The organism is Sporosarcina sp. ACRSL (assembly GCF_022346605.1).
GTDB lineage: Bacteria > Bacillota > Bacilli > Bacillales_A > Planococcaceae > Sporosarcina.
Window position 1 is genome coordinate 1 of record NZ_JAKRNT010000014.1, and the last position, 57,671, is coordinate 57,671.

Genomic DNA, 57,671 nt, shown 5'->3' on the forward strand with positions numbered 1-57,671 from the left:
CTTCTGGATAACTAACTCTAGTTCCCACAGAAAAAACACCTCCACGTTGATGTATTAAGGTTCAATACCCGTTTTTCAACGTAAGGTGTTTTTATTTGTCTCATTTTCTTATGTCAGTGCATTACCAGGCAGGTTCTTTCTATTCACATATTAATCTTCTTCAGGAGTACGAACGACAAGTACGTCGCATGCTGCGGAGCGGACAATGTTTTCGGAAACGCTGCCGATGAGGAAACGTTCGACTTTGTTCAGGCCAGTTGCCCCACAAATGATAAGATCCGCCTGAAGCTTCTTGGACAGTTCACGGGAAATCATTGTTTTGGGAGAGCCGTATTCAACTACGATATTAACATTCTGTAATCCCGCGGCCTCTGCCTCCTGTTTGTATTCCGTGAGCAACTCCTCTGCAAATTTTTGTGCACGTTCTGCGATGGATCGATCGTATGCTTCGACTGCTGCGTATGAACGAGTATCAATAATGTTCACTAAGTTCAAAGATGCATTATTACGTTGCGCGATGCCCACCGCTTTCTTGAATGCCCATCTTGATTCCTTCGAACCATCCACAGCCACGATAATTTGATCGTATTTCAATACCATTCCAATCACTCCATCCTTCTAAATTTATCCCTACACTTTGTTTACACTTATTTACTTCGATAAAAACCCCGAAAATCCTTTCTTTTTTAAAAAATAAATATGAAAAAGAGGACGGAAATTTGACAGAAATGTTACGTCCTACAATAACGTTGAGAGAAGATTATGAATCTGAATATTTGTTTTTAATTAATAAGGGAGCAATATTGGTATATTTCTGATAGAATTGAAATTATATTGGCCATGTCGAAAATTTGTCGTTTTTTTGGCCAACTAATTTTCATAATGTTTAGGAGGATCAGAAATGCGTATTGGGATTCCAAAAGAAATCAAGAACAATGAAAATCGGGTGGCGATGACACCTGCAGGAGTGTTTAACTTAAAGTCTGCAGGTCACGAAGTATTGATTGAAACAGGTGCGGGTCTTGGATCCAGCTTTACAGATGAAGACTATATCGAAGCAGGTGCGACAATCGTAGCTACTCCGAAAGAAGCATGGGAAGCCGAAATGGTCATGAAAGTAAAAGAACCGCTTGCTTCTGAATACGGTTATTTCCGTGAAGGACTTATTCTCTTCACTTATCTTCACCTTGCTCCTGAATTGGAATTAACAAAAGCTATGCTTGATAGCAAAGTTGTTGGCATTGCCTATGAAACTGTGCAAGTAAACAATTCTTTGCCATTGCTAGCTCCGATGAGTGAAGTTGCAGGGCGTATGGCAACTCAAATCGGTGCGCAATATCTTGAAAAGATCAACGGCGGAAAAGGAATTCTCCTCTCCGGAGTTCCAGGTGTTTCTCGCGGAAAAGTCACAGTAATCGGTGGCGGGCAAGCGGGAACAAACGCTGCGAAAATCGCAGTCGGTATGGGTGCTCAAGTAACTGTACTTGATTTGTCCGTAGAACGTCTTCGTCAGTTAGATGAAATGTTCGGTGACAGCATTCAGACACTTGTTTCAAACCCGTTTAATATCGCTGAATCTGTAAAAGATTCCGATCTTGTGATCGGCTGTGTCTTGATTCCAGGGGCGAAAGCGCCGAAATTAGTTTCTGAAGAAATGGTAAAATCGATGAAACCTGGCTCAGTACTTGTTGACATCGCAATTGACCAAGGCGGTATCTTCGAAACATCTGACCGTGTGACAACTCATGATAATCCTACATATGAGAAACATGGTGTTGTACACTATGCAGTTGCCAACATGCCAGGAGCTGTTCCACGCACTTCGACGATGGCATTGACGAACGTTACTGTTCCATATGCATTGCAAATTGCAAACAAAGGCTATAAGCAAGCATGCTTGGATAACGCAGCGTTGCAAAAAGGCGTCAATACACTTGAAGGCCATGTGACATACAAAGCAGTTGCTGAAGCACAAGGTCTTGAGTACGTACCTGTAGAATCATTACTACAAAAATAATAAAACGCTGTCCGAGAAAAATCGGACAGCGCTTTTTTCCATTTAAGGCTGGATGATTTGAAGTTCTTTTGGGAATTTCGTTAGTACTTCTACACCGTCAGACGTGACAGCTACGTCATCTTCAATTCGTACGCCTGTTATGTCAGGATGATAGATACCTGGTTCGACGGTGAAAACCATCCCTGCTTCTAGTTCCATGTCATTTGTTCCTGTAATGGAAGGGAATTCATGGACAGAAATGCCGAGTCCATGACCGAGGCGATGTGTGAAATATTCACCGTAGCCCGCTTCTGTAATGACATCCCTTGCGGCTTTGTCCAAATCCCTTGCTTTCACACCGGGACGAATTAAATCGATTGCTGCCTGTTCCGCTTTTTTGACAGTTTCATAAATTTCACGCATCTCTTCAGATGGTTCGCCGAAAGCGACGGTTCTCGTAATATCAGAACAATACCCTTCGTATACGACCCCAAGATCGAATAAAATGAAATCTCCTTTTTGGATCTTCCGGTCTCCAGGAGTTCCGTGTGGAGAGGCAGTTTTCGGTCCTGATAAAACCATCGTATCGAAAGACATCTTTTCCGCGCCTTTTTTCTTCATTTCAAATTCGATGGCCATTAAAATTTCAAGTTCCGTTTTCCCTTCAGCGATCTCCTTGCAGCCTACCTCAATTGCATAATCCGCCAATTCGGCTGCTTTCCGCATTTTTTGAAGCTCGGCTTCGCTTTTAATATTTCGCATTTTGTTCAATTGTTCATCAAGCCGCGGGAATGTTGCACCGTCAAAAATCTGTTCCATCCGTTCCAGACGTTCTACTGTCAAATGCGACTTTTCGATAGCGATTTTTTTCAAAGTAACTCCTCGCTTCGCGGCCGCAGATGCAAGAACTTCCCATGCATCTTCCGTATCCTGATGACCGACGGCTTCAAACGTCCATCCAGATGCCTTTAGGTCAGGAACTTCCATGAGCGGGCAAATGACGAACGGTTCGCTATCCTTGAAAATCATGACACCTAATAGCCGTTCATGTGGTTCACTGCGGAAGCCGGAAACATAAAAAACATTATCCGGTGTCGTAATAAATGCTGCATCCACATCGTTTACTTGTAAGTAGTTTTGGATTTCGTTAATTTTCTCCAAACAGATCCCTCCTATATGAATACATTTAATCATATCAAAAAAGAGGATTTTCCGATATGATATCGAACATGTATGTATGAACAGATTTGGAGGGATATGCAAATGAAGATTTCTTATCACGGACATTCTGTCGTGAAAATTGAAACTGAAGGCAAAACGTTATTGATCGACCCGTTCATTACGGGGAATGAATTGACGGATCTGGTGGCTTCCGAACAGACTCCTGATGTGATTCTGTTAACGCACGGACATAACGATCATGTCGGGGATACATTTGAAATTGCAAAACGTTGCAACCCGCTCGTTGTCGCACCGAATGAATTGGCTGTCTATTTAGGGATGCAAAATATAAATGCCCACGGAATGAATATTGGAGGCTCCTATACATTTAATTTCGGAACAGTGAAATATACACAGGCCTTCCATAGTTCTTCCTATACGACAGATCAAAATGAATTTATCTATACAGGAATGCCTGCCGGTATTTTGTTCACTGCTGAGGGCAAAACAATTTATCATGCAGGGGATACGTCTCTATTTGGAGATATGGCATTAATCGGGAGAAGGCACCAGATCGACGTGGCATTCTTGCCGATCGGTGATAATTTCACGATGGGTCCAGAGGATGCTGCGGCTGCTGTTGAACTGCTCAATCCGAAGCTTGTCGTACCGATTCATTACAATACGTTCCCACCGATTAGGCAAAATCCGGAAACGTTTAAGGATTTGGTCACTGCCCATGAAGTGAATATTATGAAGCCAGGTGACTCACTTGAATTATAAAAATTTCCGATCTGTGCAACAAGACATTGTTGCCAGATCGGTTTTTCATTTCACCAATTCAATCATTTATACACTTGAGTCATCCTGAAAACGCTATTCTTTCTGAACTATGATAAAATGAAAGCAGGTAAAAAGAGAAAAAGGTGAAAAGATGTCGACAAAACATGAGCTGATATTACGCTATATCGAAGGGTTGGCCGTCGGCGAAAAGATTTCTGTACGCCAAGTCGCCAAAGCCCTATCCGTCAGTGAAGGAACGGCATACCGGGCAATAAAAGAAGCTGAGAATCAAAAACTTGTCAATACGATCGAACGTGTTGGCACGATACGAATTGAAAAGAAGAAAAAGGAGAATATCGAAAGGCTAACATTTGCCGAAGTCGTCAATATTGTCGATGGAGTTGTACTTGGGGGACGGGATGGACTTCATAAAACATTGACTAAATTCGTCATCGGGGCAATGCAACTCGATGATATGAAACGTTACATAGATGCTGGAAGCTTACTGATTGTCGGAAACAGGCTCAAGGCACACGAGCTTGCCTTAAGTGCAGGAGCCGCAGTTCTCGTTACAGGAGGCTTCGATGCAGCTGAAGAAGCGAAAAAACTGGCAAATGAACTGGACTTGCCAATCATTTCATCCAGTTACGACACGTTCACAGTCGCGACGATGCTGAACAGGGCGATTTATGACCAGTTAATTGAAAAGGAAATATTGCTAGTGGAAGATATTTTGACGCCGCTCGCTGAAACGATCACTTTTTCACCGAAGGACAGTGTAGGATACTTCAATGAAGTGAATCGGAAAACGGCGCATTCAGGATATCCAGTCATTGAAAGAAATGGAAAATTGATTGGGATTGTCACGTCACGTGACGCCGTCGGGAAACAAGAAACCGATTTGATTGAGAAAGTGATGACGCAGCACCCGATTACTGTGAATGGCAAAACGAGTGTAGCTTCCGCAGGTCATAGCATGATTTGGGAGGGCATCGATTTGATGCCTGTTGTGAGCGAAAGTGGTATTCTTGAAGGAATTATTAGCCGCCAAGACGTCTTGAAAGCATTTCAGATGACGCAACGACAGCCGCAACAAGGGGAAAAAATCGATGATATCGTAAAAAACCAAATGAAAGCCGTACCTGACCAGCCCCAAAACGTCGAATTTACAGTCGCTCCACAAATGACGAACCAATTTGGATCGCTATCTTATGGAGCGTTGACAACATTGTTGACGGATGTTGGAAACCGGGCGATTAAAATGCGTAAGCGGGGAGAAAGTGTTCCCGAAAATATGACAATCTACTTTATTAAACATGTGCAGCTTGGGTCCACGGTTACTGTACAACCAAGAATTCTTCATATGAGTCGGAGATTCGTTAAAGTAGACTTCGATCTATTCTCGGAATCTGAACTGATCGCAAAAGCGATGGTTATGTATCAGCTTTTCGAGAGATAAGAGGTGGAATGAAAAAACTGATGCGGCAGGCGCATCAGTTTTCATTCAACTTAGTTTCTTCATCGATAAATTGTTTATAATGCTGTGAAGCTTTGTAATTGAACACGATGATATAGGCGCCGAACACGATGAAAAGACCAGAGACAACGTATGTTGCAACGCCTTCGAAAAGAAGGAGCTGGTTAATTCCGAAGAAGAAAAGAAGACCGCCGAGGAATGATCCTGCTTTGCTAGCAAAAAATTTCTTTCGGATCGGGAACATATAACTTGTCCTGAATTGGCGAGTTTTGAAATAAAGATAGTAAACGCCTGATGCAATAATAAGAAAAACAAGTAAGAAATTAAGAGTTTTCATTCAAAGAGCCTCCATCAAATACTTCTTTCATTGTAGCGGCTTTTTTCAAGGAATGCGAACAGAAATCATTGAAAACCGGAGGAATCGGAAATTGATACGACAAATCATCGACACAATTGAACAATATGAAACAATTATCATTCATCGTCATGTCCGGCCTGATCCGGATGCGTACGGTTCTCAAGTTGGCTTGAAAGAGTTGATCGCTACGAATTATCCTACTAAAAAAGTGTACGCAGCAGGTACACATGATCCCATGCTCACTTATTTGGCAGTTCAAGATGATATAACCCCTGAAGATTATAACAATGCGCTCGTCATCGTTACCGATACGGGCAATACAGAACGAATCGACGCAAATCATTATGAAAAAGGTGCCTATTTAATTAAAATTGATCACCATCCGAATGTCGACCCATATGGAGACATGAGATGGGTGGATACTGAAGCAAGCTCCACTTCGGAAATGATCTATCTTCTTTACGAGGAAGGGAAAAAGCATTACGGATGGAAAATGTCTGATGCATGCGCCCGTTTATTGTTTGCCGGTATTGTAGGCGATACAGGACGCTTCCTGTTCCCGAGCGCTACTGTTAGGACATTTGAGATTGCAAGCGGTTTGATCAAATATAACTTCGATCGATCGAAGTTATATGCGGAAATGTATGAGGAAGACCGCAAATTGCTCCATTTGAAAGGCTATATGTATCAGCAGTTCACGATTGACGAAAACGGTGCGGCCTTCATTAAAATTGATAAATCCGTTTTGAACAAATTCGGCGTCACTGCTAGTGAAACGTCCCAGCTTGTCGGAGCACTCGGAGATGTGAAAGGGATATGTGCTTGGGTCATTTTTGTAGAGGAGGACGATCAGATTCGTGTCCGGCTCCGTTCAAAAGGACCTATTATTAATAAGCTTGCTGCAGAATATGATGGAGGCGGGCATCCACTCGCTTCTGGAGCTTCCATCTATTCATGGGACAAAGCAGATGAAGTCATTGCAAAATTGAAAGCATTATGTGCGGCGAAGTAACGGTTCGGAGGGATTTGTATTGGTACTTGTCTATCCACAAATAGTGACCGGCGCCGATTTACTGCGCGGTATAATAAAACTTGACGAACTGGCCCCGCTTCTGCAAAGGAGAGGGGCTCGATCTGTTGGTATTGTCAATTCGAAAATGTATGGGGTCCGTTCTTTCTGTAAAACGATGGAAAAATACGGCATTCATCCGGTCATTGGGTTAACGATCCGGTTGGAGCTTGATGACGATTCAACTATTTTGCTATATGTATACGCTAAAGACGATAGCGGCTATAGCAATCTTCTTAAAATGAGCAGTGCCATCTCCATTCGTGAACAGGAGACACTTCCGCTGAAATGGCTGCAAGCGTATAGCGAGGGGTGTGTCTTTATTTGTCCGATGACCGATCGTTCGTGGGAAGATAAACGAGGAACAGAAACAATCCAAACAATCCAAAAAGCGTGTCGGACGGTCTACATCGGCATATCTAGGCCAGGTGGCGTGAAGCACCATGCAGAAAATGACATTCTGGACATAGCCGACCAGACAAACACAACCATTACTGCATATCACGAATCAAGGTATCTTGCGAAAGAAGATTCCTTTGCATTTGAAGTTGCGACGGCAATACGGTCGGGCTATAAACTGAATGATCCTTCCCGGCCAAAACTAGATATTTATGATGCATATGTACCCGAGGAGCAAGAGCTGCTGCATTGGTTTTCCGATCGTCCGGAATGGATGCAAACGATGTCTGAAATCATGTTGTCCTGTAATGCGAAATTACCGCCAAACCGCACTTTGATGCCTGCATTTCCAGTTCCGGAAGGGCATACGTCGGCTTCTTTGCTAAAAATGAATTGCGAGAAAGGCTTAATCCGCAGGTTAGGGACGGTCAGCCCAACTTATTATGAAAGACTCCATACAGAGCTTGCGGTCATCGATAATATGGGGTTTTCTGATTACTTTCTCATCGTAGAAGATTTCATGCGTTTTGCAAAGGAGAATGGGATTTTAACAGGGCCAGGAAGGGGTTCTTCCGCTGGTTCCCTCGTCGCATTTTCCCTTAGCATTACGGATGTGGATCCTATCAAATACGGGCTCATTTTTGAGCGTTTCCTCAATCCCGGCAGAATTACTATGCCCGATATCGACATTGATTTTGCGGATAACCGGCGCTCAGAAGTGATAGAATATGTCGCTAAAAAATACGGGAAGGCATATGTTGCGCAAATTATTACGTTCGGTACACTTTCATCCAAATCTGTCGCACGGAACGTCGCCCGCGTGTTTGACTTCACAAATGAAGAGATGTCCTTCTTGTCCAAACAGATCCAAGAAGGACATCGTAAAAGTCTGGAACAGTCTGTTACCAAGTCAAAACAGCTTCAAGACTGGATTGCTATGGATCCTGTCCGTGCCAAATGGTTCCAGGCAGCTAAAGCATTAGAAGGCTTGCCGAGGAATGCGTCCACACATGCTGCAGGTGTCATTTTATCTCCCATCCCCTTAGTCGAAACGGTTCCACTTCAACATGGCGGAGAAGATATTTATTTGACGCAATGGGCAATGGGGGATGTGGAAGAAATCGGTCTGCTGAAAATGGATTTTCTCGGGCTGCGTAATTTGACATTGATGGATCGGATCCGTTCGATGATTCAATATGATAAGGGAAAGACGATCCATTTCGAGGACATCCCTTTGAATGATGCAAAGACGTTCGACCTTTTTAAAAAGGGCGATATGACCGGGATTTTCCAATTTGAATCAGATGGCATGCGAGAGGCCTTGAGGCTCATCAAACCAGATGAATTCAGTGAACTTTACGCCATCAATGCATTATACCGACCTGGTCCGATGGAAAATATCCCGCTTTATAGCCGAAGGAAAAACCATAAGGAAAAAATCGATTATTTACATCCTCAACTGGAACCGATCTTGCGAGAAACGGCTGGAATCATCGTCTACCAGGAGCAGATTATGCAAATCGCCGTACAAATTGCGGGATTTACGATGGCGGAAGCAGATCTATTAAGAAGGGCTGTCAGTAAAAAGAACCGCGAAGTGCTCAGGCAGGAGAGGGATCATTTTGTGAAAAGTGCGGTCCAGCATAACTTTCCCGAACGCTCCGCAAGTGATATTTATGATTTGATCGTTAAATTTGCCGATTACGGGTTCCCGAAAAGCCACGCGGTTGCGTATTCATTAATTTCCTATCAACTGGCCTACGTCAAAGCAAATGCACCGGTCTATTTCTATGCAGCACTGTTGTCGATGGCGACGGGCAATCAAGAAAAAACGATGGAATATATCCATGAGATCAGAGCGAAAGGTATTGACATCCTCCCACCCTCCATCCAGAAAAGCAAATATTCCCATGTAGTCGAGAATGGGGCAATCCGGATTGGATTAGGGATGATCAAAGGGGTGACGCCGAACTTTTACAATCTTGTAAAGGAAGCTCGAACGACTGAAGGTTGGAAAACGCTCTTCGACTTTTCAGCTGCAATCGGAGGAACACATTTCAACGAAAAAACAATAATTCCCTTAATCAAAGCAGGAGCGCTCGATGAATTCGGAGAAGATCGGTCCGTCCTCCTCGCTTCCAGTGAAGCTGCACGTAATCATGCAATGTTCGTCAGGCCGGATGGAGACGACTTGCTCCAAGATGTCATATATTCCATCGCAAAGCCGAAATATTCGCCAGGCGGCTCCATGCCGAGATTCGCTATGCTCGAATATGAACGGGAAGTGCTCGGTTTTTATTTATCCGAACATCCAGCGGTTGAGATGAAAAAGACATTAGGTGAAAAAGTAGTAGACCTCGTAATCGTCCCCGACGCAAAAGAACGTACGATGCTACAGGTAGCGGGAATGATAAGAGACATCAAACGGATCCGTACAAAGAAAGGCGAAGCGATGGCATTCCTTACGCTCCAAGACGAAACGGGAGAACTATCATGCACGATCTTCCCAAGGCAATACACTACAGTCAACATCCATTTACAAGAACTCGCCATGGTACAAATTACAGGAACAATGGAAAAACGCAACGGCCAAGCACAACTGATCGTCCAGCAGATTAAGAGGGTTTAATGGGAGCTGACCTAAAAACCGAAAATCCCCAGAACGGCTCCCTTCCGCGGGCGTCGCCACAGCCTCCTCACTCCGCTATCGCTGCGTTGCGGGGTCTTCTGCTGACGCTTTTCCCGCAGGAGTGTCGCTTTCTCTGGCGATTTACTAGATATCCCTAAAAGAATTTTTAAAATATAAAAGCATTCTCTTGTATATTTTTTGTCACTAGTGAAAATGAGTGGAAGGCAGCAGCGCGAGAATATCGTCACGAAGAATAAAATTAGTGAGAATATACAGTCGCATAAATCGCAGAAATAGACTGACTGTAGAAGTTGCGCGTCTGCTAGGCACGGAAATCCAAGTAACGTTTCTGGTAATAAACCTGAGATATGTAGAATCAGAACGCAGAGTGAAGACAAAGGGTTGGAAATCGTATTGATTTCCAACTCTTTTCCTTATTATATTTTGGTAATTATTATTCTATAACTGGCATAATCCAGGTCCAACCGACCAAGTTCTAAAGATTTAAGGCAATAGAAGTCAGTGCCTCCTTCATTGACGTTCTTTAAAATCCCTTTAGGCTTGTCCAAACCATGGTCTAGTTTTTGGGGCATCGGTAAAGACACGCTCAATCATTTTTTTATGTGTCAAAAGTCCTCAGTTCCAACCAAGTTGTTTTGACAGGTATAGCGTTGAATTATCTTTTGGTGATTTATATTCTGCGTCCATTGGTTGATCATTGAACACGTGGCACAAATAGAAGGAGTTGAGGCTTAATTACGATAACCTTCCATTGTTATTGTTGATTTGATTCTTCCCCATTATTTCCGTTACTTCATTTAATTAATTGGAAACACCGTTGATTGGAGCATAGGGCGGCGACTCCAGCGGGAACAGCGCGAGCTGAAAGCCCCGCAGACACGAAGTGTCGAGGAGATTGAAGCCGTGCCCGCGGAAAGCGTCCGCCCGTAGCGGAAATCAACCTTTAACATTGCTAGATACATGCTGAAACATGTCTCTTTTTGTCATTTCGTCATTTATTTCTAGATATCTCTTTACGATACGATCACTTTTCTGTATGCTATACAAAGTAGTGGTCAGACCACTAGGATTACGAAATTCCAAGAGGGGCGTCCGTATGCAAAATACAAAACCTTCATCCAAGATGTTTCTTGACATCGTCGGAGAACTCAGGCTGATGATCAAGGCGGAAGGCATCAAAGCAGGTGACAAATTGCCGTCCGAACGTGTTTTGGCAGAACGTCTGCAAGTAGGAAGATCGTCAGTCCGCGAAGCACTGAGAAGCCTTGAGCTACTCGGTCTTATCGAAACCCGCCGCGGCGAAGGGACATATCTTGCTGATTTCAAAAAGCATCAGCTCGTTGAAGTGCTATCGACTTTCGTCATGCAACAGCCTAAATCAGCAATGGATGTCAACGACACGCGCACCATCCATGAAAAAGCAGCTATTCAAACAATTTGTGCCGACGAGCATAAGCGAAACTTGCCTGTCTGGGAAGGACTGCTCATGAAGCTCGACGAAGATGGCGAGGTTCTTCGTGAAGATATAATGCGGGAAATGATTGTTGCTACAGATAATCGATTATCATTGAAAATTTGGTTTATACTAAAACAATATAGTAAGATTCCGTACGAGCAGAAGACAAAAGGAAAAGAAAATGACATAGTGAGAGCTTTGCTCAATTATTTAATCGATGGAAGTGTCATGGATGCATTAACGTCATATGACGAGTGGATTGAACATATCGAGGGGGAAGAAAGAGAATGATCCGTGAATTTTTTACGAAAAAGAAGCAGGCAATAACGATACCGTCGGCCGATGCGAAGAATGATGTGCCGGAAGGAATCATGACAAAATGTCCGGAGTGTAAGCAGATCATCTTGACGAAGGATCTGATGAAGACCGCGAAAGTATGTCCGAAATGCGACCATCATTTTAAAATGACGGCTTGGGAGAGAGTCGAATGTCTTTTTGACGAAGATACATTTACATCGATGGATGATCATTTGAAATCGGAAAACCCGCTGAAATTCCCATCATATACAGAGAAGATCGAATCTGATGCAAAAAAGACTGGGTTAAATGAAGCTGTGCTAACCGGAATTGGGAAAATTGGTGGATTTGAAGTTGCAGTTGCAATTATGGATTCTCATTTCCGTATGGGTTCTATGGGGTCTGTTGTCGGGGAAAAAATTACGAGAGCAGTTGAAAAAGCGACTGAATTACGTATTCCTCTCCTGATTTTTTCTGCTAGCGGAGGGGCTAGGATGCAAGAAGGTATCTTATCACTTATGCAAATGGCAAAGACAAGCGTCGCGCTTAAACGCCACTCTGATCAGGGGCTACTCTTTATTTCGATAATGACATACCCTACTACTGGTGGTGTTTCAGCAAGCTTCGCCTCGGTAGGAGATATTAATATAGCAGAACCTAAAGCATTGATCGGCTTTGCAGGAAGACGGGTTATCGAACAGACAGTTAGGGAGAAGCTGCCAAGTGATTTTCAAACGGCCGAATTTCAATTGGAACATGGACAGTTGGACGCTGTCGTTCATCGGGAAGAAATGAAAGAAACCCTAACTAAAATAATCCGACTTCATGTAAAGGAGGCTAATCTTCATGAGTAAGCCATTAGCATTCGAAGAACCAATCATCAAACTGCGCGAGAAAATCAACGAACTTGAAGAATTTACGAGTACGACTGATGTTGATTTAAGCGACGAAATAGAAAATTTAAAGATTCGACTTAAAAACTTAGAAGAAGAAATATACGGAAACATGGAACCATGGGATCGTGTGCAAGTGGCCAGACATCCACAACGTCCGACATCGCTAGAATATATTAATGAACTCTTTGAGGATTTTATTGAACTGCATGGAGACCGGGTTTTTGGAGATGATGCCGCGGTTGTTGGAGGGATTGCATCATTTGAAGATACACCCGTAACCATAATTGGTCAGCAACGTGGAAGAGATACGAAAGAAAACGTCAAACGGAATTTTGGAATGCCACATCCGGAAGGTTATCGAAAAGCGCTACGATTGATGAAGCAAGCCGAGAAATTTCAACGACCAATCATTTGCTTAATCGATACGAAAGGTGCTTATCCTGGAAAGGCAGCTGAAGAACGTGGGCAAAGTGAAGCGATTGCCCGTAACCTTGTTGAAATGGCTGGTTTGAAAGTACCGGTTATTTCGATTGTTATAGGTGAAGGGGCAAGCGGTGGTGCACTTGCAATTGGGATTGCCAACCGTTTTCTTATGCTGGAAAATTCGTGGTGCTCAGTCATTTCACCGGAAGGAGCAGCCTCAATACTTTGGAGAGATGCCTCATTGGCAAAGCAAATGGCGGAGGCTATGAAAATTACAGCTCCCCATTTAAAAGAGATGGGGATCATCGACGATATTATACCTGAAGTGATGGGTGGCGCACATAGGGATTTAAAAAAGCAAGCAGAGTTTCTCAGACAAGCAATTCGCCAATCATTGGATATGTTTAAAGGGATGGATGGAAATAGTTTGGTTGAGGACCGCTACATGAAATATAGAGGATTAGGTGTTTTTTCTGAATAACGAGGTGCGGGTTTTGCCCGCATCTTTTCGTGTTATACGATTACTATACATATTGAACTAAAGAAGGGGTGGTTCATTTGAAAAAAATCGGTGTTTTGACAAGTGGCGGAGATGCGCCCGGCATGAATGCTGCTGTTCGTGCGGTCGTCAGGAAAGCAATTTATGAGGGATTTGAGGTTGCTGGCATCTTCAATGGCTATCAAGGGCTTATCCAAGGAAAGATTGAATTGCTGCAGCTTGGGTCTGTCGGTGACATTATCCAACGTGGAGGGACCATGCTCAGATCTGCCCGATCTCCTGAATTCATGACGGTGGAAGGGCGCGAAAAAGCGGTCCGCCAGTTGAAGGAACATCATATCGACGGCCTTGTCGTCATCGGTGGAGATGGATCATTCAGAGGCGCATTCGAATTGGTAAAAATGGGAATACCTTGTGTATGCGTTCCCGCTACAATCGATAATGACATTAATGGCACGGAATTTACGATCGGGTTCGATACTGCATTGAACACGGTCATCGATGCCATCGATAAAATCAGGGATACAGCTACCTCCCATGAACGCACTTTCATTATTGAGGTGATGGGCCGGGATGCCGGTGACCTGGCGTTATGGGCTGGACTTGCAGGCGGTGCCGAAACGATACTCATCCCTGAAGAAGAAAGTAGTTTGGACGAAATCATCAGCCGATTGGAAAGCGGTACGGGCCGTGGTAAAAAGCATAGTATCATTATCGTGGCGGAAGGTGTCATGTCCGGATCAGCTTTGGCTGACCTATTAAAAGAAAAAGCGGGAATTGAGACACGTGTTTCCGTTTTGGGGCATATCCAACGCGGCGGTTCTCCTTCAGCACGAGATCGGGTTATCGCAAGCCAATACGGCGCGAGGGCTGTCGAAGTGTTAGGTGAGGGGCGTGGCGGAGTCGCTATTGGTATGCAAAACCATAAGGTGGTAGACTATGATTTAGAAGAGGTATTTGCCTCAACTGATCATACTTTAGATAAGGAACTTTATGAGTTATCCAAAGTATTGTCGATTTGATTAATCTAAAACATGACGAGTAAAAGACGAAAGGGCGTTTTTGTGATGAGAAAGACAAAAATTGTGTGCACAATCGGACCAGCCAGTGAATCACCGGAGTTACTAGAACAGTTAATAGAGGCAGGTATGAATGTTGCACGGCTTAACTTTTCGCACGGTACACACGAGGAGCACAAAGCCCGAATCAAATCCATCAGGGAAGCGTCGAAGAAGACAGGCAAAGTTGTCGGAATCTTGCTTGACACGAAAGGTCCTGAAATTCGGACGCATTCCATGAAGAACGGTCAAATTGAATTGATTACTGGTCAGCATATCGATATTTCGATGACTGAGGTAGAAGGCACAGATGATGTTTTTTCAGTTACATATGAAAAGCTGATTGAGGACGTCGAAAAAGGATCTGTCATTCTTTTGGACGACGGTCTCATCCAATTGGAAGTTACCGGAAAAGATCTTGAAAAGGGACTAATCCATACAATTGTCGTGAACTCCGGAACGTTGAAAAATAAAAAAGGGGTTAACGTACCAGGTGTTTCCGTCCAGCTTCCTGGAATTACAGAGAAGGACAAAGAAGATATTTTATTCGGCATCAAAGAAGGTGTCGATTTCATCGCTGCTTCTTTTGTGCGCAGAGCTTCGGACGTCATGGAAATTCGGGAATTGCTCGAGAATAACGGCGGAGAAGATATCCATATTATTCCGAAAATCGAGAACGGTGAAGGTGTCGACAACTTGGATGATATCTTAATGGTTTCGGATGGCCTCATGGTAGCAAGAGGGGATTTGGGTGTGGAAATTCCCGCAGAGGAAGTCCCACTCGTTCAAAAGAAGATGATTGAAAAATGCAACCAAGTTGGCAAGCCTGTCATTACCGCGACGCAAATGCTTGATTCGATGCAAAGAAATCCTCGTCCTACTAGAGCGGAAGCAAGTGATGTCGCAAACGCGATTTTGGACGGCTCGGATGCAATTATGCTATCGGGAGAAACAGCAGCAGGACTCTATCCGGTGGAATCTGTCCGAACGATGGACCGGATTGCGAAAACAGCGGAAGATGCTGTCGATTACCGAGCCGTCGTTTCTACACGTCGTCGTGAAAAGCACGGCAATATGACGGAAGCGATCGGACAAGCAGCGGCTTATACGGCCATCAATCTTAAAGTAAAGGCAGTTCTCGCTCCGACTGAAAGCGGCCATACAGCAAAAATGATTGCTAAGTATCGACCTGGCTGCCCAATTATCGCGATTACCGCTTCGGAGAATCGCTCTAGGAAATTATCGCTCGTTTGGGGTATTTATCCGATTATTGGTGAACGCGTAAATTCCATTGATCAAATTTTGCAGGAGTCTGTTGAAGAAAGTGTCAAACATCAGTACGTCACCCATGGAGATGTTGTCATCATCACAGCAGGTGTACCTGTCGGAGAAGCTGGAACGACGAATTTGATGAAAATCCACGTAATCGGCGATATGCTTGCAAAGGGCCAGGGAATCGGAAAGTCGGTCGCATTTGGACAAGCTGCTGTTGTCCATAATGCACAAGATGCGTTGGCGCGTGACATGAAAGGAAAAATACTTGTCACTTACTCATCGGATCGTGATATGATGCCCGCAATTGAACAATGTGCTGGTCTAATAACAGAAGAGGGCGGATTGACAAGCCATGCAGCAGTTGTCGGCCTTAGTTTAGGCATTCCAGTCATCGTTGGTGTCGAAAATGCGACCGAAGTCATTATCGATGGAAAAGACATTACGATGGATGCGGAATCCGGAGTCGTATATAATGGTCATGCAAGTGTTCTTTAATTTAATTTAGTAAATGAATCTAGGCTGTCTTCCGATGTATTTCGGAAGCGGCCTTTTTAGGATTGGAGTTGTTAGAAAATGAAATGGCTACTGCCAGCTATATTGATCATACCAGCTGCAGAAATTATACTCCTGCTTTATTCGGGGACGAAAATCGGGATTATGCCGACGATTCTTCTCCTTCTCATTACAGGAATTGGAGGGGCTTATCTCGCAAAAAGGCAAGGACTTAAAGCATTGCTCGATTTACGTGACAGGATGGGAACGATGGAAGCCCCGGGAAATGCTGTAATCGATGGTGTCTGTATTTTCATCGGGGGGATTTTATTACTATTACCTGGTTTCATTTCGGACGTTGTCGGTCTTTTGCTTTTATTCAAAGGGCCGAGGAAGATAATCCGCCCATTTATTGTTAGTTGGATATATAAAAAGATGAAACAAGGACGAATCGTTATTCGGTGAAGGATGGATGCTTTTTCAATTTCAAGGCGGCGAATAATAGAAAGGGTGTCAACAGAATTCCTGGAAGTCCAAATAGATAAAGTGAACAGACGGTAATGAAAAAAGCATGGATCGGCTTTACTCTAAATGCTGAGGCCCACATGAACGATTCAGCCAATTGTCGTGTTGTGACGACAAAAATATATAGCAAGATGAGTGTAACACCAATAAACAACTGGTGCGTGTATATGAAAAAAGCTGCCATCGGGAGTAGGAATAGACCGATTCCTAATAATGGCAAACTATCAGCGATTGAAACGAGGAATGCGCTTCCGATTGGCGACTCAAAACCGAGGAATGAAAATCCGATGCTTAGAATGATGAAGGTTAGCAAAAATAATCGTGCTTCCACAAATGCAAAAGTGCCGAATAACTCGCCAGATTTTGTGAATATTCGTTTTGCGGAAGCACGCATATTTACTGGAAAATAGACGAGAAACCAGAATTTGTTTTTTCCTGATTCACGCAAAGCAAAAAAATACGCGACGAGGAAAATGAACACACTGAAAATACGTTGGAACAAAGAAGTGGTAAACGTAATAGCATATTCAAGCAAGGCATGTCCATATTCGATTACTTTCTGCTCAAGAAATGAATAGACTTTACCTAGTAAATCAGTTTTACCCGTATACATGGATAAGTGTTTTTCGAGTAGCGGAATCGTATCCATTAAACCGTGCAACGCGATGAAAGAAAAAGTAGTGAAGATGAATAGCATGGAAAGCATGACGAAGAAGGTGGCAATCGTTAGTGGGAGTTTTGTCATCGCCCGTACCGCCTGCAAAATAGGGGCAGTAAAGTAGGCTACGATAATTGCAATTCCTACCGGGGGAACTAAAAATATGAAAATACCTCCTAGAATAGGGGGCATCCATTGGACGATGAGAGACTGAAAAGTATGTTGTTTTATATGGTTTTTTAGCACGATTTCATCCTTTTCGCTATTATTCTTATAAAGAAAACAAGCTTTTCCATTCACAAAACTGTAATAATTGTTTATAATGAACAATGTAAGCGTTTCAGACAGTATTACAAAAAGTAGATTTGCCTCATCTTACAAGAATTTGTTGAATGAAGGCAATCATGACTGGAGGAGCGATTTAAAATGACAGCAACAAAAGGATTGGAAGGAATCGTAGCAACACAGTCCGCCATTAGTTCCATCATCGATGACACACTTACATACGTCGGTTACGATATCGACGATCTTGCAGATAATGCAAGTTTTGAGGAAGTTGTTTATCTATTATGGCATCAGCGACTGCCAAAAGCGGACGAGCTAGCTGAATTGAAACAACAACTTGCCGATAATATGGCTGTTCCACAACCTGTACTTGATCATTTTAAGACTTATTCCATTGGTGAAGTTCACCCAATGGCGGCATTACGTACAGCAATCTCTCTTCTCGGATTATACGATGAGAATGCAGAAGATATGTCTGACGAAGCGAATTATGAAAAAGCGATCAAACTTCAAGCGAAAGTGGCAACTATCGTCACTGCTTTCTCTCGAATCCGCAAAGGTGAAGAACCTGTAGCTCCTAAAAAGGAACTTGGCTATGCAGCTAACTTCCTATATATGCTGGCAGGGGAAGAGCCTGAAGAAATCGCAGTAGAAGCATTCAATAAGGCATTAGTACTACATGCTGACCATGAATTGAACGCTTCGACGTTCACTGCACGTGTATGTGTGGCGACACTTTCCGATATGTATTCCGGCATTACCGCTGCAATTGGAGCTCTTAAAGGCCCACTTCATGGCGGAGCTAACGAGCAAGTTATGAAAATGCTCATGGAAATCGGAGACGAAGAAAATGTAGAATCATATATTAGAGAAAAACTTGATAATAAAGAAAAAATTATGGGCTTCGGCCACCGGGTATACCGCAAAGGTGATCCACGTGCGAAGCACCTTCGTGAAATGTCCAAGAAGTTGACAGCACTTCGTGGAGAAGAAAAGTGGTATAACATGTCACTTAAAATCGAATCAATCGTGACGGGTGAGAAGAACCTACCACCTAACGTTGATTTCTATTCTGCTTCGGTATATCATTCACTTGGTATTGATCATGATTTATTCACACCTATTTTTGCGGTATCCCGTTTCTCCGGCTGGACAGCACATATTTTGGAGCAATACTCCAATAATAGACTGATTCGTCCGCGTGCTGAGTATATCGGACCGGACAAGCAAAAATACGTGCCGATCAACGAGAGATAACTTGTAAGCTGGTTACAAGAATCCAGACTTACAAGTGATACACATCATCGGGGCGGTAGCATAACTACCGGCCCGCTCATTTTGAAATGGAGGAATAGAAAATGGCAAAAATCACAGTAACTGACGGCGTACTTAATGTTCCGGATCACGCAACGATCCCATTCATCATCGGTGACGGTACTGGCCCTGACATTTGGCATGCAGCTTCTCGCGTTTTGGAAGCAGCGGTCGAAAAAGCATATGATGGCAAAAAGAAAATCGAATGGAAAGAAGTTCTTGCGGGAGAAAAAGCATTCAATGAAACTGGCGAATGGCTTCCACAAGAAACTCTTGACACAATCGAAGAGTATCTTATCGCTATCAAAGGTCCTTTGACGACGCCGATTGGCGGTGGTTTCCGTTCATTGAACGTTGCGCTTCGCCAAGAGTTGGATCTATATACTTGCCTGCGTCCAGTACGCTACTTTGAAGGCGTACCTTCTCCGGTAAAACGTCCTGAAGACTGCGATATGGTCATCTTCCGTGAAAATACAGAAGACATTTATGCTGGAATCGAATACAAAGAAGGCACTGAAGAAGTGAATAAGTTGATCTCATTCCTTCAAAACGAAATGGGCGTTAAAAATATCCGTTTCCCTGAAACTTCCGGTATCGGTATTAAGCCTGTTTCTGAAGAAGGTACAAAACGCCTTGTTCGCGGTGCGATCAATTACGCGATCAAGGAAGGCCGTAAGTCTGTAACACTTGTACACAAAGGAAACATCATGAAATTCACTGAAGGTGCTTTCAAAAACTGGGGTTACGAAGTAGCTGAGCAAGAGTTCGGCGACAAAGTGTTCACTTGGAACGAATATGACAAAATTAAAGAAGCTGAAGGAACAGAAGCTGCAAACAAAGCGCAAGCTGATGCAGAAGCTGCTGGCAAAATCATCGTAAAAGATGCAATTGCTGATATCTTCCTCCAACAAATCTTGACTCGTCCAAAAGAGTTCGATGTAGTTGCAACAATGAACTTGAACGGTGACTACATTTCCGACGCACTAGCAGCACAAGTTGGTGGAATTGGTATCGCGCCAGGTGCTAACATCAACTATGTGACTGGACATGCTATCTTTGAAGCAACACACGGTACAGCTCCGAAATACGCTGGCCTTGACAAAGTGAACCCATCATCAGTGCTTCTTTCAGGCGTTATGATGCTTGAGCATATGGGATGGAACGAAGCTGCTAACATGATCACGGCTTCAATCGAAAAAACAATCGCTTCTAAAGTTGTTACATACGACTTTGCTCGCCTCATGGACGGAGCAACAGAAGTGAAAACTTCCGAGTTTGCTGACGAATTGATCAAAAACCTATAATCACACCTTCAACCGGGAAGCCTCGCGCTTCCCGGTTTTATTAATGTGTGGAAATTCCACTATCCATTCTTGCTAGCTTTGCAGTTCTTGCATGATACAAATACCATTGATTTCCGTTCCGATTGGACGCTTTCCGCGGGCACGGCCTCAGCCTCCTCGTCACTGCGTTCCTGCGGGGTCTTCGGCTCGCGCTGTTCCCGCTGGAGTCGCCAATCTCCACTCCAATCAATTAGAATGTAAATTGAATCCTTAACTGAATGGTAACTATAAAGGCATGGAAAAGGGATTCTCTCCTTCAAAGCCATGGGAAAACTAGCTGCTTAAAAGGACTCCAATGCTGTTAGTTTTATTCGAGTACTGGCTTTCGATAATATAGTGGTGCCAGACGGTAGAAGTGAATAGATGCAGGATATTAGTGTCATTCGTTTGTAGTTCCGACAAACTTTTTTTAAAAAAAGTCTTTATTTTTCTATATTTTTTAATTATATTTGGGTACCTGTTGCTTGGAGTGCAGGCGCTCGACTCCTGCGGGAATAGCATGAGTCTTGAGACCCCGCAGGGAAAGCCGTTACGAAGAACGGCTTTTGCGACCAAGAGCGAAGCGTTGGGAGCACCACCCGAGGAGGCTCAAGCCATGCCCGCGGAAAGCGAGCGCCGGAACGGAAAGCAACACGTCCTAGTTTCATCTATTTAAAGAAGCACCCACATCAACTTAACCTATTCTTAACAACCAACTAACTTGCCCTTTACAAGTGAATATTGATACACTTTCTATAACAACATTCCAATCAGGAAAATGAAGGGGGAAGCAAGTTGCTATTAGGGAAAAAAAGGCGGATTGGAAGGGAAATCGATAAAATTGTTGAAGGTGAAAAGCTGAAGCTTACCGAAAAAATCGAAGATAAAGATTTACTTCTTTATCTAGGATTGACCAATGATTCGAATCCATTGTACATACAACATGATTACGCATCGCAAACCGGGTTTGACAAGCCGATTGTGCCGACTATTATGTTGAACGGAATTATCACTTCCGCCATTTCGAAATACTTGCCTGGTCCGGGGTCTCATATTACGGAGCAGCACCTAATTTTCCCGAAACATGTATATCATTACGAAACGATTGATTTCTTATTTGAAGTCATTCGAGTCGAAAAAGAGAAAGGTTCGATCGTCATTCAAGTGGAAGCAACAAACGAGGACGAAAAAACCGTAATTTCGGGTACCGTAACGGTGATTCCGCCTTCCATCCGAGAAAACCTAACATCGGAGGCAATGGAAAATTTCTGAATTTCAAATATGAAAACTAAAGAACGACATCTAAGGGGGACATGGAAATCGTGCAGAAAATTTTAATCGTGGATGATGAGCAACCGATCCGGACGTTATTGGACTATAACTTGAAACAATCCAATTTTGAAACGATCATGGCTGCGGATGGTGAAGAAGCTGTATCAAAAGTAGAAAAAGAAAACCCGGATTTAGTACTGCTCGATCTCATGCTGCCTAAAATGGATGGGATAGAAGTGTGCAAGGTTTTGAGGCAGAGGAATATTAATACGCCGATCATCATGCTGACCGCAAAAGGCGAGGAGACTGACAAAGTATTAGGGTTGGAAATCGGCGCAGACGATTATATGACGAAACCGTTCAGTCCCCGAGAAGTGGTTGCTAGAGTAAAAGCGGTTCTGCGGCGGAGCGGCGAGCGGACAGGAATCGACGATGAGGAAGAGGACCTGCATGTACTTCGTTCGGGACCTATTACAGTGCATCCGGATCAATACGAAGTGTATTTAGACGACCAAGCATTGGAATTCACTCCGAAGGAATTTGAACTACTCGTCTATTTCTTACAAAATAAAAACCGAGTTCTCACTCGTGATCAATTATTGAGCGCAGTTTGGAATTATGACTTTGCAGGAGATACACGGATTGTCGATGTCCATGTGAGCCATTTACGTGAAAAAATCGAAGAAAATACAAGAAAACCTAATTTCATTAAGACGGTTAGAGGAATTGGATATAAATTCGAGGAGCCAAAATTGAAATGAAGGGTCTTTATTCTAGACTCTTTATCGCCTTTGCCACAATTTTATTGGTTCTACTGACTGGTCTTGGCATTGTCCTGGGCCAGTTTTTTTATCTAATTGACCATGATGTCACGTGGCAAGTTCAGCGTAAGTATTGGATTTTCCTTATCGCTATTCTATCCATTGCTTATGTTCTTTCACTCCTACTTGGCACTCGATTCATTAAGCAATATGCGAGTCCCACTGACCTAGTGACGGAAACTGCCAAGAAGATTGCCCGAGGCGATTATTTGGCAAGAACACCAGTTGAAGAACTTGATGAAGGTAATGAATTAGGAATTGCAGTGAACCAGATCGCTAGGAATTTACAAGAAACATCCATATTGCGAGCGATGGAAAAAGAACGTATGAATACGTTGATCGAAAGTATGGGGAATGGACTTCTGATGTTCGGAAGGGAAGGATCTGTCAATTTATTGAATCGGATGTTCGAAAAAACATTCGGCTTAACTAAGGATGAATTGGTCGGAAAAACGTTCAAGGAAATCGGTTTGCCAGAAGGCATTCAGAAGCTGATTGAAGATGTATATTTAACAGAACAAGTGCATGAAAGACAATTACGAATCGGTGAATTGCATTTCAACGTTTACGGCGCGCCGGTTATCGGTCGCCATGGAAATTGGCTAGGTATCATTGTCGTCCTTCATGATATAACGAAACTTGTTAAATTGGAGGAAATTCGTAAAGATTTCGTCGCAAATGTTTCTCATGAGCTTCGGACTCCGATCACTTCGATTAAAGGCTTCACAGAGACGTTATTAGATGGAGCGATGAACGATCCGATTACATCAAAGGAATTTCTTGAAATCATACAAAAGGAAAGCAACCGTCTGCATTTATTAATCAATGATCTTCTAGAACTGTCAGGAATCGAGCGTGAAGGATTCCAATTGAAATACGATAATGTGTCGATCTCTGACATTATTGAAAATGCGATGAAGATCGTTTATGGATTAATTGAGAAAAAGCATATGAATATCGTCATCAACACTAACCAACAGCTTTTCGTTCAGGCGGATTCCGCAAGGCTGATACAAGTATTGGTCAATTTGCTCACAAACGCCATCAACTACTCGAAAGAAAATACGACCATTACGATCAATACATCTGAAACGGATGATGAAGCGATTATTGAAGTCCAGGATGAAGGGATGGGAATCGCTGAAAAGGAATTACCTCGATTGTTCGAACGATTTTATCGAGTGGACCGTGCGCGAAGCAGGGATTCCGGAGGTACAGGTCTTGGACTGGCAATTGTCAAGCATCTGATAGAAGCGCATGGCGGCAAAGTCACTGTCGAAAGCACTGTAGGCGTTGGCACAAAATTTACGATAATGTTACCAAAGAAATCTGCATAAGGCAGATTTCTTTTTTTTTGAAACCAAATTGAAACAAAACCGTAGTATAGTTGATACATAGAAGAAGGGGGAATTTAAATGAGCACACGCCGAGCATCAGTGGCAGCTGGTCTTGTCATTGCTGGAATATTATTGCTCGTCATTGCTTTTACGACATGGTATACGGTGGACGAATCTGAGCAGGCCATCGTCATTACTTTCGGAAAAGCGGACACACCAGTCACGGAATCGGGCTTGCATTTCAAGCTGCCATGGCCAATCCAGCATGTTGAGAAACTCTCAAAAGAGACATTCAGTCTTCAATTTGGTTATAAGCAAGATCCAGATGGAACACTTGTTACATACGACAAGGAAACGAAAATGATAACAGGGGATGAATATATCGTACTTGCGGATCTAGTTGTCCAATGGAAAATAACAGATCCGGAGAAATATTTATTCAACTCACAAAATCCAAAGGAAATTCTTCATGACGCGACTTCTGCATCGATTCGATCAATCATCGGAAGTTCGACAATCGATTCTGCCTTGACGGATGGGAAAGCAGAGATCGAAGCAAAAACACGTGATTTATTAACATCGCTTATGACTAATTATGACATCGGTATTTCGATACAAGGCGTTAAACTGCAAGATGTTGAATTGCCGAACGCTGACGTCCGTGCCGCTTTTACAGCAGTAACGGACGCCCGTGAAACAAGAAGCACAAAAATCAATGAAGCGCAGCGATATAAAAACCAACGAGAAAACGAAGCGAAGGGTGAAAAAGATGCCATCATATCCCGTGCTGTCGGCCAGAAGACTGCTCGTATAGAGCAAGCGCGAGGAGATGTCGCACTTTTCAACGATCTGCATGCAGAATATGAAAAAAATAAAACGATCACTCGCCAACGGCTAATTATCGAGACATTAGAGCAAGTACTGCCAAAAGCGAAGATCTATATTATGAATGACGACGGCGATACGTTGAAATATTTGCCGTTACAGCAACTGGAAAGTCAAACACCACCACCTGCTGAGCAGAAAACGGAAGGGGGCGGCAACTAATGACGAATAACAACAATCCATTCAAAAATATAGAAGATAAATTTAAAGAGATGCAAGGTGGAAAACAGAAAAAGCCTGCAGGCGCGGATAAAGTCATTACTCCGAAAAAGCCGTTCAATACGAGGAAATTTGTAAAAACAGCAATTACGATAACAGTAATTTTTGCAATAGCCGTCATACTACTTGCAAATGTCTATGTCGTAAAAGAGGGGGAGTATAAGGTTGTACGGCAATTCGGTGAAATTACAAGAATTGTCAAGGAACCGGGTTTAAATATGAAAATCCCGTTCATCCAATCCGTGTCAAGTTTGCCGAAAAACCAATTAACGTATAATGTTTCCGAAGCGGAAATTACGACGAAGGATAAAAAACGAATCATCATCGACAATTATGCTGTTTGGAGAATTACCGATCCTGCAAAAATGATTTCGAATGCGCGAAATATTATTAATGCTGAAATGCGTATGGAGGAATTCATCTACTCTGTCATTCGGAACGAGATGGGGCAATTGGATTATGTGGATGTTGTTAATGATGAAAATTCATCCCGTGGTAGTTTGAACGACCGTGTGACGACTAAAGTAAATGAATTCCTGGCAGAAGGGAATTTTGGTATCGAAGTCATTGACGTTCGGATGAAACGGATCGACCTTCCGGAAGAAAACGAACAATCGATTTACACTCGTATGATTTCAGAGCGGGAATCGACAGCTCAGGATTACCTTTCCCAAGGGGATGCGGAGAAGAGGAGAATAGAGGCGGAAACGGATAGGGAAGTGCAAGAAATGCTTGCGACCGCGAAAAAGGATGCGGCCGTCATCCATGCCGAAGGGGAAGCGGAGGCTGCTAAAATCTACAATAACGCATTCTCGAAAGATCCCGAGTTCTACAATCTCTACCGTACGCTGCAATCCTACTCTCGCACAATCGGCGATGACACAATGATCATCATGCCAGCCGACTCGCCATACGCAAAAATATTAACAGGATACTTGGAGTAACAGATGACGTCATTTTCATTTACATCTACCGTCATGGTAAGATGAATGGAGATGACGTTTTTAATTTAATCCAGCAGAAGGTCCTTACTTTTATAAGCGGTAGGATGAACGAACAAGGGAGTGGAATCAGTGACGAAAAAGAAAATAGTGCTATTAGATGGAAATAGCTTGGCGTATCGGGCGTTTTTTGCATTGCCGTTATTGACGAACGATTCAGGCATCCATACGAATGCAGTGTACGGCTTCACGATGATGCTGCAAAACATTCTGGCCGAAGAAAAGCCAACGCATATGCTCGTTGCCTGGGATGCAGGAAAAACAACATTTAGACATTCAACATTTAGTGAATATAAAGGCGGCAGACAAAAGACGCCGCCTGAGCTTTCAGAGCAATTTCCGTATTTGCGAAAACTGCTCGAAGCCTATAAAATCCCGCAATACGAGCTCGATCAGTATGAAGCGGATGATATTATCGGCACATTGAGCAAAACAGGCGATGAAGAAGGCGTCGAAGTCATCATTATATCAGGAGACAAAGACTTGACGCAGCTTGCTAGTGATCATACGACCGTATGCATTACACGAAAAGGGATTACAGACCTTGAGAAGTACACACCTCAGCATGTATTAGAGAAGTATGGCATCACACCACAGCAAATCATTGATATGAAAGGCTTGATGGGAGATGCTTCCGACAATATTCCAGGTGTCCCTGGCGTCGGCGAGAAGACCGCACTCAAACTGCTGAAGGAATACGGCACGGTGGAAAAAGTTTATGAATCATTGGATTCCGTATCAGGGAAGAAATTGAAGGAAAACTTGACAGAAAATGAAGAGCAGGCATTCATGAGCAAAAAGCTCGCTACTATTGAAGTGAATGCTCCGGTTGAAATTACGATAGCAGATTTGACGTATCCGGGTCCTGATGAAGAAAACGTCAAAAAGATTTACGAAGAATTGAAGTTTAAAACGTTGCTTGAAAAAATGGACCCTCAAACTGAAAGTGAACCCGTTGAGGAGATCGATGTCCGCATTATCCATGACCCAGAAACAATAGAACTTTCAGATGAGATGGCAATCCATGTTGAAATGATGGATGAAAACTATTTAGCTACGGAAGTATCAGGCATCAGCTTGACGGACGGTAAGCAAACGTTCTTTATCCCGATTGCCGTTTTGCAACAATCAGACCGTTTAAAGGATTGGCTTCAAGATGGGCAGAAAACGAAGTTTGTGACCGATTCAAAAGCAGCTTACGCCTCTTTGTTACGGTACGACGTTGAAGTGAACGGCTTTGAATTCGATTTGTTATTAGCGACCTATATTGCGAACCCGTCTTCCACGTATACCGATGTTGCGTCTGTCGCAAGGGAGTTCAACTATTCGGATGTTCAATCTGATGAAGCGATCTACGGGAAAGGCGCGAAAAAAGCATTGCCGGAGGAAAAGGTACTTGCTGATCATGCCGGAAGGAAGGCACGTGCTGTTTGGAAACTGAAACCTATCCTTGAAGAGAAACTACGCGAAAATGAACAGTTCGAATTATATCACGAGCTCGAAATGCCACTCGCTAAAATACTTGGGAAAATGGAATCAACAGGCGTTAAGACAGACTTAGGGATCCTTCAACAAATCGGTATTGAACTATCGACAAGATTGAACGAGCTGGAATCAATCATTTATGAGATGGCGGGACAACCGTTCAATATCAATTCACCGAAGCAATTAGGTGAAATCCTATTCGAAAAGCTAGGATTAACGCCTATTAAAAAGACGAAAACAGGCTATTCAACTGCTGCGGATGTGTTGGAGAAACTTGAGAGCGAGCATGAAATCATCAGTTATATCTTGACATACCGTCAGCTCGGAAAGCTGAATTCGACGTATATTGAAGGGTTGTCGAAGGAAATCCATGAAGACGGAAAAATCCATACGCGATTCCAACAGGCGTTAACACAAACGGGCCGTTTAAGCTCCATTAACCCGAACTTGCAAAACATCCCGATCCGCCTTGAGGAAGGTAGGAAAATCCGTGCAGCGTTTGTTCCTTCTGAACCGGGCTGGCTTATGTTTGCCGCTGACTATTCACAAATTGAATTACGTGTCCTTGCCCATATGTCTCAGGACGAAAAAATGATTTCCGCATTCCGGGAAGGAGAAGACATCCATACGAAAACAGCGATGGACGTTTTCGGTGTGGATAAAGATGGCGTGTCTTCGGATATGAGGCGTACTGCGAAAGCAGTCAACTTCGGAATCGTGTATGGCATTAGCGATTATGGGTTGTCCCAAAACTTGAACATTACCCGGAAGGAAGCCGGAAAATTCATCGACACATACCTCGAGACATTTCCTGGCGTGAAACAATATATGGAGGACATCGTCTCCGAGGCGAAGATGAAAGGCTATGTCGTTACGATGATGAACAGAAGAAGATACTTGCCTGATATAACAAGCTCGAATTTTAATTTGCGGAGCTTTGCAGAACGGACAGCTATGAATACACCCATCCAAGGAACCGCTGCAGATATTATTAAAAAGGCAATGATCGATATGGATGCCCGGTTAAAGGAAGAAAACATGCAAACACGCATGCTCCTTCAAGTACATGATGAATTGATATTCGAAGCACCGGAAGATGAGATTGAGAAATTGAAGACAATTGTACCAGAAGTGATGGAAGCTGCATTGAAGCTTGACGTCCCATTAAAGGCAGAGTGGGCGTATGGCCATTCTTGGTATGATACGAAGTGAGGAATTAGCATGCCTGAATTACCTGAAGTGGAAGGGGTCGTCCGTGAATTATCGCCTGTCTCGATCGGTCGTACCATTTCCGAAGTGCACGTGTCAGATGTAATAAAGAAATCAAAGGAATTGGGTAAAGAAGCGATCGTCAAAGGGAAAACATTAGAGGATTTTATCGATGAACTAGCAGATATGACAATCGTGGATGTCACCCGAAGAAGTAAATATATTTATTTTCATATGGAGAAGAAAGGACAGCCCTACTTGCTCGTTAGCCATCTCGGAATGACAGGTGCATGGTTTGTAGTAAATTCCTTGGATGACATTACCGAACGTAAATTCAGGAACCATATCCATGTCGTTCTTAAAATGGCTGACGGGGGATTGCTCGTTTATTCCGACATCCGCCGATTCGGTGAGTTGCGGCTACTACAGAAAGAAGAAGACTATTTGCCATTGTTGAAAATGGCACCTGAGCCGTTTGATGAAGTTGCAGCTGATCATTTTCTTGCGATGGCGTCCACGCCGAAATATGCACGCAAGCCAATCAAAGAAGTGATCATGGACGGCCATGTCATTTCAGGGTGCGGAAATATATATGCAACCGAAGCGTTATTTCGTATGAACATACATCCTGGAAGAGCAACAGAACGGATTAGTGAAAAAAGGAAACGGGAATTATTCCGGCAAATCGTCGAGGTTCTGCAAGAGAGCATCGATGCGGGGGGAAGTTCCATTTCAGACTACCGGAATATTAACGGGCAAGCAGGAACGATGCAAACCCGTCTGAAGATGTATGGGAAGAAAGTGTGTGGCGTATGCGGAAGAGAGACGAAGAGCATGAAGATTGCAGGAAGAACTTCTGTTTACTGTCCACAATGCCAGAGGTAGGAAAGGATGATTCCAATGATCATCGGTTTGACAGGAAGTATCGCGACAGGTAAAAGCACTGTGTCGCGGATGCTGAAACAAAAGGGATACCCAATCGTTGACGCAGATGAGATTTCTAGAATGGTCGTGGAACCGGGAACTCCTGTTCTTCGAAGGATAGCGGAAGTATTTGGTCCAGATGTGCTCCTCCCGGACGGATCCTTAAATAGGGAAAAGCTCGGCTCCATCATTTTCAATGATGGCGGAAAACGGCAAATGCTAAATGAAATCATCCATCCAGCCGTCAGAAAGGAAATGATTCGGCAAAAGGAAGAGTGGTTGGATAAAGGGGCAAACACCGTCATCATGGATATTCCGCTCCTTTTTGAAAGCAAACTGCAATCCTATGTCGATAAAATACTCGTCGTCTCCGCAACCACTGAAAATCAAAGAAAACGGTTGATGGCTAGAAACGGTTTTTCCGCAGAAGAGGCAGATGCCCGCATCAACTCACAGCTTCCGGTTCAAGAAAAAGAAAAGGGAGCAGACGCTGTCATCGATAATAATGGGACAGTGGAAGAGACGGAAAAACAGCTCAACGAACTATTAGTTAAATGGAATGCTGTCGTATAAAATGGTATTCTCTGAAAAGTGGAACATTGTTATTTCATTCACAAACTCTGTCACCCCGAATAAAATGTGCTATACTAATTAACGGATAACAGATAAAAAGTATATAACATTACGCGGGAGGATTTTTTCATGACTACTTCGATTGCGATTAATGGGTTCGGGCGGATCGGTCGTATGGTTTTCCGCCAAATTATCACGGTTGATGACGTGGATGTAGTAGCGATAAATGCATCATATCCGGCAGAAACTCTAGCTCATTTGATTAAGTATGACACAAATCATGGAGTGTTTAATGGAGAAGTTGTAGCGGAGGAAGATGCTCTTATTGTGAACGGCAAGCGTGTCCAGTTAATAGCGGAACGTGATCCGTCCAAACTTCCTTGGAAAGATCTTGGTGTCGATATCGTCATTGAAGCAACGGGAGTATTCAATGAACGCTCTAAAGCGGCACTTCATCTCGATGCTGGAGCTAAGAAAGTCATTTTGACAGCACCTGGTAAAAATGAAGATGTAACGATCGTTTTAGGTGTGAATGATGACAAACTTGATGTTGATAAACATGATGTCATTTCCAATGCAAGCTGCACAACAAACTGCCTAGCACCAGTTGCGAAGGTATTGAATGATTCATTCGGCATTGAAAATGGTTTGATGACTACTGTTCATGCTTATACAAATGATCAGAAGAACTTGGATAACCCGCATAAGGATCTTCGTCGAGCACGAGCTTGTGCACAATCGATTATCCCGACTTCGACGGGTGCCGCAAAAGCACTTTCCCTTGTATTGCCTGAACTAGAAGGAAAAATTCACGGGATGGCGCTTCGAGTTCCGACACCGAATGTCTCATTGGTCGACCTCGTAGTTGACGTGAAAAAAGACGTAACAGTAGAAGAAGTGAATGAAGCATTCATTAAAGCTGCAGAAGGTCCACTTTCAGGAATCCTTCGTTTCACGACGGAACCGCTCGTATCAATTGACTTCAATACGACTACCGAGTCTGCAACTATCGACGGCCTATCGACAATCGTCATGGGCGACCGTAAAGTGAAAGTCCTCGCTTGGTATGACAATGAATGGGGTTACTCGGCTCGTGTTGTCGAATTGGCAAGAAAAGTAGGAAATGCATTAAAATCCAAAGTGATTTCATAAGTAGAAACGAAAAAGACGTCCAGGTCGTTCAGTCGACTTGGACGTTTTTGTTCTCTCTCAAGATGTCTGAATAAAATGTTTGGGAGTTGGTTCTAATAATTCTAGCTTGCTGCAAATACCATTGATTTCCGCTCCGATCGGACGCTTTCCGCGGGCACGGCTTCAGCCAATCGAACAGCGCAGGGTTCGATTTGTCTATTTCTGCGGTTTTTGCAGAAATAGACAGCAAGTGCTCCCAACGCTTTGCTTTTGGTCGCAAAAGCCGTTCTTCGTTACGGCTTTCGCTCAGTCCAGGGTCTTCAGCTCGCGCTGTTCCCGCAGGAGTCGCCGATCTCCACTCCAATCAATTGGAGTATACTTGAAATTCTAAGCTGTAAGGTAGCTATAAAGAAATGAAAATAATTTTTAATGTTTGCCTTTATTAAATAACATATTGAGTAATAAAATTCACACACAAATTTTTTATTATTAAAAGCCCTAACTGAATTAATCAGTCGGCTTAATTTTTTTCCATACATACCATGGTAATTCATAATCCATTTTCTTGCCTTGTTTACTATTTTTATCTGTTACTATCCAATTACCATCTTTCTTTTGTACTTTATAATTTACATTTGTCCCATCAGACTTTTTAAAGAGCATATAACCTGAGTTGTCTTTTATAAAGGTTACAGGGTCAATTACATTTTTGTTAGGTATCTTTCTCTCAGGAAGCAATATGTTGGTTACTATAATTTCAGCAATATTAAAAAGAGATTTAAATTCATTATTTATTTCCGCTTGGTATTGTAATTGATTGTATGTGTAAGAAGAGTAAGACCCTAAATTCAAATTAAAAGACTGTTTTATATCTGAAAGTGTTGCTTTATAAAATTCATCTATATCCTTTTCTAATTTATCGCCCTCATGTTGAAAGCTAATGGTTTTAACTCCAAATGGACTTATATTAAAAGTCATTGTTTCCTTACCATAAGGAGGGTCATGTGCATGATCAAATGTTGTGACTTGTACTTCTACATTAAAATCAAAACTCCCCTCATGCTCTCTTGTAATACTCAGTATTTTAGCATCATATAAACCATATTGTTTGGGATATCCATAGTAATTAATAATTTCCTTTTGTATGGATGGATAAAGGGATGTAATCAATGTATCATATATAAGTTTATAATCAGGTTGCTCACTTTGGGCATCAAAATCTCCTGACATTAACAAAGCATCTTTGTATAAGTCCCCATTCAGGGGTTTTTCCGCAACCACTTGATGATTATTAATATGGATACTAAGAATAATAAAAGATGATATTACCAGGATTATCTTCATCGAATACTCCTTTAGATTTAATTAATGAGTATTATGAGTATTTTTTCCTGAAATACTTGTATTATTCAACTAAGCTGCCCCTTTAGTTGAACAAGAAAAATGTGCCGTCGCTGAACTTCAATTAAAGCACCCGTTGATTACTTTTTGGTTATATCGAAATAATTCCAAAGGTAAGTGGTAATAAGCAGTCCGAAAAACAAATTTTGAACTTATCACTGTTGATTGCAGTGGAAGGCGCCGACTCCTGTGGGATTAGCGGGACAAGTGAGACCCCGCAGTGGAGCAAAGCGACCGAGGAGGCTCACCGCCCGCCCCACGGAAAGCGTGCGCCTGGAGCGGAAATCAACACTTCCAAGATTCTACTTTATTAAAAGCCCACAACAACTTGATTCAATATTATTGAATCCCTTTCGATTTTTTCGTCAAACTTCTGTTATAATCAATATACTATACGGAATTGCGGAGGAAGCAGAAATGATATGTCCAGCTTGTCATTATAATGGCACACGGGTCATCGATTCTAGACCCGCCGAAGAGAATCGATCCATCCGAAGACGCCGTGAATGCGAAAAATGCGCTTTCCGGTTTACGACATTTGAAAAAGTGGAAGAGATGCCGTTAATTGTTGTCAAAAAGGACGGTACACGGGAAGAATTCAACAGTGAAAAACTGCTAAGAGGTTTGATTCGGGCATGTGAAAAGCGTCCAGTTGATCTTGAAGCAGTTAAAAACATTGTCTATTTAATTGAAAAAGAATTAAGAAGCTCCGGAACTGTTGAGATCGACTCAAAAGATGTCGGCGAAATGGTCATGGAAAAATTAGCCGACGTCGATGAAGTCGCATACGTCCGTTTTGCTTCTGTTTACCGACAATATAAGGATATTACCGTTTTTATTGAAGAGCTGCAGAACTTGCAGAAGAAAAAAGATGGAAAATGATTATGAATAAAGGAAAAAAGGGGTTCCGACAAAATGCTTTATCAAGAACTGCAACCAGTAGATACGTTTACGATTAAATTGTCACATCCGTTTTCGGACTACGACCGGCAACTCCTCACATTGTTCTACCAACCATTGATAGGCCCGGAAGCCATGAGTCTATTCATGTCCCTTTGGGCTGAAGCAGAGCGTGAAAAAGAAAAAGAATTTAACCATTATTATTTGATGAATTTGCTTACAATGCCATTAGTGAAAGTGTTCGAAGCAAGAATTTCACTTGAGGCGATCGGCCTTATGCGTACATTTTGCAAGCAGGAAGGGGAAGAGCGCACTTTCTGCTATGAACTATTACAGCCTTTGGATGCAAAATCATTTTTTGAGGATCCGCTGTTATCAACTTTTCTTTTCAGCAAAATCGGCGAGCAGCCGTACCGAAGCCTACGAGCTCGTTTTACGGTCGAAGATGAAATGGACGAACAGTACAAAGAAATATCACGCACTTTTTTGGATGTTTTTAAACCGATCCGTTTCAGTGCATCGGAAAGATTGGAAGAAGGGGGTCAACTAATCGGACGTAATGACTCACCGGGCATTCCATTCGCAAATTTCGACTTTGATTTCAATCTTTTCCGTGCAGGACTTTCCGAACAAATGGTGCCTACATCGTCCCTCGCTTCAGTACCGAAAGAATTGATCGAGAAATTGGCTTTCCTTTACTCATTGACTCCGCTCGATATGCAGAAAGTCGTCATGATGGCACTGGACGGAAACTTGAAGCTGCCGGAAGAACGTTTGCGGAAAGCGGCGGTTGATTATTACAAGTTGAATATTTCACAAAATGTGCCGACCGTTGAAAAGGTCTTCAAGACTGTGGAACCAGAGAAAAAGGTGGAACCTACTTCACGCGAAGATGAGCTTTTGAACTATTTGGAAAACACATCTCCTCGTGAAATGCTGCGGCATTTGAATGGGAAGGAACCTTTCCCTGTTGATGTCCAATTGGCAGAAAGGCTCATTAACACACATGGATTATCAGTTGGTGTCGTCAATGTGCTATTGCAATATATGATTTTACGGAACGACGGAAAGATCACGAATAATTTTGCAGAACGGATTGCGTCCCATTGGTCCAATAAAAAGGTCTCAACAGCAAAAATGGCGATGGAATTATCCAGGACCGAACATGACCAATATATGAAATGGTTGAATGAAGGTAAACAGAAACCAGCCCGTCGCAAGCCGACAAGAGAAGAAAAGGTGCCGGAATGGTTTTACAAAAAAGAGGAAACAGAACAGCAGGAGCCGGAAAAAGAAACAGATCCGTCCATCGACGAAAAACGCCGTCAACTGCTAGAAAAATTGGATGCCATGAGAAGTGGGGTGAAGTAAGTTGGAGCGAATCGGAAATACATTGAAGCGTGTTTTTAACGCAACAGAACTAACAGCAAGATACGAACAATTACGGAATGAAGTGATGGAGTCCCGTGGCGTCCAACAGTTCATCTCGGATCATTCAAGTGAAATCGATAAAACGGTCGTCGATAAGAGCTTAGGAAAATTATACGAATACACAACAGCCTCTCATCATTGCGACAAATGTCCAAATCTCGAAGGCTGCATCAATGTGATGAAAGGGTTTGAACCAAAGCTTATATTGAGTCAAGGGTTTATTGACCTCGATTATGTGAAATGCCCGAGTAAGCTTTTCGATGATGAACGCCGTAATGTGTCTAATATGATCGAAAGTATGCATATGCCGAAGGATGTTATGGAAGCACGTCTACATGATATCGATTTAGAGCATGACAATAGCAGGATTATTGTTGTCGAAGCGGCTGCTCAATTTCTAAGTGAAGTGAGCGAGACAGGTGAACTTCCTGAACGTGGTCTTTATATTTATGGACCATTTGGAACCGGGAAGTCCTTTATTCTCGGTGCACTCGCAAACGAGCTTGCCAATTTGCGCATCCGAACAGTTGTCGTCTATATTCCCGAATTCCTAAGGGAAATTAAACAATCGATCCAAGACCAGACGTTAAATGAAAAAATCGACTTCGTGAAAAGAGCCAAAGTTTTGATGCTCGACGATTTCGGAGCGGAATCCATGTCTGCTTGGGCTCGAGATGAAGTGATCGGCACGATTTTACAATACAGGATGGCGGAGAAGCTTCCGACATTCTTCACATCTAACTTTAATTTCGACGAACTGCAACACCATTTGACGTACACGCAACGCGGTGAAAAAGAAGAAGTCAAAGCCGCGCGTATCATGGAAAGGATCAAAACAATTTCCAAGCCTGTACAATTAAAAGGAAAAAACCGTAGAACCATGTAATTTAATGTAGAGAAAGCCACTTGCAATTATGTGAGACTTTCCTTATACTAATGAATATCATATTTGAAAATGTGTTGAAGAGGACATGGATCGGTTTATCCACTTACAGAGATCAGGGTCATTTGGCTGGAAGCCCTGAAGTGCAGAGGATCGATTTACCACCTTGGAGCAGCATCGGTGAACAAGTACATAGCCGATGACGGACCCCGGCCCGTTAGCCGTTTCAAAGCTTCATCTTTCCGGTAGTAAATTCCGGATGGAAGGAAGAAGGGTGGAACCACGAGCAACAGCCTCGTCCCTTTTACAGGGATGGGGCTTTTTTTGTTGTTTTTTTATTGTTTTGGGTATGGCTTAGGATGCTGTGAAGAATTGGAGCGAAGGACGGCGACTCCTGCGAAAGCCGTCACGAAGAACGGCTTTTGCGAGTAAAAGCGGAGCGTTACGAGCAGGGGGAGGATAGGATGCCTTAATTTCTGCAAAAGCGCAGAAATACGGCAAATCGAACCCTTCGCTGTTCGATTGGCTCACGGACCGCCCGCGGAAAGCGTCCGTTCGTAGCGGAAATCCATTTTCATTTCACATAATCCGGTACTAGTTAATAAATAAAATAAGCAAGGAGTGCTAACAATGGCAGAGAACGTCCAACTAAAATTCCCAGATGGGGCAATAAAAGAGTTTCCGAATGGCACAACAACAGAAGAAGTGGCTGGCTCCATCAGCCCAGGATTACGGAAAAGCGCAATCGCCGGCAAAATTGACGACAAGCTGATCGATTTGAAAACACCAATCGAAGAAGACGGTGATATTGCAATCATCACACCGCAATCACCGGAAGCGCTCGAAATCCTGCGCCATAGTACCGCCCATCTATTAGCGCAAGCGGTCAAAAGAAAGTTCCCGGACGCCAAACTAGGCATCGGCCCAGTCATCGACAACGGATTCTACTATGACATTGACTCACCAACACCGATTACAGCGGAGGACCTTCCGGAACTTGAAAAAGAAATGAAACGGATCATCGGAGAAAATTTTCCGATTACCCGCATTGATGTGTCCCGTGAAGAAGCTGAAAAACGATTCAAGGAAATTGAAGATCCGTATAAGCTTGAATTGTTAGAGGCCATTCCGGAAGGCGAGCAAGTGTCCATCTACGAACAAGGCGAATTTTTCGACCTTTGCCGGGGGATCCATGTTCCTTCGACAGGTAAACTAAAAGAATTCAAGTTATTGAGCATCGCAGGCGCGTACTGGCGCGGCGACTCGAAAAATAAAATGCTTCAACGAATTTATGGGACAGCTTTCTTTAAAAAAGACGAACTTCAAGAACATCTCCGGATGCTAGAAGAGGCGAAAGAACGCGATCACCGCAAAATCGGGAAAGAACTGAATCTATTCACAAACTCTCAAAAGGTCGGTCAAGGACTTCCACTTTGGCTACCGAAAGGTGCTACGATCCGCCGCATTATCGAACGCTATATCGTCGATAAAGAAGTAAAGCTTGGTTATGACCACGTGTATACACCGGTACTTGGAAGTGTCGAACTTTACAGGACATCAGGTCACTGGGGGCACTATCAAGACGGCATGTTCCCTGTCATGAGCATGGACAATGAAGATCTCGTTCTTCGTCCGATGAACTGCCCGCACCATATGATGATTTACAAAAACGGCATCCACTCTTATAGAAACTTGCCAATCCGAATTGCAGAGCTTGGAACGATGCACCGTTATGAAATGTCCGGCGCTCTATCCGGTTTACAACGTGTCCGCGGCATGACTCTTAATGATGCTCATATCTTCGTTCGCCCGGATCAAATCAAAGAAGAGTTCAAACGGGTCGTCCAACTCGTGATTGATGTATACAAAGACTTCAATATTAAAGACTACTCATTCCGTTTATCGTATCGTGACCCTGAAGATACTGAGAAATATTTTGACGATGATGAAATGTGGGAACGCGCACAAAGCATGTTGAAAGAAACGATGGATGAAATGGGTCTTCCTTACGTGGAAGCGGACGGAGAAGCAGCGTTCTATGGCCCGAAACTCGACGTTCAAGTGAAAACGGCCATAGGCATGGAAGAGACACTTTCAACTGTCCAGCTTGACTTCTTGCTTCCAGAACGTTTCGATCTCACATATGTCGGAGAAGACGGCAAACAGCATCGTCCGGTCGTCATCCACCGCGGTGTCGTTTCGACAATGGAAAGATTCGTCGCTTTCTTGATCGAAGAATACAAAGGGGCGTTCCCAACATGGCTTGCACCGGTTCAAGTCGAAGTAATCCCAGTGTCGCCAGAAGCCCATTTCGACTATGCAAAAGAAATTCAGGAAAAACTCGTAGCTGAAGGATTCCGAGTCGACCTCGACAGCCGTGACGAAAAAATCGGCTACAAAATCCGCGAAGCACAAGTCCAAAAAATCCCTTACATGCTCGTCCTCGGCGACAAAGAAGTCGAATCCGGCGAAGTAAACGTAAGGAAATACGGCGAACAAAAATCCGAAAGCATGCCGTTTGATGAATTCTTGAAATTATTGAAAGCAGACGTTTCGCACGATAATTAATAATAATGGTTACAGAATGGCGTTTAATGTTTAGAAAATGACTCAGTATCCATAGAGTTGATTAATAGGAATCACCGTTGATTGAAGCGTAAGGTGGCGACTCCTGGGGGATTAGCGGGACAGGTGAGACCCCACAACGTAGCGAAGCGAAGTGAGGAGGCTCACCGCCCGCCCCCCGGAAAGCGTCCACCTGAAGCGAAAATCAACCGTTACAAATTTATGTGTTGACAACTAAAGTTCAAGATGATAGACTTAACAAGGTTAATGAATACAGTTTGTGGTATAAGAAGGAGCTGCCCGCTTCTCACCTGATCGACGCATACCGTTGTTGACAGGTTAGCACATGAGTGATCGTGCCGTGCATCTATTTGCACGTACACATAAGCGGGTAGACGAACAATACGTTTGTCTACCTTTTTTATTGTCCGGATTTCGGGCACCGTCCCTGGAATCGCTACGTTCCACATGAACGTATATTCCGGACAACACGGTGCCTAGTGCTCTTCTGATTGAATGGACTATGGGACCCTGCCCTCCCAATCGAAATGGTGGGCGGTATACCCAAACCGTGTATTCGCGAGACAATATTCGGAGGTGGATTACTATTAGCAAAGACATGTACGTAAACGAGGGCATCCGTGCCCGCGAGCTTCGCCTCATTGACCATAACGGCGATCAGCTTGGAATCAAATCACGCAATGAGGCACTCGAAATTGCCGCACGCGCAAATTTGGATCTTGTCCTCGTCGCTCCAACGGCAAAACCACCAGTAGCCCGCGTCATGGACTACGGTAAGTTCAAGTTTGAACAACAGAAGAAAGAACGCGAAGTGAGAAGAAACCAGAAAGTCATTAACGTCAAAGAAGTGCGTTTAAGCCCGACAATCGACGAACATGATTTTCAAACGAAGCTTCGCAATGGCATTAAATTCTTGCAAGCAGGGGACAAAGTGAAAGCGTCTATCCGTTTCCGCGGCCGTGCCATTACGCACAAGGAAATTGGACAACGTGTATTGGACCGCTTTGCAGAAGAATGCAAAGAATTCTCTACGGTTGAAGTGAAACCGAAAATGGAAGGCCGGAGCATGTTCCTAATACTTGCCCCGACGACCGAAAAAAAGTAACGCGAACGATTTAGGAGGAACAGATCATGCCAAAAATGAAAACTCACCGCGGATCCGCAAAACGTTTCAAAAAAACTGCAACTGGTAAAGTGAAACGCGGCCGTGCTTACACTAGTCACCTTTTTGCTAACAAGTCTACAAAAGCGAAACGCCACTTGCGTAAAGCTTCACTTGTTTCTTCAGGCGACTACAAACGTATCCGTGAAATGATCACATACATGAAATAATTATTTGAAATTCCGTTCAAAGAGTAAAGATGTACGAAGGCGTGGCGGCATACGTCAGCCCAAGTTCCCCATCTCCTCTTTTTGAACCACTATTACAACATTCTTTAGGAATAGCAGGAGGTAATGAACTATGCCACGCGTAAAAGGTGGAACAGTGACGCGCAAGCGCCGTAATCGAGTATTGAAATTAGCTAAAGGCTATTTTGGATCTAAACATAGACTATATAAAGTAGCAAACCAACAGGTCATGAAATCATTCAACTATGCATACCGTGACCGCCGTCAGAAAAAACGTGATTTCCGTAAACTATGGATCACACGTATTAATGCGGCAGCACGTATGAATGGTCTTTCATACAGCACATTGATGCACGGTCTTAAAGTGGCTGGCATCGAAGTGAACCGTAAAATGCTTGCTGACCTTGCAATAACAGATGCACAAGCATTTGCACAACTTGCAGAAACAGCAAAAAAATCAGTTGCAAAATAATTGATTGATCAACCAAAGCCCCGCTCCGTAACTTGGCAGCGGGGCTTTTTGTTATGTTATGAATTTTGTGAAAGAAAACTGATAAACTTCTGTAGTTCTTCTTCCTAACACCAATCAATAAAGTGTAGAATAGGAGATAGGGAGTTGAATTTATGAATGTACTCATAATTAGCTGGATCATATTTATATCAATTTGGGCATTTTTAATGATGGGCTATGATAAGAAGCAATCAAAGAAGCGTGGACGTCGTATACCGGAGAAAACATTATGGCTATTTGCGATCGTTGGCGGCGGAATTGGTGCGTATTTGGGCATGATGGCATTTAGCCATAAAACGCGCCATACGGAATTTCGGATAGGCTTTCTCGTGCTTGCGTTACTTGACATAGGGATCATCATCTATCTCCTAGGCATCGGTCCTTTTGATATGAATAGTGTGTAAATGAAATAAAAAAAGCCCGCTAGCTTAACGGGCTTTCATTAACGCTTCAATTGGATTTTTCCAACTGATTTCAGCTTTTGGATAATTGGAACTGATCTCGGAAGATAAGAAATGAAAATCATCTTTCGTAAACCCTTGAAGCTTTGTTTCATCTTTCACCCATACGAAAATCGACACGACATCAAAGGAATCTTCCGTTGTTCCTAAATATTTTTCACCTTCAAAGAGGGCGCCTTTATATGTGATAAAGAAATTCTTTCGTACGTTTTTCACATCATCATAGAAATAATATTGCTCTTGTTCATACGCCTCGTCCAATTTCCGTTTCGGATCCAGTAAATAACGGATCCCACGATAAAATAAGTAGACGATGAATGCAATAATGACAAAGCGGATCAACAATCCCATACAGCATCCCCTCACAAAAAAAAGTAATAGTCTTCTACATATACGAATGAGTTTCAGTTTGGTTTCAAGATATTCAATATTTCGGAGGTTTTTTTAATGGATTTGACGACATTATTCACGATGCAGCGGGAACTGGACGCGTACATCGAAAAAAAACAATCAGTAAACAAAGATGTTTTCAAAGAAAAAGGATTAGCATTACTCGTTGAACTGGCCGAATTGGCGAACGAAACTAGATGCTTTAAGTTTTGGAGTACAAAAGGACCGTCAGAGCGAGAAGTTATTTTGGAAGAATATGTAGATTCGATTCATTTTCTGCTCTCGCTCGGTATTGTAAAGAAACTGGAAATGTTGAAAGTTTGGCCAGTGGGCGAAGTGGAAGGGGATTTGACAGAAGTCTTTCTGAAAACGGTCAATGCCATCCAAGAATTTATGCTGAAAACGGATATGGAGAGCTATGAAAATGTTTGGATTCATTATGGGGCAATAGCGAACAGGATGGGAATATCCTATATTGAAATAATGGAAGCCTATATTGAAAAGAATCAGGAAAATTATAAGCGCCAGCAAACAGGCTACTAATTAATTTAATAGAAAAATAAATTAAGATTGACAGAAGGAACTAAGAAAAATAATATAGAGATAAGTAAATAGGAGGAGGCATCACCGTGAGCGATTGGAGTAAAGAAGACTTTGGTATTAGATTGAAGGCCCTGAGAGAGCAAAGAGGCCTATCGATGATGGCGTTTGGAGCAGCAATTGGTACTTCGGCTAGTAGAATTAAAGATTGGGAGAAAGGTAAGAATGCCCCTTCCGCAGCATGGATTGCTAAAATATCAGAGAGATTTAACGTTTCTACAGATGAATTAATATTAGGGGACCCAAAAACTTCACGAGCATTCACTGCAAGCAGTTCATCGAATGTTGATATGCTTTATGAACGGCTACGTGAAAATTTGATTATCACTAAAGTAGCAAATGAGCAAGATGAAAAAATGGATCAGCTCTACAGCTCCCTAGATGCTGAGAATAAAGAACGGTACCGGAGTGGCCGCGGAAGAAGATTAGCAGAGCGCGAACTTCTATCCATTTTGACGGAATTACCGAAAAAGGATGTACTCGAATTATTGGAGCTTGCAAAAATAAAGAAACGTTGGCAATGAGTTGAATGGTCGTACGCAAGCAAAGGAAACGCCAAGCAATTATACTTTTTATTGTTTTTCTATCGCTCTTTGGACTCTATTTGTATAAAGAGAATACAACGATCGGGGTGACCTTCGTTGAGATCGAGTCCGACCGTATTCCTGAAAGCTTCCATCATTTCCGGATCGTACAACTTTCTGATATCCATGATTCGGAGTTTGGCGAAAACAACGCGGAATTAGTGAATAAAGTGAAGCAATTGTCACCCGACGTTATTTTTATTACGGGTGATTTCATTGATCGAAATCGTTATGATCTTGCGCATAGCTTGGAAATCGTCAAACAACTACAAGATGTGGCACCATTTTATTTTGTAACCGGTAATCATGAGATTTCTACGAATGACACGGAACATATCAAAAGTGAGCTGACGAGCTTCGGAGTACACGTTTTAACAAATGAATCAGTTATCGTAGATAAAGGGAACGGAGAGAAAATTGCTGTTGGTGGCATTGAAGACCCCTTGTCCAGCAATCTGGATGAGAAGGAATACGTAGAGCGAGCCATCGATAAAGCATTCAACGATGTCCAAGGCGACATTTATAGGATTCTTTTATCGCATCGTCCTGAACAATTCAACGTTTATGTGGATCGTCAAATCGACCTCGTTTTCAGTGGCCATGCCCATGGAGGTCAAATTCGGATTCCGGGTATTGGAGGCTTACTCGCACCGGGGCAAGGATGGTTCCCGACATACACGTCCGACGTTCATGAAAAGGATGGTACAGCTATGGTCGTTAGCCGCGGTCTTGGAAATAGTCTCGTTCCAATACGAGTTTTCAATCAACCTGAAGTGATTGTCGTAACATTGAAATCATCGATAGAATAGGAAATCGTACTGCGCAAAGAGAATTTCTTTCTTTGCGTTTTTTTGTTTTGTTCTCAAAGTGAATATAATTAGAGAATGTTGTATGATGGAATAGTATATAAGTGAAAGAATGCTTTTAACGGGGGTGCTGGGGTGAAGGCGTTTATTCATTTAAATGGTCAATTGAAAATTGATAAGATGGAAGAGCCGATTGCGGCTAAAGGGGAAGTCGTCGTATCATTACATGCCGCTGGGATGAATCGAAGAGATATTTACATACCTAATCGACGAGAAAGTGCGGCGGAACCGTTAATTCTCGGATCCGATGGAGCGGGGATCATCGAGTCGATCGGAGAGGGAGTAAACAAATGGTCGATTGGCGATGAAGTGATCATTAATCCATCATTGCGTTGGTTCGACCGAAGTGCTGCTCCACCTGCAGGGTTCGATATTTTAGGAATGCCGGATCATGGTACGTTTGCTGAGAAAATTGCCATCTCCGCTGAGCAGATTGAAAAGAAGCCTGACAATCTGTCCATGGATGAGGCATCCGTTCTAGCGTTAGCCGCGTTGACAGGCTATCGGGCATTATTTACACAAGGACAACTGAAAAATGGGGATACAGTCTTCATTCCCGGAGCCGGAAGCGGGGTTGCGACCTATCTCATTCAATTCGCGAAAAATGTGGGTGCACGGGTCATCGTAAGTTCCCGTGTTGAAGAGAAGCGTCGGAAAGCATTGGAGCTCGGAGCAGATTTGGCGATTGACACGAGCAGTGATTGGAAAAAAGAACTCGCGAATGAAACAGTGGACCTCATCATCGAAAGTGTTGGAAGAGCTACGTTCAACCGTTCATTGGAAGTGTTGAAACAAGGAGGAAGAATTGTTGTATTCGGGGCAACGACCGAAGATGTCATTGAATTAGATCTTCGGAAATTCTTCTATGGACAATACCAGCTCTTCGGTTCAACGATGGGGAGCAGGGAAGAACTTCGGGAAATGTTAAAACATGTTGAAAAATTCCGTGTGAAACCTGTTATCGACAAAGTCTACCGACTCGAGGATGGGTTGGAAGCTTTCCGACATTTAGAGAACAGCGAACAATTTGGAAAAATTGTGTTGCGGATAAAAAACTAACTATAGCAAATCACTTTTATGAAATTATTTTAAAGACAATTGAGAAGGACGTGGCCATTTTGACAGAGAAAGCGAAACCATTAACAGACTTAGCGATTGCTACAAATGCTGTAATGCAACCGATAGTAGATATCGCGAAAAATGCAGGGATACCTGAAGAAGCTGTAGAACCGTACGGACGTTATAAAGCGAAAATCGACGTAAAGAAACTGCCTGCTACAAAATCTTTCGGAAAAGTCGTTCTTGTCACTGCGACGAGTCCGACGCCAGCAGGTGAAGGAAAATCGACAGTAACAGTAGGGCTTGCTGATGCCTTGGCAAGACTAGGGGAAAAATCAATGATTGCATTACGCGAGCCGTCCCTCGGACCGGTTATGGGAGTCAAGGGAGGTGCAGCAGGCGGTGGATACGCACAAGTATTGCCGATGGAAGAAATCAATCTGCATTTCAATGGAGACATCCACGCAATTACAACTGCGAATAATGCACTGGCTGCGATGATTGATAATCATATCCACCAAGGAAATGCATTGCAAATCGACCCACGCCGAATCACATGGAAGCGCGCGCTGGATATGAATGATCGTTCGTTGCGCCATATTACAATCGGTCTTGGCGGTCCTGGGCAAGGGGTACCGCGCGAAGATGGTTTCGATATTACTGTTGCTTCTGAAATTATGGCAGTGTTCTGTCTCGCGACGAGCTTGTCAGACTTGAAGGAACGTTTATCTCAAATGGTGATCGGCTATACGTACGAAAAGGAAGCAGTCACTGTAAGGGATCTAGGTGTTGAAGGGGCATTGACATTATTGTTAAAGGAAGCTTTCAAGCCAAATCTTGTTCAGACGATTGAAGGGACACCCGCATTGATCCACGGTGGGCCTTTCGCGAACATTGCTCACGGGTGCAACTCGTTGATGGCAACGAATACGGCTAGACAATTGGCTGATATCGTTGTGACGGAAGCAGGATTTGGATCCGACCTAGGTGCAGAAAAATTCATGGATATTAAAGCGCGTAAAGGCGGATTTGCTCCAGATGCAGTCGTTCTTGTGACGACAGTCCGTGCGTTGAAAATGCATGGAGGGGTAGCGAAGGCAGATCTTGGAAAGGAAAATGTCCAAGCGGTCATGGACGGCATCGTCAATCTAGAGAAACATGTGGAAACCGTCAGAACATTTGGCGTGCAGCCAGTCGTTGCATTAAATCGTTTCATTACAGATTCTTCAGCTGAACTCGATTACATCATGAAATGGTGTGCCTCTAAAGGCGTCCGTGCCGCAATTACAGACGTTTGGGGACAAGGCGGAGCAGGAGGATTGGACTTGGCGAAGCATGTTGTAGAACTGCTGGAAGAGCCGAATCAGTTCGCACCCCTATACGACGTAGAGCAACCGGTTATTGATAAGATTACCGCAATTGTTCAAAAAGCGTACGGTGGAAAAGGAGTTATCCTAACAGATAAAGCAAAGAAAGATTTATTGCAGATTGAACAAAACGGGTGGGATATTTTGCCTGTTTGTATGGCGAAAACGCAATATTCCTTCTCCGATGATCCTAAGAAACTCGGAAGACCTACTGATTTTACAATTACAATCCGTGAAATCATTCCGAAGCTCGGGGCAGGATTCCTTGTCTGCCTAACAGGAGATATTATGACAATGCCAGGTTTGCCGAAAAAACCAGCGGCACTACAAATGGATATCGATGAAAAAGGAAATGCAGTTGGACTAATGTAAAGCGTTTCATTCAATTAGAAGCGAATGGTAAAGAGTTGTCACAATTTTGACGTGACAGCTCTTTTTTTATAGGGGATAGGTAAAATAGCATGGTTATTTGGTATGGTATGGTCTATAATCATTCTAAAGGCTTGAAGGTGAAAGGGAAAGATTAGCATGTTTACGAATTTCAGACTGAAATTAACGATGATTCTAATCATTTTTTCATTAATTTTATCGATTCTTATAGCTGTCTTTGACTATGTTAAACTGCAAAACACTGTATTAGTCGCTCAAGAAACAAAGATTGCTATGGCTGAGGATAAAATCATTGATAACCTATCTACGATTGATAAGGTTTACGACTTATTCGATGTGCAAACTACGAAAACGATGGAAGCCTATTCAATGGAAATGATTGAAATGTATGAAGAGGAGTCGGATTTCACCAAATGGGACTTCGATTCACTAAAAGAAAAATATAAAATGGACATATTCATTCTCGATCATACGAATACAGTTATACATAGTAGTTTTCCTGAAGACGTAGGTCTGAGTTTTCAAAAATGCTGCCCGGGATTTTCAAACTTATTGGATGAACGGCGGGAAGGTGAACTGTTCACTTCGGATGGCATGGATATTCAGGCAAAGACAGGTGAAGTAAAAAAGTTCAGTTACATGCCTACACCGGATCATAAGTATTTAATTGAATTAGGCTTTCTTTTGGAGGATCAGGAGATTTTTAAGCAGTTTAACTTCCTAAAATCCATCGATGAGCTAGTTGAAGAATACGATGTTATCAATTCGATCAAAGTGTACAATTCAGGTGGAAATGCTTTAGGCGTGAAGACCGAAAATTTCAAACAAGAGATCATTCAACCGCCATTCCGGGAAGTGTTTGAAAAAGTTAGAGGAAGCGGAAACCCCGAGGAACTAATGTTGCTAGAAGATGGGAATCGGGTTACATACAGATACATACCTTACTCGGCAGATGAGAGAAAAGGCTTTTCTACAAATCGGGTAGTCGAAATTGCATACAATCATCACGAAATGACAGAGTTGCTTGCACAATATAAAAACCAATTTCTTCTACAATTGCTCGTCATCCTATTTGGCTCGGTGCTCTTATCGTTCTTGATTGCCAGACTCGTTTCCAAACCAATTCATATGGCATTCCACGACAGTCTGACCGGATTAAAAAACCGTTTGGCAGTGGAAGATGAAATTACGAGAAGACTCGAACGGAAAAATAGTGATGTAGCTTTGATGATGATTGACTTGGATAACTTCAAGTCCGTTAATGATTGTATGGGGCATGGCGAAGGGGATCGTATATTGAAAATCGCGGCAGCGACGATTCAAGATACGGTCGGTCCGGGCAATTTTGCTGCAAGAGTTGGCGGCGATGAGTTTCTAGTCCTTATTGATAGGAAGGAGAGCCCTAATGTCAAACGCATTGCCGATAATTTGCTTCATCGAATAAATGAAAAGATGGAAGCCCAACTGAAAGAAGTAGGCATCCAAACTTCTATAAGTATCGGTGTTGCTCTTGCAACCGAGCAAGACAATTTCGAAACATTGTATGAAAAGGCAGATCAGGCGCTTTATCAATCTAAAGAAAACGGTAAAAACCAATATAAGATTTTTCACCCTATATTAGAATAAACAAGGGCTGCCCATATTAGGCAGCCCTTTGAAATTTTATAAAGCTTTATCGTCGACTGAATTCAACCATGCTTCAATTGTACCGACGACTGATTCAACGCATCCGTCTTCGAATGGGGAAATCAAATTAGCCTCTTTCACCAACTCTGTAAACGGCTTTGACCCGCCAAGCTTACATAGATGTAAATAATCTTTCCATGCAGCCTCCCGATCTTCGAACGAACGCTTCCAAAATTGGAATGCGCAAATTTGTGCCAACGTATAATCGATATAGTAGAAAGGAACTTCGTAAATATGTGACTGGCGTTGCCAAATGGAGCCCGCTTCCAAATAAGGATTTCCATCGTAATCACGCATTGGCAAATATGTCTTTTCGATTCGTTTCCATTCCGCCTTGCGCTCGGCAGGCGTCATTTCCGGATTTTCGTAAACGACATGCTGGAATTCATCTACCGCCACGCCGTACGGTAAGAATAACAAGCCGCTGCTCAAATGGGCGAACTTGTATTTCTCCGTATCCTCCTTGAAGAACAGCTCCATCCATGGCCAAGTGAAAAACTCCATACTCATAGAATGGATCTCTGCACCTTCATGAGTCGGCCATACGTATTCAGGAATACCGATATTCCGGCTCGAGTACACTTGGAAGGCATGTCCCGCTTCGTGTGTCAGTACATCGATATCACCTGAAGTCCCGTTAAAGTTCGAGAAGATGAAAGGCGAATCATAATCATCAATGAATGTACAGTAGCCTCCTGTCTCTTTTCCTTTCTTCGCTTCAAGATCAAGAAGATGCTTGTCAGTCATATACTTGAAAAACTCATTCGTTTCCGGAGAAAGTTCAGCATACATCTTTTTACCGTTTTCAATAATCCACTCAGGCGTTCCTTTCGGCGTGGCATTGCCGCTGAGGAAGTTGAGGGATTGGTCATAAAACTTTAGCTTATCGACACCGATCCGTTCAGCTTGTCGCTCATACAATTTTGAAGCAAGCGGTACAATATAGTCACGTACTTGATCACGGAAGTTTTTCACCATATCTGCATCGTAGCCAATACGGTTCATCCGAGCATAGCCAAGCTCCACGAAGTTTTTGAACCCTAATTTTGTTGCGATTTCATGTCTTACTTTAACGAGGTCATCATAGATACGGTCAAATGTATCTCCGTTTTCGGCATAAAAGGTATAGGCTGCTTCCATTGCAGACTTCCTGACGCCTCTGTCAGTTGACTCCGCATACGGTCCGAGCTGTGGGAGTGTTAACGTCTTCCCGTCAAATTCAATTTGAGCGGATGCAACAAGTTTGGCATATTCGGAAGTGAGCTTGTTTTCCTGTTGGAGGAGCGGAAGAACTTCCGGTGAAAAGGATTTGATCGCGTTGTCGGCTAAAGCGAACAGCTGGGTACCCCATTTCTCTTCCAATTCTTTTCGATAAGGTGTTACGACTAACTCTTTGTAGAACGCAGTACTCAGTTCTTGGAATTCCGGTCCAATCTCATCGAAATATTCCCGTTCTTTTTGATAAAATTCATCATTGGTATCGATGGATGAACGGATATACATTATGTTCGATTGAGTGGAATAATTTCTTCCAATTGCATTTAGCTTTTCAATAATACTGTTCTGTTCTTCAAAGGAGTTTGCAGAACGGAATTGTTCCAGCAGACCGTAAAATTCTTTTTTAATGAGGTCCATATCAGGTCTTTTGTACTGATACTCTTCAAAAGTAAACATTGTCATTCCCCCGTGATCTATTAGTGTGAATACAATTCACTATCTTCATTGTTAACTAACCATTGGGAAAATGCAAAAGAAAGTTCGTGTGTTGAACTGATTTTTTGACGTGTAGGAATACGTGACCATTCTATGTTGTTTGCTGTAAGATGGGAAGGACAAACTATATGTGAGGATGAGACGATTGGAAATTATTGAATATAGCATGATTGAACTTATTGATCCGACGGGTATTTTGACAGGGATTCGCTACGAATTTCGCATATACGTAAAATTCGATGAGGAAGATGAGCTTTATAATGAAAAGGGAACCGGCATACGGGTGATTTATGCCGTCGATGAGGGAGAGGGGAAATTGGCATCGTATCATCTTTTTGATCGTGCTACTGAGCAAGTTCTCGATTTCGATCTTGAGGATAATGAAATTGCCCAACTCGCCGCTTTTTGTGAGGAACATTTGGAGGAAGAGTGATGATTGTTGACAGAAAAAATCGTTGAAACGGATTCCGTCCGTTTCAACGATTTTCATTTTAAAAAGTAAAGCGGTTGACTTCTTTCTGGAGGTTTTCAGCAAGCCCTGCAAGTGTTTGCGAGCTAGTGGAAATCTCTTCGTTCACTGCTAGCTGCTCTTCGGTAGCTGCACTCGTTTCTTGTGCTGTGAATGCTGTCGATTCCGCAAGCTTTTTCACTTCTTTCGAAGAGTTGGCGATCGTATCGGTCATGGAGCGGATTTTCTTAATCGCTTCCGTGACAATTGATACGTTGTCATTTACTGCATTGACGGACTGTTCGATTTCAATGAATGTATTGAGTGAATCTTCAGTAGCTGATAAACCGTCCTTAACGCTTTTACTACCTGTATTGATTGCATCGACTGCTTTTTTGGTGGCAGATTGAATGGCATGGATCATAACACCGATTTCAGCAGCTGATGATTTGGACTGCTCGGCGAGATTGCGTACTTCCTCTGCAACGACCGCAAAGCCTTTTCCGTGCTCCCCGGCACGTGCCGCTTCAATCGCTGCGTTTAATGCTAGTAAATTCGTCTGTTCAGAAATAGCAGTGATCAAAGAAGTGACTTGCTCAATCTCTGCGGACTGCTTCGCCATCGATTGGATAATGGCGGCGGCTTCCTGAATGATTGCATCGGTGTTAGACATTTGACCTGACAGACTTTCAATTGTCGAAGAGCCAGCTTCTACATGTCCAATCACTGTTTTCATCGCATCTAGCATTGTTGAATTGCTGTCTGCGATCTGGTTTACATCTTCCGTCAATTGAGATACGGAATTGACTGTTTCGCTCACGAGATCCGATTGGTTTTCGCTATCCCGCATATTTTTTTCCGATGCGGAAGCGACCATTTCGGAAGAGGCAAGACTTTCCTCGGAACTGGCTGATAATTGCTCAGCCTGCGCTGCCAGCTGATGTGACGAAAAGCGAATTTGTTCCATCAGGTTTTTTAAGTCATCCGTCATTCGATTGAATGCGTTGGCCATCAAACCTATTTCATCTTTGTTCCTTATGTTGACGTGTTCTACAGACAAATCTCCGGTAGCAATCCGTTCAATTGCAGCTGTCATCTTTTTCACCGGATTTCCGATGCCGCGGCTGATCATAAAACCTACGACCAATGAAATGAAGACGGCTAGGGCAATGAAAATAAGTGTAAGCAGATGGATGAAGTTTGTCATTTGCGACAACTCATCCCGTGACTTTTGCATTTCCAATTGTTGCCTTTCTTTCAATTCAGTCGCTTTCTCCATAATCTGCAAGTTGACGTTATTCGCTTCCCTTAAGAGGTTACGGTTTTGCGTTTCGTTCGCCCTCATCAAACTATAGCTGATTTCATCCACCATTTCGCTGAATTGCATATGTAAATGTTTAATTTCCTCGACAATCACAGTGTCATTCGTATAACTAAAAGCTTCACCCATCTCGTTGATCAATTCGGTAGCATTGGCTGTCGATTCATCACGTTGGCTGACAAATTCCGATGTTTTAAATAAAACATAACTACTGATGGCAATATACCTTTCTTTTTGTGCACTGATCAATTCGTCTGATAAATTGATCTTATAAGCTCGGTCATCGATCAATAGTGCAAACTCATCATTCATCTTCTTCGTAGCGAAGAAAGATGCACCCCCCATAATGAGCATAATGGCAAGAATAATGGAAAATCCCGCCCAAATCTTCTTGGATACTGATAAATTCATGAAATAAGTCCCCCTAAATTATATCTATCTATGCAGTACATACATACTATTATACTTATTCAAGAAAATAATACTATATAAATATTTACAAAAATTTAGCGATTACGAGAAATTAAATTGTTACTATAATGTGTCAGTTTATTACGAAAACCAATCGGATGAAGACTAATTATGTGTTTTTTATTGATAAATAGTAGATAATATGTAGAGTAGAGATGTAGAGAAATCTGATGAGACAGATTTCTTATGTATTCGCCCAAATTTAAAGACAAATGGAGTGTTTATAGATGAGCAATGAGATTGTCGATATTACTATCATTGGCGGGGGACCAACAGGATTATTTGCTTCGTTTTATGCGGGCATGCGTGAAATGTCGGTAAAAATCATCGACAGCTTACCACAACTGGGAGGACAGTTAATCGAGCTATATCCGGATAAATACATTTACGACGTAGGTGGTTTTCCAAAAATCCTCGCGAAGGATCTCGTCGCGAACCTTGTCACTCAAGCGCATTATGCGAAGCCTGAAATTCTCCTTGGCGAAACCGCACTTTCTGCGACACGCGAAGGCGACCATTTTGTCCTTAAAACGGATAAAGGCGTCCATTTGACACGTACGATTTTGTTGACTGCCGGAATCGGGGCATTCCAGCCACGTAAAATCGGATTGGCTGAAGAGGTTGAATTTGAAGGCAAAACATTGCATTACGGAATTAAAGATCTTTCTTTATTCAAAGGAAAAGATGTTCTCGTATGCGGTGGGGGAGATTCGGCGGTAGATTGGGCATTGATGCTTGAAGATATCGCATCAAACGTTTCTCTCGTCCATAGACGCGAACGCTTTACGGCACATGAAACGAGTGTAAACCAATTGATGTCATCGAAAGTGAATGTGCTTACTTCCCGTTCTGTCAAATCGATTGTCGGTGAAGACGGAAATGTCAATGAAGTTGTTATCGCTCAAAAGGACGGGTCCGAAGAAACATTGCATGTCGATCATGTCATCGTCAATTACGGTAACATCTCATCTCTTGGAGCAATTAAAGAGTGGGGACTTGAAATGGACCGCAACTCAATTATCGTCAATTCCCGTATGGAAACGAATATAGAAGGGATCTACGCAGCGGGGGACGTCACATCCTATGACGGGAAAGTGAAACTCATTGCTGTTGGTTTAGGGGAAGCTCCAACTGCAGTGAACCACGCTAAAGCGTTTATCGATCCAAAAGCGAGACTGCAACCATTGCACAGTACAAGTGTATTTAATTAAAAAAACCGGCTAAATGCCGGTTTTTTTCTTTATAGAAAAAATGTAATTGCCAATATGAGGAGCAAAGGAACGAAAACAATTAAATAACCGATCGGATTTCCGAAGTTTATCGTCCAACCGACCCCGAATCTCTTTTCAACAAAGATGGATGGGTCGTTTTTATTCACATAAAAGACGCCAGCTTTCCAATAGGCATCTTCATCGTGGTCCGTGATACCAGGGGCAGGTTCCTCGTCAATATCCAGTTGAATACGAGATCCCCCTTGACCAACTTTGAAAGCGTAAAACGCGGTCGCTACCAATATGATGAAAAGGAATCCTAAAGGCATCGCCATCATGAGAATGGGTCCGCCCAAGTTTCCGTGGATCGTTGTCAATTGAAGGAATCCAATTAGGACTGTTGATAACACTGATGTTAAAAACAGAAACCAACTAGTGTATTTCCTGAACGATAATTGTTGAATGCGTGATGTGCTCCTTTTTGAAGCATTCAGTTTGACACCCGACTTCTTTGTAAATGCATTGATGGAGAGCGTCATTCCTTGCATAATAAGCAGAATGAGCAGAGATGCAATGACGGAAAACGGATTTTTCTCAGTGAGGGCATCAGGCTGTCCGTTCGGTCCCCAGTGAGTTGGAATCATGTCAGGCATTACGGCGTATTGGGTCGCAGTGTAGATCATTAATCCGACCGTTATTGTCATTGGTAATGCGAACATGAACGATGGCAGCATTTCGTCATTGGAACGGCTCGTCAAGTCTACAACTCTTACTTTTTTAAGATCATCTCCCCACTTATGTTCACGTTTCCTTTTCATTGTTTTAATATGAAAATACAAGTATAGCAACATGCTGATGAAAAGGATTCCGAACTGAAGGAGTAGAGCAGTGAAAACAATTTGCTCTTCTTGAAATTCATTTCCTACACTAAAAAACAAGAAGACGAGAAGAGCAATCAAACCGATTAAGAAAACTGTTGCCGAATAGGTTTTCTTAAAGCGAGTGAGAATCTCATCCTCCGTATACCCTTCGGGGATCGTCACTCCAAAAACGATTGTTTTCTTTAAGAGAAACGGGATCGCAGCCTGCATAACGGTTAGAAATATAATGATCACCAAAAATAAAGAAAATGCCATAGTTCATCCCTCCGTAATTTCCGCAATGATAGATGAGGCAAATGATAATATCTGTTCCTCGTCCATTCCATACACGATTGACTCTGCAATGAGCGGTTTCATATACAATTTTATCCGTTCCATTTGTACCTCGCTCGGACCGTTAGTCGCTATCGAATTTATAACAGCGCCTGACTTCGGAATAATTTCAATTATGTTTTTCCTCTCCAGCTCATGGTACGCTTTGTTCACCGTATGCATATTGACGCCGAGGTCGGCTGCTAAAGACCGGACGGAAGGCAATACTTCTGCTGCTTGCAACTTTCCAGTCGCGATTAATTCAATTAATTGATTCGCCAATTGGGTATATATCGGTATTTCTGAAGTTGGTTCAATTTGAATGAACATATGTTGCCCCTCCATTCTGTTCTAATATCATTATAACAGAAATCAGGTTATAAATATACCTTTCCAATTAAAAACCCGTTGAACTATTTTCAACGGGCCACTTCCAATTCTCTAACCGTGACAAAATCATAGCCTTCATTTTTCAAATACGTAAGAACGTCATCAAGTCCATCAGCGGTTGACTGGTGGATGTCATGCATTAAAATAATACTTCCATCCTTCACTTTCTCTTTCACTACTCGAAGAATTCGTGCAGGATCGCGATATTTCCAATCAAGCGTATCGACATCCCATAAGACGAAAGGCAAGCCAATTGTAGACTCGACCTTGTCATTGACAGCTCCGTAAGGCGGTCTGAATGCCTCCACCTTTTGTCCGGTAACTTCTTCAATAATTGCGGAAGTTTTATTGATTTCTTTGGTGATACGGTCAGGACCTAATTTTGTCAAGTCTGCATGTGTCCACGTATGGTTGCCTAGTTCATGGCCGGCCTCCTTTAATTCATTAACGATGTCAGGATAATATTCGACACGGCTGCCGAGCATGAAAAAGGTTGCTTTGGCTTCATGCTTTTGAAGTGTCTTCAAAATCTGTCTCGTCACTTTTGGATCAGGGCCATCATCAAACGTCAAGGCGACTTTTTTTCGTGTAGTTTCAGAAGTTGGTAATTCGGATTTTTTGCCTAAAGATGTATCTAAACTTCCTTCAGTTTCATTATTTTGCTCATCATGATTTACTTCGTTTATGATACCATCGGATTGTTGATCGGGGATTGCAATTACATCTTCTGCAGCTTCTGGCTTAAATTCAGCTGCTAACAAATCTTGGATCGTATGAATAGGAACGGAGACGATAGGAGGCCCTACAAATGAGTCTGCTATTGTGTTTTCGTCATAGTAAATAATAATTGCCTCATCTGTAATGGCAAAGTTCCTGTAGTTCATCCAACGGGGTTCGGTAAAACGTTCCACTTCATTATGGGAAAGATGTGCTTGTAACGATTTATCCTGTAGTATTGCACCTCGCACTAACGAAGAGAACGTCTGCAAACGGTTAAGATCACCATCAAGTATATCTCGGATGGAAAAACTTTCGCCGGTCTCCGGGTTCAAGTGGAACGAGCGAATTTCTATTTTACCGATTGCGGCATCGCTGAAACTGCTGCTATTGACCAGGACAAACGAGTAGTTACCTGAAGCATGAGGCATTGTTTCATAGGAGATATTCAATTCGCTTGTAGTTTCTGTTTGTACCCGTTTTTTTTCAAACATCAATTCCATATATCGACTTTGAGCTTCGTCTATATAGTCCTTTACTTCCTTATTGAACTTGTTATGTATGCTTTGCGGGTATTGTATAGCAAAAGGGGCGTTTTGATCATTTGATGTTTTTGTTATGATTTTAATGCCAGGATAGTTGGAATCGATTTGTTCGGTTTCAATCGGGGAAGCGGTTATCATTTCCTTCTCATCAGGCTGCGAAGCGATTGGATCATTTTCCATTTCAAAAATTAAATAAATGGCGGACAGTGTCAAAAGGACAATAGAAATGGAAAACGAAATGTCAATCCAAACTGAACGCGCCTTGTGACGCTCTCTATTCATATAGTGCGGCTCCCTTAAATTATTAAATATTAAAAACCTATCAAACATCTTGTTTGGTCTTCTTGAAAGTTAGACGGAACTACTCTATGAATAGTTTCAAATAAACAAGAAAAATGTCGATTCTTTCATACTAGTAGTATACAACACTTTTGGCTTCCTTTGGGATGGGGAAATAAGGACATAAGGAATATAAGTTGCCTAAAAAAATGGAGAAAAGCTGTTCATTATTGAAAGGTATTGTGGTATACTATCTGATGCCCGGATCTTGCAAATACGGGTGAGCTGTTATGTGTTTACAATCGAATATATTGTTAAACCGATCAAGCTGTTATTTCTACTGCAAAGAAAACAAACAGAAGGTGGTCGAGGAAATGGAAAAAGGAGCATATCGGGTATTGTTGTACTATAAATACGTACACATCGAAGACCCAGAAACATTTGCTGCCGAACATTTGGCTTTATGTAAGGAACTTGGATTGAAAGGCCGTATTCTCATAGGGGAAGAAGGTATTAATGGTACATGTTCAGGTACTGTTGAACAAACTGATGCTTATATGGCGAAGATGCATAGCGATGAACGCTTCAAAGATCTTTGGTTTAAAATTGACGAGGCGGACGGACATGCGTTCAAAAAAATGCACGTACGTCATCGGAAAGAAATCGTAAACTTAAGCCTGGAAGAGGATATCAATCCGTTGGAATTGACTGGTGAATATTTGAAACCAGCAGAATTCTTAGAAGCTATGCAAGACGAAAACACAGTTGTGTTTGACACAAGAAATGATTATGAATATGACCTCGGACATTTCAGAGGAGCGATTCGTCCGGATATTGAAAATTTCCGTGATCTTCCTGAGTGGGTCCGTGAGAATAGAGAACTATTTGAAGGTAAAAAAATTCTTGCATACTGCACTGGCGGTATTAGATGTGAGAAATTTACCGGATGGATGAAACGTGAAGGGTTTGAAGACGTTGCTCATCTAGAAGGTGGAATCGTGACGTACGGTAAAGACCCTGTAGCGAAAGGCCAGCTTTGGGACGGCCAATGCTACGTATTCGACGAAAGGATTGCGGTTCCAATCAATCAAGTTGAACATGTTGTTGTCGGACGCGATCATTTTGACGGAACTCCTTGCGAACGGTACGTGAACTGTGCCAACCCTGAATGCAATAAGAAAATTTTGTGCTCTGAAGAAAATGAGCATTTCTATATGCGTAGCTGTTCGGACGAATGCCGCACACATCCGCGCAACCGTTATTTTGTTGAACAAAATTTAACGGTTGAAGAATTTAATAAACGAATTGAAGCGATTGCAAATAAGCGCAGCGAAGCAACTGCTGCGATGTAATGAAAGCACGCCGGGTAGTTGTAAAACTGCCCGGTCGTGTTTTTTTGTTTTTTATGAATGCTACTGACATATTATGGAGCGGAATTATTGGATAATAAAAAACCATTGGAATGGACTTACTATGGTCTGTATCAATTCGTAGATGGTATACTACTATCAGTGAAAAGATATTGGAGGAACAGTTTTTATGGAGTGGAGAAATATATATCGTGGATTCCTAATTGGGATCACCGACTTGATTCCGGGAGTGAGCGGAGGAACGATTGCGTTCATTCTTGGTATATATGATCGTTTATTATTAGCGCTTAGCGGCTTT

At 42.7% G+C, this 57,671-nt stretch carries 52 protein-coding genes and 1 pseudogene (1 of these 53 running past the window's edge); 41 read left to right on the forward strand and 12 right to left on the reverse strand.

Annotation, left to right across the window (positions count from 1 at the left end; all coding sequences use genetic code 11):
• Positions 1 to 150: 150 nt before the first annotated feature.
• A complete protein-coding gene (locus tag MHZ92_RS18200; protein ID WP_239433142.1) occupies positions 151 to 600 on the reverse strand; it encodes a universal stress protein in 450 nt (149 codons plus the stop codon).
• A gap of 301 nt (positions 601 to 901) precedes the next feature.
• On the opposite strand from MHZ92_RS18200, the gene ald reads away from it, so the two are divergent.
• Positions 902 to 2,017: an alanine dehydrogenase gene (gene ald / locus MHZ92_RS18205; protein WP_239433143.1), complete on the forward strand. Its 1,116-nt coding sequence runs from the start codon at positions 902 to 904 to the stop codon at positions 2,015 to 2,017.
• Between the two features lie 42 nt (positions 2,018 to 2,059).
• Here ald and MHZ92_RS18210 read toward each other — a convergent pair whose 3' ends face one another.
• A complete protein-coding gene (locus MHZ92_RS18210; RefSeq protein WP_239433144.1) occupies positions 2,060 to 3,157 on the reverse strand; it encodes a M24 family metallopeptidase in 1,098 nt (365 codons plus the stop codon).
• Positions 3,158 to 3,259: 102 nt separating this feature from the next.
• Here MHZ92_RS18210 and MHZ92_RS18215 point away from each other — a divergent pair, with 102 nt between their 5' ends.
• Together MHZ92_RS18215 and MHZ92_RS18220 are read left to right on the forward strand one after the other, a co-directional pair.
• Positions 3,260 to 3,940, forward strand: a complete 681-nt coding sequence (locus tag MHZ92_RS18215; protein ID WP_239433145.1) for a metal-dependent hydrolase — start codon at positions 3,260 to 3,262, stop codon at positions 3,938 to 3,940.
• Positions 3,941 to 4,091: 151 nt separating this feature from the next.
• The gene (locus MHZ92_RS18220; RefSeq protein WP_239433146.1) at positions 4,092 to 5,399 is read left to right on the forward strand and encodes a DRTGG domain-containing protein; all 1,308 of its coding nucleotides are present in this window, start codon (positions 4,092 to 4,094) and stop codon (positions 5,397 to 5,399) included.
• Between the two features lie 34 nt (positions 5,400 to 5,433).
• Here MHZ92_RS18220 and MHZ92_RS18225 read toward each other — a convergent pair whose 3' ends face one another.
• Positions 5,434 to 5,754 carry a YtpI family protein gene (locus MHZ92_RS18225; protein WP_239433147.1) on the reverse strand — a complete coding sequence of 107 codons (321 nt, stop codon included), beginning with the start codon at positions 5,752 to 5,754 and terminating at the stop codon, positions 5,434 to 5,436.
• Positions 5,755 to 5,845: 91 nt separating this feature from the next.
• Here MHZ92_RS18225 and MHZ92_RS18230 point away from each other — a divergent pair, with 91 nt between their 5' ends.
• The 8 genes from MHZ92_RS18230 (at position 5,846) to MHZ92_RS18265 (ending at position 16,754) form a co-directional block, all read left to right on the forward strand.
• Positions 5,846 to 6,787, forward strand: a complete 942-nt coding sequence (locus MHZ92_RS18230) for a DHH family phosphoesterase (RefSeq protein ID WP_239433148.1) — start codon at positions 5,846 to 5,848, stop codon at positions 6,785 to 6,787.
• Positions 6,788 to 6,806: 19 nt separating this feature from the next.
• A complete protein-coding gene (locus tag MHZ92_RS18235) occupies positions 6,807 to 9,872 on the forward strand; it encodes a DNA polymerase III subunit alpha (RefSeq protein WP_239433149.1) in 3,066 nt (1,021 codons plus the stop codon).
• A 1,117-nt stretch (positions 9,873 to 10,989) separates the two neighbouring features.
• Positions 10,990 to 11,640 carry a FadR/GntR family transcriptional regulator gene (locus tag MHZ92_RS18240; protein WP_239433150.1) on the forward strand — a complete coding sequence of 217 codons (651 nt, stop codon included), beginning with the start codon at positions 10,990 to 10,992 and terminating at the stop codon, positions 11,638 to 11,640.
• Entirely contained in the window at positions 11,637 to 12,500 is an 864-nt protein-coding gene (gene accD / locus MHZ92_RS18245; protein WP_239433151.1) for an acetyl-CoA carboxylase, carboxyltransferase subunit beta, read from the forward strand. The genes MHZ92_RS18240 and accD overlap by 4 nt, the downstream gene beginning before the upstream one ends.
• On the forward strand, positions 12,493 to 13,446 hold the full coding sequence (locus tag MHZ92_RS18250; RefSeq protein WP_239433152.1) for an acetyl-CoA carboxylase carboxyltransferase subunit alpha: 954 nt from the start codon (positions 12,493 to 12,495) through the stop codon (positions 13,444 to 13,446). Before accD ends, MHZ92_RS18250 begins: the two co-directional genes overlap by 8 nt.
• A gap of 77 nt (positions 13,447 to 13,523) precedes the next feature.
• Positions 13,524 to 14,486, forward strand: coding sequence for a 6-phosphofructokinase (gene pfkA, locus MHZ92_RS18255; protein WP_239433153.1), 963 nt, complete (start codon positions 13,524 to 13,526; stop codon positions 14,484 to 14,486).
• Between the two features lie 45 nt (positions 14,487 to 14,531).
• A complete protein-coding gene (gene pyk / locus MHZ92_RS18260; protein WP_239433154.1) occupies positions 14,532 to 16,292 on the forward strand; it encodes a pyruvate kinase in 1,761 nt (586 codons plus the stop codon).
• Between the two features lie 78 nt (positions 16,293 to 16,370).
• Positions 16,371 to 16,754: an FxsA family protein gene (locus tag MHZ92_RS18265; protein WP_239433155.1), complete on the forward strand. Its 384-nt coding sequence runs from the start codon at positions 16,371 to 16,373 to the stop codon at positions 16,752 to 16,754.
• On the opposite strand, the gene MHZ92_RS18270 is transcribed toward MHZ92_RS18265, so the two are convergent.
• Complete coding sequence (locus MHZ92_RS18270) at positions 16,744 to 17,664, reverse strand: AI-2E family transporter (protein ID WP_239433229.1); 921 nt, start codon at positions 17,662 to 17,664, stop codon at positions 16,744 to 16,746. The genes MHZ92_RS18265 and MHZ92_RS18270 overlap by 11 nt on opposite strands.
• A gap of 234 nt (positions 17,665 to 17,898) precedes the next feature.
• On the opposite strand from MHZ92_RS18270, the gene citZ reads away from it, so the two are divergent.
• From citZ to MHZ92_RS18325, 11 genes are all read left to right on the forward strand, one after another.
• Positions 17,899 to 19,014: a citrate synthase gene (gene citZ / locus MHZ92_RS18275; RefSeq protein ID WP_239433156.1), complete on the forward strand. Its 1,116-nt coding sequence runs from the start codon at positions 17,899 to 17,901 to the stop codon at positions 19,012 to 19,014.
• Between the two features lie 101 nt (positions 19,015 to 19,115).
• Entirely contained in the window at positions 19,116 to 20,375 is a 1,260-nt protein-coding gene (gene icd, locus MHZ92_RS18280; protein WP_239433157.1) for an NADP-dependent isocitrate dehydrogenase, read from the forward strand.
• Positions 20,376 to 21,188: 813 nt separating this feature from the next.
• Entirely contained in the window at positions 21,189 to 21,665 is a 477-nt protein-coding gene (locus MHZ92_RS18285) for a MaoC/PaaZ C-terminal domain-containing protein (protein ID WP_239433158.1), read from the forward strand.
• Between the two features lie 47 nt (positions 21,666 to 21,712).
• Positions 21,713 to 22,426, forward strand: a complete 714-nt coding sequence (locus MHZ92_RS18290; protein ID WP_239433230.1) for a response regulator transcription factor — start codon at positions 21,713 to 21,715, stop codon at positions 22,424 to 22,426.
• Positions 22,423 to 23,823, forward strand: a complete 1,401-nt coding sequence (gene pnpS, locus MHZ92_RS18295) for a two-component system histidine kinase PnpS (RefSeq protein WP_239433159.1) — start codon at positions 22,423 to 22,425, stop codon at positions 23,821 to 23,823. The genes MHZ92_RS18290 and pnpS overlap by 4 nt, the downstream gene beginning before the upstream one ends.
• Positions 23,824 to 23,901: 78 nt before the next feature.
• On the forward strand, positions 23,902 to 24,870 hold the full coding sequence (gene hflK, locus MHZ92_RS18300) for an FtsH protease activity modulator HflK (RefSeq protein ID WP_239433160.1): 969 nt from the start codon (positions 23,902 to 23,904) through the stop codon (positions 24,868 to 24,870).
• Positions 24,870 to 25,871, forward strand: a complete 1,002-nt coding sequence (hflC, locus tag MHZ92_RS18305) for a protease modulator HflC (RefSeq protein WP_370644780.1) — start codon at positions 24,870 to 24,872, stop codon at positions 25,869 to 25,871. The genes hflK and hflC overlap by 1 nt, the downstream gene beginning before the upstream one ends.
• A 129-nt stretch (positions 25,872 to 26,000) precedes the next feature.
• Entirely contained in the window at positions 26,001 to 28,625 is a 2,625-nt protein-coding gene (gene polA, locus MHZ92_RS18310; RefSeq protein ID WP_239433161.1) for a DNA polymerase I, read from the forward strand.
• 9 nt (positions 28,626 to 28,634) lie between these two features.
• Positions 28,635 to 29,507: a bifunctional DNA-formamidopyrimidine glycosylase/DNA-(apurinic or apyrimidinic site) lyase gene (gene mutM, locus MHZ92_RS18315; RefSeq protein WP_239433162.1), complete on the forward strand. Its 873-nt coding sequence runs from the start codon at positions 28,635 to 28,637 to the stop codon at positions 29,505 to 29,507.
• A 15-nt stretch (positions 29,508 to 29,522) separates the two neighbouring features.
• Positions 29,523 to 30,119: a dephospho-CoA kinase gene (gene coaE / locus MHZ92_RS18320; protein ID WP_255723650.1), complete on the forward strand. Its 597-nt coding sequence runs from the start codon at positions 29,523 to 29,525 to the stop codon at positions 30,117 to 30,119.
• A gap of 129 nt (positions 30,120 to 30,248) precedes the next feature.
• On the forward strand, positions 30,249 to 31,271 hold the full coding sequence (locus MHZ92_RS18325) for a glyceraldehyde-3-phosphate dehydrogenase (RefSeq protein WP_239433163.1): 1,023 nt from the start codon (positions 30,249 to 30,251) through the stop codon (positions 31,269 to 31,271).
• 28 nt (positions 31,272 to 31,299) lie between these two features.
• Here MHZ92_RS18325 and MHZ92_RS18330 read toward each other — a convergent pair whose 3' ends face one another.
• Positions 31,300 to 31,614: a hypothetical protein gene (locus MHZ92_RS18330; RefSeq protein WP_239433164.1), complete on the reverse strand. Its 315-nt coding sequence runs from the start codon at positions 31,612 to 31,614 to the stop codon at positions 31,300 to 31,302.
• A gap of 143 nt (positions 31,615 to 31,757) precedes the next feature.
• Complete coding sequence (locus MHZ92_RS18335) at positions 31,758 to 32,594, reverse strand: DUF3888 domain-containing protein (RefSeq protein ID WP_239433165.1); 837 nt, start codon at positions 32,592 to 32,594, stop codon at positions 31,758 to 31,760.
• Between the two features lie 474 nt (positions 32,595 to 33,068).
• On the opposite strand from MHZ92_RS18335, the gene nrdR reads away from it, so the two are divergent.
• From nrdR to MHZ92_RS18380, 9 genes are all read left to right on the forward strand, one after another.
• Entirely contained in the window at positions 33,069 to 33,533 is a 465-nt protein-coding gene (gene nrdR, locus MHZ92_RS18340) for a transcriptional regulator NrdR (protein ID WP_239433166.1), read from the forward strand.
• Between the two features lie 33 nt (positions 33,534 to 33,566).
• On the forward strand, positions 33,567 to 34,922 hold the full coding sequence (locus tag MHZ92_RS18345; protein ID WP_239433167.1) for a replication initiation and membrane attachment family protein: 1,356 nt from the start codon (positions 33,567 to 33,569) through the stop codon (positions 34,920 to 34,922).
• A gap of 1 nt (position 34,923) precedes the next feature.
• Positions 34,924 to 35,868 (forward strand): primosomal protein DnaI, encoded by a 945-nt coding sequence (dnaI, locus tag MHZ92_RS18350; RefSeq protein ID WP_239433168.1) that lies wholly within the window; start codon positions 34,924 to 34,926, stop codon positions 35,866 to 35,868.
• A gap of 50 nt (positions 35,869 to 35,918) precedes the next feature.
• Positions 35,919 to 36,068 (forward strand): hypothetical protein, encoded by a 150-nt coding sequence (locus MHZ92_RS18355; RefSeq protein WP_239433169.1) that lies wholly within the window; start codon positions 35,919 to 35,921, stop codon positions 36,066 to 36,068.
• 427 nt (positions 36,069 to 36,495) lie between these two features.
• Positions 36,496 to 38,433, forward strand: a complete 1,938-nt coding sequence (gene thrS / locus MHZ92_RS18360; RefSeq protein ID WP_239433170.1) for a threonine--tRNA ligase — start codon at positions 36,496 to 36,498, stop codon at positions 38,431 to 38,433.
• 616 nt (positions 38,434 to 39,049) lie between these two features.
• On the forward strand, positions 39,050 to 39,556 hold the full coding sequence (gene infC / locus MHZ92_RS18365) for a translation initiation factor IF-3 (RefSeq protein ID WP_239433171.1): 507 nt from the start codon (positions 39,050 to 39,052) through the stop codon (positions 39,554 to 39,556).
• 26 nt (positions 39,557 to 39,582) lie between these two features.
• Positions 39,583 to 39,783, forward strand: a complete 201-nt coding sequence (rpmI, locus tag MHZ92_RS18370; RefSeq protein ID WP_041075504.1) for a 50S ribosomal protein L35 — start codon at positions 39,583 to 39,585, stop codon at positions 39,781 to 39,783.
• A gap of 130 nt (positions 39,784 to 39,913) precedes the next feature.
• Complete coding sequence (gene rplT, locus MHZ92_RS18375) at positions 39,914 to 40,273, forward strand: 50S ribosomal protein L20 (RefSeq protein ID WP_239433172.1); 360 nt, start codon at positions 39,914 to 39,916, stop codon at positions 40,271 to 40,273.
• 152 nt (positions 40,274 to 40,425) lie between these two features.
• Complete coding sequence (locus MHZ92_RS18380) at positions 40,426 to 40,716, forward strand: DUF1294 domain-containing protein (protein WP_239433173.1); 291 nt, start codon at positions 40,426 to 40,428, stop codon at positions 40,714 to 40,716.
• A gap of 24 nt (positions 40,717 to 40,740) precedes the next feature.
• Here MHZ92_RS18380 and MHZ92_RS18385 read toward each other — a convergent pair whose 3' ends face one another.
• On the reverse strand, positions 40,741 to 41,124 hold the full coding sequence (locus MHZ92_RS18385) for a sigma-w pathway protein ysdB (RefSeq protein WP_239433174.1): 384 nt from the start codon (positions 41,122 to 41,124) through the stop codon (positions 40,741 to 40,743).
• A 96-nt stretch (positions 41,125 to 41,220) separates the two neighbouring features.
• Between MHZ92_RS18385 and MHZ92_RS18390 the strand changes: the two genes are divergently transcribed.
• The 6 genes from MHZ92_RS18390 to MHZ92_RS18415 all read left to right on the forward strand — a co-directional run bounded on the left by MHZ92_RS18390 (position 41,221) and on the right by MHZ92_RS18415 (position 47,655).
• Positions 41,221 to 41,706: a dUTP diphosphatase gene (locus tag MHZ92_RS18390; RefSeq protein WP_239433175.1), complete on the forward strand. Its 486-nt coding sequence runs from the start codon at positions 41,221 to 41,223 to the stop codon at positions 41,704 to 41,706.
• A gap of 86 nt (positions 41,707 to 41,792) precedes the next feature.
• Positions 41,793 to 42,287 carry a helix-turn-helix domain-containing protein gene (locus tag MHZ92_RS18395; protein ID WP_239433176.1) on the forward strand — a complete coding sequence of 165 codons (495 nt, stop codon included), beginning with the start codon at positions 41,793 to 41,795 and terminating at the stop codon, positions 42,285 to 42,287.
• A gap of 5 nt (positions 42,288 to 42,292) precedes the next feature.
• Positions 42,293 to 43,156 (forward strand): metallophosphoesterase, encoded by an 864-nt coding sequence (locus MHZ92_RS18400; protein ID WP_239433177.1) that lies wholly within the window; start codon positions 42,293 to 42,295, stop codon positions 43,154 to 43,156.
• 132 nt (positions 43,157 to 43,288) lie between these two features.
• Positions 43,289 to 44,272 carry a zinc-binding dehydrogenase gene (locus tag MHZ92_RS18405; RefSeq protein ID WP_239433178.1) on the forward strand — a complete coding sequence of 328 codons (984 nt, stop codon included), beginning with the start codon at positions 43,289 to 43,291 and terminating at the stop codon, positions 44,270 to 44,272.
• A gap of 59 nt (positions 44,273 to 44,331) precedes the next feature.
• On the forward strand, positions 44,332 to 46,011 hold the full coding sequence (locus MHZ92_RS18410) for a formate--tetrahydrofolate ligase (RefSeq protein WP_255723651.1): 1,680 nt from the start codon (positions 44,332 to 44,334) through the stop codon (positions 46,009 to 46,011).
• Positions 46,012 to 46,167: 156 nt separating this feature from the next.
• A complete protein-coding gene (locus tag MHZ92_RS18415; protein WP_239433179.1) occupies positions 46,168 to 47,655 on the forward strand; it encodes a GGDEF domain-containing protein in 1,488 nt (495 codons plus the stop codon).
• 36 nt (positions 47,656 to 47,691) lie between these two features.
• Here the strand turns inward: MHZ92_RS18415 and MHZ92_RS18420 are convergent, their stop codons facing one another.
• Positions 47,692 to 49,389, reverse strand: a complete 1,698-nt coding sequence (locus MHZ92_RS18420) for a M3 family oligoendopeptidase (protein WP_239433180.1) — start codon at positions 49,387 to 49,389, stop codon at positions 47,692 to 47,694.
• 175 nt (positions 49,390 to 49,564) lie between these two features.
• Between MHZ92_RS18420 and MHZ92_RS18425 the strand changes: the two genes are divergently transcribed.
• On the forward strand, positions 49,565 to 49,861 hold the full coding sequence (locus MHZ92_RS18425; RefSeq protein ID WP_239433181.1) for a DUF6509 family protein: 297 nt from the start codon (positions 49,565 to 49,567) through the stop codon (positions 49,859 to 49,861).
• Positions 49,862 to 49,919: 58 nt separating this feature from the next.
• On the opposite strand, the gene MHZ92_RS18430 is transcribed toward MHZ92_RS18425, so the two are convergent.
• Positions 49,920 to 51,608, reverse strand: coding sequence for a methyl-accepting chemotaxis protein (locus MHZ92_RS18430; protein WP_239433182.1), 1,689 nt, complete (start codon positions 51,606 to 51,608; stop codon positions 49,920 to 49,922).
• A 287-nt stretch (positions 51,609 to 51,895) separates the two neighbouring features.
• Between MHZ92_RS18430 and MHZ92_RS18435 the strand changes: the two genes are divergently transcribed.
• Positions 51,896 to 52,879: an NAD(P)/FAD-dependent oxidoreductase gene (locus MHZ92_RS18435; protein ID WP_239433183.1), complete on the forward strand. Its 984-nt coding sequence runs from the start codon at positions 51,896 to 51,898 to the stop codon at positions 52,877 to 52,879.
• A 29-nt stretch (positions 52,880 to 52,908) separates the two neighbouring features.
• On the opposite strand, the gene MHZ92_RS18440 is transcribed toward MHZ92_RS18435, so the two are convergent.
• From MHZ92_RS18440 to MHZ92_RS18450, 3 genes are all read right to left on the reverse strand, one after another.
• Entirely contained in the window at positions 52,909 to 54,015 is a 1,107-nt protein-coding gene (locus MHZ92_RS18440; protein ID WP_239433184.1) for a DUF1648 domain-containing protein, read from the reverse strand.
• Between the two features lie 3 nt (positions 54,016 to 54,018).
• A complete protein-coding gene (locus MHZ92_RS18445) occupies positions 54,019 to 54,402 on the reverse strand; it encodes a GntR family transcriptional regulator (protein ID WP_239433185.1) in 384 nt (127 codons plus the stop codon).
• Between the two features lie 89 nt (positions 54,403 to 54,491).
• Positions 54,492 to 56,006, reverse strand: a complete 1,515-nt coding sequence (locus tag MHZ92_RS18450; RefSeq protein WP_239433186.1) for a polysaccharide deacetylase family protein — start codon at positions 56,004 to 56,006, stop codon at positions 54,492 to 54,494.
• A 371-nt stretch (positions 56,007 to 56,377) separates the two neighbouring features.
• Here MHZ92_RS18450 and trhO point away from each other — a divergent pair, with 371 nt between their 5' ends.
• Positions 56,378 to 57,355 carry an oxygen-dependent tRNA uridine(34) hydroxylase TrhO gene (gene trhO / locus MHZ92_RS18455; protein WP_239433187.1) on the forward strand — a complete coding sequence of 326 codons (978 nt, stop codon included), beginning with the start codon at positions 56,378 to 56,380 and terminating at the stop codon, positions 57,353 to 57,355.
• Between the two features lie 187 nt (positions 57,356 to 57,542).
• A pseudogene (locus MHZ92_RS18460) lies at positions 57,543 to 57,671 on the forward strand (DUF368 domain-containing protein); its annotated part runs 651 nt beyond the window's last position; the annotation flags it as partial.

Excerpts from the sequence above, each read along its gene's own strand:
- MHZ92_RS18200 (WP_239433142.1), bottom strand. The coding sequence starts at position 600 with ATGGTATTGAAATACGATCAAATTATCGTGGCTGTGGATGGTTCGAAG.
- ald (WP_239433143.1), top strand. The coding sequence starts at position 902 with ATGCGTATTGGGATTCCAAAAGAAATCAAGAACAATGAAAATCGGGTG.
- MHZ92_RS18215 (WP_239433145.1), top strand. The coding sequence starts at position 3,260 with ATGAAGATTTCTTATCACGGACATTCTGTCGTGAAAATTGAAACTGAA.
- MHZ92_RS18220 (WP_239433146.1), top strand. The coding sequence starts at position 4,092 with ATGTCGACAAAACATGAGCTGATATTACGCTATATCGAAGGGTTGGCC.
- MHZ92_RS18225 (WP_239433147.1), bottom strand. The coding sequence starts at position 5,754 with ATGAAAACTCTTAATTTCTTACTTGTTTTTCTTATTATTGCATCAGGC.
- MHZ92_RS18240 (WP_239433150.1), top strand. The coding sequence starts at position 10,990 with ATGCAAAATACAAAACCTTCATCCAAGATGTTTCTTGACATCGTCGGA.
- accD (WP_239433151.1), top strand. The coding sequence starts at position 11,637 with ATGATCCGTGAATTTTTTACGAAAAAGAAGCAGGCAATAACGATACCG.
- MHZ92_RS18250 (WP_239433152.1), top strand. The coding sequence starts at position 12,493 with ATGAGTAAGCCATTAGCATTCGAAGAACCAATCATCAAACTGCGCGAG.
- pyk (WP_239433154.1), top strand. The coding sequence starts at position 14,532 with ATGAGAAAGACAAAAATTGTGTGCACAATCGGACCAGCCAGTGAATCA.
- MHZ92_RS18265 (WP_239433155.1), top strand. The coding sequence starts at position 16,371 with ATGAAATGGCTACTGCCAGCTATATTGATCATACCAGCTGCAGAAATT.
- MHZ92_RS18270 (WP_239433229.1), bottom strand. The coding sequence starts at position 17,664 with ATGCCCCCTATTCTAGGAGGTATTTTCATATTTTTAGTTCCCCCGGTA.
- citZ (WP_239433156.1), top strand. The coding sequence starts at position 17,899 with ATGACAGCAACAAAAGGATTGGAAGGAATCGTAGCAACACAGTCCGCC.
- icd (WP_239433157.1), top strand. The coding sequence starts at position 19,116 with ATGGCAAAAATCACAGTAACTGACGGCGTACTTAATGTTCCGGATCAC.
- pnpS (WP_239433159.1), top strand. The coding sequence starts at position 22,423 with ATGAAGGGTCTTTATTCTAGACTCTTTATCGCCTTTGCCACAATTTTA.
- hflK (WP_239433160.1), top strand. The coding sequence starts at position 23,902 with ATGAGCACACGCCGAGCATCAGTGGCAGCTGGTCTTGTCATTGCTGGA.
- hflC (WP_370644780.1), top strand. The coding sequence starts at position 24,870 with ATGACGAATAACAACAATCCATTCAAAAATATAGAAGATAAATTTAAA.
- mutM (WP_239433162.1), top strand. The coding sequence starts at position 28,635 with ATGCCTGAATTACCTGAAGTGGAAGGGGTCGTCCGTGAATTATCGCCT.
- coaE (WP_255723650.1), top strand. The coding sequence starts at position 29,523 with ATGATCATCGGTTTGACAGGAAGTATCGCGACAGGTAAAAGCACTGTG.
- MHZ92_RS18325 (WP_239433163.1), top strand. The coding sequence starts at position 30,249 with ATGACTACTTCGATTGCGATTAATGGGTTCGGGCGGATCGGTCGTATG.
- MHZ92_RS18335 (WP_239433165.1), bottom strand. The coding sequence starts at position 32,594 with ATGAAGATAATCCTGGTAATATCATCTTTTATTATTCTTAGTATCCAT.
- nrdR (WP_239433166.1), top strand. The coding sequence starts at position 33,069 with ATGATATGTCCAGCTTGTCATTATAATGGCACACGGGTCATCGATTCT.
- MHZ92_RS18345 (WP_239433167.1), top strand. The coding sequence starts at position 33,567 with ATGCTTTATCAAGAACTGCAACCAGTAGATACGTTTACGATTAAATTG.
- MHZ92_RS18355 (WP_239433169.1), top strand. The coding sequence starts at position 35,919 with ATGAATATCATATTTGAAAATGTGTTGAAGAGGACATGGATCGGTTTA.
- thrS (WP_239433170.1), top strand. The coding sequence starts at position 36,496 with ATGGCAGAGAACGTCCAACTAAAATTCCCAGATGGGGCAATAAAAGAG.
- infC (WP_239433171.1), top strand. The coding sequence starts at position 39,050 with ATGTACGTAAACGAGGGCATCCGTGCCCGCGAGCTTCGCCTCATTGAC.
- rpmI (WP_041075504.1), top strand. The coding sequence starts at position 39,583 with ATGCCAAAAATGAAAACTCACCGCGGATCCGCAAAACGTTTCAAAAAA.
- rplT (WP_239433172.1), top strand. The coding sequence starts at position 39,914 with ATGCCACGCGTAAAAGGTGGAACAGTGACGCGCAAGCGCCGTAATCGA.
- MHZ92_RS18380 (WP_239433173.1), top strand. The coding sequence starts at position 40,426 with ATGAATGTACTCATAATTAGCTGGATCATATTTATATCAATTTGGGCA.
- MHZ92_RS18385 (WP_239433174.1), bottom strand. The coding sequence starts at position 41,124 with ATGGGATTGTTGATCCGCTTTGTCATTATTGCATTCATCGTCTACTTA.
- MHZ92_RS18390 (WP_239433175.1), top strand. The coding sequence starts at position 41,221 with ATGGATTTGACGACATTATTCACGATGCAGCGGGAACTGGACGCGTAC.
- MHZ92_RS18400 (WP_239433177.1), top strand. The coding sequence starts at position 42,293 with ATGGTCGTACGCAAGCAAAGGAAACGCCAAGCAATTATACTTTTTATT.
- MHZ92_RS18415 (WP_239433179.1), top strand. The coding sequence starts at position 46,168 with ATGTTTACGAATTTCAGACTGAAATTAACGATGATTCTAATCATTTTT.
- MHZ92_RS18420 (WP_239433180.1), bottom strand. The coding sequence starts at position 49,389 with ATGTTTACTTTTGAAGAGTATCAGTACAAAAGACCTGATATGGACCTC.
- MHZ92_RS18425 (WP_239433181.1), top strand. The coding sequence starts at position 49,565 with ATGAGACGATTGGAAATTATTGAATATAGCATGATTGAACTTATTGAT.
- MHZ92_RS18430 (WP_239433182.1), bottom strand. The coding sequence starts at position 51,608 with ATGAATTTATCAGTATCCAAGAAGATTTGGGCGGGATTTTCCATTATT.
- MHZ92_RS18435 (WP_239433183.1), top strand. The coding sequence starts at position 51,896 with ATGAGCAATGAGATTGTCGATATTACTATCATTGGCGGGGGACCAACA.
- MHZ92_RS18440 (WP_239433184.1), bottom strand. The coding sequence starts at position 54,015 with ATGGCATTTTCTTTATTTTTGGTGATCATTATATTTCTAACCGTTATG.
- MHZ92_RS18445 (WP_239433185.1), bottom strand. The coding sequence starts at position 54,402 with ATGTTCATTCAAATTGAACCAACTTCAGAAATACCGATATATACCCAA.
- MHZ92_RS18450 (WP_239433186.1), bottom strand. The coding sequence starts at position 56,006 with ATGAATAGAGAGCGTCACAAGGCGCGTTCAGTTTGGATTGACATTTCG.
- trhO (WP_239433187.1), top strand. The coding sequence starts at position 56,378 with ATGGAAAAAGGAGCATATCGGGTATTGTTGTACTATAAATACGTACAC.